Origin of the sequence: Streptomyces sp. NPDC007084, from assembly GCF_040703595.1 — a bacterium.
GTDB lineage: Bacteria > Actinomycetota > Actinomycetes > Streptomycetales > Streptomycetaceae > Streptomyces.
Map to the genome: position 1 here is coordinate 1 of NZ_JBEYFY010000063.1, position 41,149 is coordinate 41,149.

Below are 41,149 nucleotides of genomic sequence, written 5' to 3' on the forward strand. Positions count from 1 at the left end.
GGAAGGAACCCCGGGCGGCCCGGGGACAGAGTGGTGGATGTCCGGAGAAAGCCCGCCGGTCCCCGGCTCCGCTCAGCCCCGCGACGCGGGCACCTTCCCGGCGGGCGCCTCCGCCGGGTTCGGCGCGGGCCGCGGAGTCCGGACCAGCAGCAGCACGAGCGCCCCCGCGAGCAGCGCCGTCACCCCGGCCGCCACCGACGCCGTGTCGAGGCCCGAGGCGAACGCGGCCCGCAGCGCGTGCTCGGGGACCGTGCCCCGCAGCGCCCCCGCGCCGCCGCCCGCCAGCGTGTGCGCCGCGTCGTGCGGCAGCGTGTCCCGCATCCGGGAGACCAGGACCGTGCCGAACACGGCCACCCCGAGCGCGTATCCGAGCTGGCGGACGGTGTTCACCGCGCCGCTCGCCATCCCCGCCCGCTCCTGCGGCACCGAGGCGAGCGCGGCGCCCGCGAGCGCGGGGGCGACGAGGCCGACGCCGATCCCCACGAGCACCAGGCCCGGCACCAGCGCCGGCCACCCCGTGCCCGCGTCGAGCACCGCCTGACAGCACACCCCGGAGCCGATCAGCAGCAGCCCGCCGCCGATGGTGAGCCAGGCCGGAGCCCCGTGCAGCAGCTTGCCGGCGAGGATCGCGACCACCACCGAGGCGCCCGTCATCGGCAGCAGCGTGAGCCCGCCGTGCACCGGGCTCAGCCCCAGCACCGTCTGGAGCCAGATCGAGAGGTACGGGATGACACCGAAGGCCGCTCCGTTGAAGGCGAGCGCGCCCAGCATCACGCCGACGAAGGCGGGCTTGCGAAACAGCGCCAGGTCCAGCAGCGGCTGGGCCACCCGCCGCTCGACGAGCACGAACGCGAGCAGCGACACCGCCGCGACGGCGAAGGACCCGGCGGTCACGGCCGACGTCCAGCCGTCGGACCCGGCCCGCACCACGCCGTAGGTGGTGGCCCCCGCGAAGCAGGCGAACGCCGCCGTGCCCGCCCAGTCGATCCGCATGCCCCGGGGCCCCTTCGACTCCGGCACCACCCTCAGCGTCAGCCACACCGCGGCCACGCTCACCGGCAGGTTCACGAAGAAGATCCACCGCCAGCCGGGCCCCTCGGTCAGCAGCCCGCCCAGCACCGGACCGACCGCCGCCGCGCTGCCGCTGACCGCGCCCCACACGCCGAGCGCGGTGGACCGGTCCCGTCCCCGGTAGACCGAGCCGAGCAGCGGAAGCGTCGTCGCGAGCGTCGCCGCCGCGCCCACCCCCTGCACCACCCGGGCGGTCACCAGCATGCCCGGCCCGGTCGCGAGCCCGCACCACAGCGAGGCCGCCGCGAACAGCGCGACCCCCGCCACGTGCACCCGGCGGCGGCCCAGGATGTCGGCGGCCGACCCCACCCCCAGCAGCAGCGCGGCGAGCGCCAGCGCGTACCCGTCGATCACCCACTGCAGATCGCTCAGGGAGGCGTCCAGCCCCCTCGCCATGTCCGGCAGCGCGACGATCGCGATCGTCACGTCCAGCAACAACATGAATGTGCCCAGGCACACCGCCGTGAGCGGCCCCCACTTACGCATGTCCTCATCTCCCTGTACCAGCGCGGCCCGTACGTCCCGGTCGTTGCGTCCGGGCCGGTTGTCCGGGCCGGTTGTCCGGGTCTTCGCGTCCGGGCCGCTCGCCCCGGTCGCCCCGGTCGCCCCGGTCGTTCCGTCGTGCTCCGTACGATGGGACGGCGTCGGCCGATCACACCGGAAGGCGGCGCGATATCGGCGGAATCCGACAGGGAGAGTCCACATGTCGCTGGAATCCAACGGGCTCGACGCGCTCGACCTGCGGTTGCTGGCCGCGCTGGAGGTCAACGGACGGGCCTCCTTCAGCCGGATCGGCGAGGTGCTGGGCGCCTCCGACCAGACGATCGCCCGGCGCTACCGCAGGCTGTGCGCCGAGGCCGGACTGCGTGTCGTCGCCGTCCGGGACGCCCCGCGGCTCGGCCAGGACCACTGGATGCTCCGGCTGCGCTGCGCGCCCGACGGCATCGAGGCCATCGCCGACGCCCTGGCCAAGCGCCCCGACACTGCCTGGATCGGCCTCGCCTCCGGCGGCACCGAGGTGGTCTGCATGACCCGCCCGCGCAGCCCCGGCGACCGCGACGACCTGCTCCTCGGCAAACTCCCGCGCACCCCGAGCATCATGGAGATCCGCGCCCACCAGCTCATCCACCGCTTCTTCGGCGGACCCGACGGCTGGACCCGCAAGTTCGCCGCGCTCGGCCCCGACCAGCTCGCCGCCCTGCGCCCCGAACCGCCCGCGACGGACGGGCCCGCCGTGATCGACCCCGAGGACGAACCGCTCGTCGCCGCTCTCGAACGCGACGGCCGCGCCACCTACCCGGAGCTGCAACGCGCCACCGGCCGCTCCGAGTCGGCCGTCAAACGCCGGCTGGCCGCGCTGCTCGCCTCCGGCGCCGTGTACATCGACGTCGAGTACCACTCGGAGATCCTCGGCTACGGTCTCGCCGCCTGTCTGTGGATCACCGCCGCCCCCGCCGCCCTCCACTCCGTCGGCCGGGCCCTCGCCACGCACGCCGAGGTCGCCTTCGCCTCCGCGACGGCGGGCCCCTCCAATCTCGTGGTCACCGCCGTCCTCCCGGACACGGCCGGCCTCTACGCGTATCTGAGCGGGCCGCTCGGCGGGCTCGACGGGGTCCAGCACGTCGAGACGACGCCGTTCCTGCGCCGGGTCAAGCAGCTCACGTACACCCGGACACGCTGACCGCCCTCGGCCGCGCCGCGCCTCCGCGCCTCCGGGCCTGCGGAATTCCGGGCCTCCGGGCCTCCGGGCATCCGAGCCTCTGGGCATCCGAGCCTCTGGGCATCCGCGCCTCCGGGCCTGCGGGCCTTGTGCGGCCGGTCGCCCCTCAGTCGCGCCGGCCCCGGTGCAGCCGGTCGCCGCCCGCCAGGATGGCCGCCGCCAGCGCGTCCGCCGCCCCCTGCGCCGAGGGCCTGCGGCGCCCGTGCACCAGGACGAAGTCGACCTCGCCCAGCGTGGGCAGACCCGCCCGCTCCGGGACGCGGGCCAGCCCCGGCGGCACCAGGCCCCGGGAGTGCGCCATCACGCCGAGACCGGCGCGGGCCGCGGCGATCAGCCCGTTCAGGCTGCCGCTGGTGCAGGCGATACGCCAGGACCGGCCCTCGCGCTCCAGCGCCTCCAGCGCGAGGGCGCGGGTGATGCCCGGCGGCGGATAGACGATCAGCGGGACCGGCCGGTCCGGGTCGAGGCGCAGCCGCGGGGCGCCGATCCACACCAGGTGGTCGTGCCAGACGAGTTCGCCCTGCGGGTCCTCGGGCCGCCGCTTCGCCAGCACCAGGTCGAGCTGGCCCGCCGCCAGCCGCTCGTGCAGGGTGCCCGACAGCTCGACCGTCAGCTCCAGGTCCACCTCCGGATGGTCCGAGCGGAACCCCTCCAGGATCTCCGGCAGCCGGGTCAGCACGAAGTCCTCGGAGGCCCCGAAGCGCAGCCGCCCGCGCAGCCGGGTCCCGGTGAAGAACGCCGTGGCCTGTTCCTGCACCTCCAGGATCCGGCGCGCGAAGCCGAGCATGGCCTCGCCGTCCTCGGTGAGTTCCACGGAGTGGGTGTCCCGGGTGAACAGCTGCCGGCCCGCAGCGTCCTCCAGCCGCCGTACGTGCTGGCTGACCGTGGACTGGCGCAGCCCGAGCCGCCGGGCGGCCCGCGTGAAGCTGAGCGTCTGCGCCACCGCCAGGAACGTACGCAACTGGGACGGGTCGTACACACCCGTCAGGTTATCGCGGAACGTGATGACAGTCAGAGCGGTGTGACGGATTCCCGATCACGCCCGGGGAGGGGACGATGGGGACGGCACGACGCGCCGACCCGGCCGACGCCGAACGAGCCGTACAGACGTACAGCCGTACACCGAGCGAGCCGTACAGCCGTACACCGAGCGAGCCGTACGCCGGTACCGCTGTGCCGAACGAGCAGTACCCGACGTACCGAACGAGCAGTGGAGCACCGTGAAACGCCTGCAGCGGCCGAACTGGATGCCGATCGACCCGTACATCCTGCTGTTGCTCGGGACGGTCGGGCTCGCCGCCCTGTTCCCGGCGACCGGTACGGGGGCAGACATCGCCTCGGGGGCGTCCACGGCCGCGATCGCCTTCCTCTTCTTCCTCTACGGCGCCCGCCTGTCCACCCGCGAGGCGGTCGAGGGCGTCAAGCACTGGCGCCTGCACACCACCGTGCTGGCCTGCACCTTCGTGGTGTTCCCGCTGCTCGGCCTCGCCGCCCGCGGCCTGGTCCCGGCGCTGCTGACCCACGACCTCTACACCGGCCTGCTCTTCCTCACCCTCGTCCCCTCGACCATCCAGTCGTCCATCGCCTTCACCTCGATCGCCCGCGGCAACGTGCCCGCCGCGATCTGCGCGGGCTCCTTCTCCTCGCTCGCCGGCATCGTCATCACGCCACTGCTCGCCGCCGCCCTGCTCGGCGACAGCGGCGGCGGGTTCTCCGCCGACTCCGTCGTCAAGATCGTGCTCCAGCTCCTGGTGCCCTTTCTCGCCGGACAACTGCTGCGCCCCTGGATCGGCGCGTTCATCACCCGGCACAAGAAGGTCCTCGGCTACGTCGACCGCGGCTCGATCCTGCTCGTCGTGTACACCGCGTTCAGCGAGGGCATGGCGCAGGGCATCTGGCACCAGGTCAGCGCCGTCCGGCTGGCCGGGCTGCTGGCCGTCGAGGCGGTGCTGCTCGCCGTGATGCTCGCCCTGACCTGGTACGGCGGGAAGGCGCTGGGCTTCGGCCGGGCGGACCGGATCGCCATCCAGTTCGCCGGGTCGAAGAAGTCGCTCGCCTCCGGACTGCCCATGGCCGGCGTCCTGTTCGGCGCGCACGCCTCGCTGGCCGTGCTCCCGCTGATGCTCTTCCACCAGATGCAGCTCATGGTGTGCGCGGTGATCGCCAAGCGCCGGGCCCGCGACCCCGAGGCGCCCGGACCGGACGACGGGTCCCCTACGACCCCGGCGCCCCCAGGCGCAGCGACAGGAAACGCGGCCGGTACAGCGACACGTTCCGGCTGAGGTTCGTCTGCGCGGCACCGCCCGTCGCGTCCAGCCAGTTGACGTCGTAGCTGAGGACGAGCCGCCCGTCGCCGCCCAGCGCGGGATGCGCCTGCGGGTTGTACGCGGCCACCTCGCCCGGCGGCAGCGCCGGGCTGAAGCTCCGGGCGGGCCCGCGCCAGGGGCCGGCCGGGGCGCACGCCCAGTACGAGGTGACGGCCGTCAGGCCGGCCGCGCCCGCCGCCATCGTGAACAGGACGTACGTGCCGCCGTCCCGTACGACCGTGAACGCGCTGCCCACCCCGGTGGTCCGGCCGTTCCCGAGCACCGGCGCCGGGCGCCCGCGCACCGTCCACGCCCCGCCGTCCCAGTACTCCCAGGCCCCGGGCTCGCCGAGCCGGCCGCGCGGCACCCGTGCCACGTACGCCTTTGAGGCGGGGCGCCCGACCGCGCGGCCGTCGTCGCCGCCGAAGACGTACGTCCAGCCGCCCGCGTCGACGGCCGTGGTGCCGAACAGGACGCGCCGGGAGGCGTCCGCGACCGACCGCTGGTCCAGGACCGTGCTGATGCCTTCCAGACGCAGCCCGGGCAGCGACAGCGTGGCGACCTCGGTGGCCGCGGGCACCCCGTAGATCCACGGCGCGGAACCCGCCGTACGGGTCCACAGCAGGACCCGCAGCACCTGCTCGGCGGAGCCGGGGGAGCGGGGTTCGGCCCGGGCCGCCACCGGCCAGCGCCACTGCTGCGGGGCGGGGTCGGGGAAGAGCGGCGCGGGCAGCGTGCTCTCCAGCGTGCCGTCGGCCGCCATCACCACCCCCGCGTTGCGCACCAGGGGCGTGCTCGCGTCGCGCCAGGCGTACGACTCGCCGACCGGGTTCGGCGGTGCGAACACCGGGCCGAGGAAGGTGTCCGAGAACAGCCACAGCAGCCGGCCGTCCGGCAGCCGCACCGAGTGGGTGCCGTCGCCCCCGGTCCAGTCGTCGGTGCGGCCGGCGTCGTCGCCGTACCGGGCGAACGCGTTCGTGAGCGGCGCGTCCGCCGACCAGGACCGGACTTCGCGGGCGGCGCACGTGCCACCGCCCTCCCGGTCGTGGTCCGGGAGGGCGGTGAGCAGCACGGCGGCCGAGACCAGGGCCAGCAGCACGCCGAGCCCGGTCCCGGTCCGCCGTCGCGCTCGTGCGTCCCCGGCCACGGACGGGACGTTAGTGGCCCGCGCTCACCCGGTCCATGGGGAGCCACAGGACGGTGTCGCGGGTGAGGTGCGCCGGGGGCGGCGCGGCCAGCTCGGCATCGCTCAACGCCCTGTCGTAGACCCGCACATCGTCGATGGCGCCGGTGAAGTACGCCCGGCCGTCCACGCGTTGGCCGATGTGCACCCCGAACGGCGAGTTCCGGCTGACCGATCCGGGCACGTCCGCCGTCCCGGCCGTCGTCCCGTCCACGGACAGCGTGAGCCGGCCGCCGCCCCGGCGCAGCGCCAGATGGTGCCACCGGCCGTCGTTGTGGGCGCCGTCGGTGCGCACGGACGCCGTGGCCGGGGGCGCCGCGCCGTCGCGGGTGGTGATGAGACCGGTGATCCGGCCGGACGCCGGTTCGCCGCGCACCCACACCTGCGGCTGTGCCGTACCGGTCCCGCCCATCCACAGCAGCGGCTGCTCCCCGTCGGCCGCCGTGTACCGGAACCACAGGGAGGCCGTGAAGTCCTTTGTCCCCAGGGGCAGTCGGTCACGGTAGGGGAGTCGTACGGCGTCGTCGGTGCCGTCGAACTCCAGCGCCCCGCCGAGGACGCCCGCGCTCTCGTGGGCGCCGCCGAGGACCGCCGCCGGCCGGGCGAACGGCACGAGGTCGGCGGTCACCGGGTCCGGTCCCCGGCGCGGCCGGAGCCAGTCCTCGGTGAAGCGGGCGAAGCGGATCTCGTCGCGGGCGTCGACCGCGCCGCCCTCGTACAGCAGCCCCACCGCGTCGCCGTCGCCCCCGCCGGTGATCCGCACGAGGTCGGAGTAGCCCGACCAGTCGGTGGTCACGACCGTGCCGCGGTCCACGCTGTCCCAGGTGCGCCCGCCGTCGTAGGAGGACCGGATCATCATGGTCCGGCGGCGGTCCGGGTCGCCGGGGCACGCCAGCAGGAGCCGGTCGCCGATCCGCAGCACGGAGCCCTGCACCTGGGGCGCGTAGAGGTCGGGCAGGGCGCGGAAGGGCGACACGAAGCCGTCGCCGCCGTCCCGGCTCACCGCCTGGGTGCGGTGCCCGAGGTCGGTGCCGTCCTGCTCGCGCCCGCTGACCAGGACCGATCCGTCGGCCCGCTCGGCGAGCGTCATCTCGGACGGCTTCTGCCGGAAGGTCCCGTCGTCGGCGACCGGCCAGGAGTCCCGCGCCCCGATGGTCCAGTGGTCGCCGCCGTCGTCGCTGGTGACAAGCGCCGCGTGGTTGGCGGTCACCCGACTGCCGTTCCACGTCTCGGTGTTGACGGCGAAGACGAGCCGTCCGGCGTGCCGTCCCCGGCTGAGCTGGATGCCGTGCACCGGGCCGGTGGCGTACCAGGAGTTCCAGTTGGCGGGCAGGATCTCGTCGCTCAGGTCGCGCGGCCGGGACCAGGTGCGGCCGTCGTCGTCGCTGTACTGGAGGTGCGGGGTGCGGTCGCAGGGCACGGCGCAGCTCGCGCTGTCGGTGCGGCCGGTGTTGTACGTCTCGGCGAGCAGGACCCGGCCGGTCCTGCGGTCGACGACCGGGGTGGGGTTGCCGTGTGTGTCGCCGCCCCCGTCGTTGACGACCTGAAGGGCACTCCAGGTGCGTCCGCCGTCCTCGGAACGCTTGACCACGATGTCGATGTCCGCCGCGTCACCGCAGTTCAGGACCCGCCCCTCGGCGAACGCCAGCAGCGTCCCCGCGGTGGTCCGCACGACGGACGGGATGCGGAAACAGGCGTAACCGGGGTCCTGGGAGGCCTTGAAGAGCACCTGTTGCTCGAAGGCGCCGGGGGCCGCGGCGTGGGCGGTGACCGGGAGGGTGAGCGGGGTGACGGCGGTGGTGGCGAGCAGAGTGGTGAGGAGGACACCGGTGCGCGTGCGCGTGCGGATGCGGGTGCGTGTGCGGTGGCGCCGGGGGCGGGCGGAGGCGGAAATGGTGGCGGAGGTGGTGGCGGCCGTCCGGCCTGGGCGGGCGGTGAGGACGGATCTCAGACGGGTGCGGAGGCGTAACGGCATGGTGCGACCTGCCCTTCGTGCGGCGGGGCAATCCGGATGCTCTGGACATCCCACGTCCAACGTTCGCGCCGCAGACGCTACTTGGGCCCTCACGCACCCCACAAGAAGCGTGCACCGGTCGTGTTCACGCCAGACTTTCGGGTGCGCGGACGGTGGGATGGCGGGCCCGTGGAGCGTCGGGCGCAAGATCACTTTGCCCCGGGCCGTCCGGGTCGTGCCGGAGGCGGGGAGGGTGCGCGTGTCGGTTCGGGGTTGGTGTGGAGGGTGCGCGTGTGGTTCGGGGCCGGTGGGGAGGGTGCGCGTGTGGTCCGGGGCCGGTGGGGCGGGCGCGTGTGGGGGCCCGCGATCGGCGGGGAGGGTGGGACGGGCGTGACCATAAGGGCTGTCGAGACCGGCACGGCTGTCGAGACCGGCGTGACCGGCATAAGTTTCCGCGCGTCCCGGCGTGGCGGGCGTAAGCGGCGTGCCCGGCGGTGGGAGCCACGGGTACGACCGCCACGACTGCCGCCCCCGTCGAGCCGCCGCCCGCGTCCCGCCGCCCCTCGCTCCGCCTTCCGCCGCCCGCCCGCCGCCCCGGCCTCCGCGCCACGCCGGGCGGCCTCGGCGAGAGCAGTTCACGGGCTTGTTGATCCGGATTTCCGGTACGGATGGCTGATGCGGGCTAACGTTCCGTCATGACCGCACCCGAAGCCGAACCCCGCCTCGCCCTCGATCCGGCCCGCACCGCCCTGGTGCTGGTGGATCTGATGGAGCGCATCGTGGCGCTGCCGCTCGCCCCCCACAAGGGAACCGAAGTCCTCGCCACCGCCGAGGAGTTGGCGGCGGCCTTCCGGAAGGCCGGGGCCCTCGTCGTGCTCGTCAGGGTCGAGCGGTCCGGAGTGGCCGAGCAGCCGCCCGGCAGCGGACTCGTCGCCGGGCTCGCCGCGGAGGGGGACGTGGAGATCGTGAAGCGGACCATCGGCGGCTTCCAGGGCACCGGCCTGGACGAGAAGCTGCGCCAACACGACATCTCCACCCTGGTGTTCGGCGGGATCGCCACCAACCTCGGCGTCGAGTCGACCGCCCGCGCCGCCGGCGACCTCGGCTACGACCTGGTCTTCGTCGAGGACGCGATGGCCGCGTTCACCGCGCCGGAGCACGACGCGTCCGTCCGGCTGGACTTCCCCCGCCTCGGCACGGTCGTCACGGCGGCGGAGGTCCGCTTCACGGAGCGGTGACCGGTGACCGGTGACTGATGACCGGCCGACGGTGAGCGGTCACCGGTGGGCGGCGGACCGGCGTGCGGGGGAACTGGCCGCGTACGAGGACTGTCCGCTTCCTCGGGGCCCGCTCAGCGCTCAGCCCTGGGCCCCGCTCAGCCCCTGGGCCCCGGTCAGCCCTGGGCCCCCTCAGCCCTGGGCCCGCTCAGCCCGGGCCCCGCTCAGCCCCGGGGCCCGCTCAGCCCTGCTGCGCGGCGGCCCGCAGGGCGATCCGGTGCTCGCCCGCGTACACGTTCATGTTGGCGCCGCGCAGGAAACCGACCAGGGTCAGGCCGGTCTCCGCGGCCAGGTCCACCGCCAGCGACGACGGGGCCGAGACCGCCGCGAGCACCGGAATGCCCGCCATCACCGCTTTCTGCGCCAGCTCGAAGGAGGCCCGGCCGGAGACCAGCAGGACCGTCCGGGAGAGCGGCAGCGTGCCGTTCTGCAGGGCGCGTCCGACCAGCTTGTCGACCGCGTTGTGCCGGCCCACGTCCTCGCGGACGTCGACCAGCTCGCCGTCCTCGGTGAACAGCGCCGCCGCGTGCAGGCCCCCGGTCCGGTCGAAGACCTGCTGGGAGGCGCGCAGCCGGTCGGGGAGGCCGGCGAGCAGCTCGGGCTCCAGCCGCAGTGGGGGAGCGGTGTCGCCCGCCGTGTCGTCCACCGGCCAGCGGGCGGTGGTGCGGACGGCGTCGAGGCTCGCCTTGCCGCACAGGCCGCAGGAGGACGTCGTGTACACATTGCGTTCGAGTGTGATGTCGGGGATGACGACACCGGGCGCGGTCCGGACGTCGACGACGTTGTAGCTGTTGGAGCCGTCCACGGTGGCGCCCGCGCAGTACACGATGTTCCGCAGCTCCCCGGCCGCGCCCAGCACGCCCTCGCTGACCAGGAAGCCCGCCGCGAGCGCGAAGTCGTCGCCCGGGGTCCGCATCGTGATCGCCAGCGGCTTGCCGTTGAGGCGGATCTCCAGCGGCTCCTCCGCGACCAGGGTGTCGGGGCGGGTGCTCACGGCCTCGCCCCGGATGCGTATGACCTTGCGTCGTTCCGTGACTCGTCCCATGTCCCGATCAGTCCCGGTTCTGTCCGTGCGGCCGGCCGGAGAGGCCCATCCCGCGGCGGTTGCCGCGCGGGTCGCCGGTCCGTCGTGTGGACCGGATGACCGTCAGACCGCCCATTGTCCCGCACGCACGGAGCGGACCGCATGCCGCGTCCGGTACGAGCCGGCACGGGGCGGACGCGGGCCGCCCGCGGCGCGTACGGTACGGCGGCACATGTGTTCCGGCGGGTGAGTGTTCGGGCGTCCGAGAGTCTGACAGAAGCCGACAAGCCTGGCGCCCAGATCCTGTGGCATCACCTGCCGTCGTACCCGTGAGTACCTGATCAGACTGGTGGATCCCGCTACCCAAGGCAACGAGGGGGACCACTCATGAACGGCTCACGGATCGCCGCCGTCGGCCATTACCAGCCCGCCAAAGTACTCACCAACGAGGACCTGGCGGGCCTGGTCGACACCAGTGACGAGTGGATCACGAGCCGGGTCGGCATCCGGACGCGGCACATCGCCGGGCCCGACGAGCCCGTGGACGAGCTGGCCGCGCACGCCGCCGCCAAGGCCCTCGCCGCCGCCGGGCTGACGCCGGGCGACATCGACCTGGTGCTCGTCGCCACGTCCACCGCCGTGGACCGCTCCCCGAACATGGCCGCCCGGGTCGCCGCCCGCCTCGGCATCCCCTCGCCCGCCGCGATGGACGTCAACGTCGTCTGCGCCGGTTTCACGCACGCCCTGGCCGCCGGCGACCACGCCGTACGGGCCGGGGCCGCGACCCGGGCGCTGGTCATCGGCGCCGACAAGATGTCCGACGTGACGGACTGGACCGACCGCACGACCTGCGTCCTCGTCGGGGACGGCGCGGGCGCCGCCGTGGTCGAGGCCTGTCCGCCGGGCGAGGAGCCCGGCATCGGCCCGGTGCTGTGGGGCTCGGTGCCCGAGATGGGGCACGCGGTCCGGATCGAGGGCACCCCCGCCCGCTTCGCCCAGGAGGGCCAGAGCGTCTACCGCTGGGCGACCACCCAGCTCCCGCCGATCGCCCGGAAGGCCTGCGAACGCGCCGGCCTCACCCCCGAGGACCTCGCCGGCGTCGTCCTGCACCAGGCCAACCTGCGGATCATCGAGCCGCTCGCCCAGAAGATCGGCGCGGTCAACGCCGTCGTCGCGCGGGACGTCGTGGAGTCCGGGAACACCTCGGCCGCGAGCATCCCGCTCGCCTTCTCCAAACTGGTCGAGCGCGGACAGCTCTCCAGCGGCGATCCCGTCCTGCTGTTCGGCTTCGGCGGCAATCTGTCGTACGCGGGGCAGGTCGTCCGCTGCCCCTGAGCGCGCCCTCGTCATCCCGCCGAGACCGAAGGCCCCCTCCGCGACTGAACGTCATCCTCCGCGACTGAACGGCTCCCTTTGTCCACGGAGTGGAGAAAGTAGGGGCGGATTCCCGCGCAACTTCTTCCCCCTTCCGGCAGCCGCTGCTACGTTCCCCTCGAAAGCAGGCCGGTGCGGGCGACCGGAACCTGACGGACGCAGGCCGGTGGGGCGGGGAGGGGCTCGTGAGACGGATGACGGCACGACCCGCGAACGCCCATCAGGCCCGGCTGCTGCGGCTGTTGCGTGACGGCGGCCCCAACTCCCGCGCCCAGCTCGGCGATCAGATCGACCTGTCACGGTCGAAACTGGCCGTCGAGGTGGACCGGCTCCTGGAGACCGGACTCGTCGTCGCGGACGGCCTCGCCGCCTCCCGGGGCGGCCGGCGCTCCCACAACATCCGGCTCGCGCCCGCTCTGCGCTTCCTCGGCGTCGACATCGGCGCGACCTCGGTCGACGTGGCCGTGACCAACGCCGAACTGGAGATCCTCGGACACATCAACCAGCCCATGGACGTCCGCGAGGGACCGGTCGCCGTCTTCGAGCAAGTCCTGGACATGGCCGCCAAGTTGAGGGCCCAGGGATTTGCGGAAGGTTTCGACGGCGCCGGCATCGGCGTCCCGGGACCCGTCCGCTTCCCCGAGGGCGTACCGGTCGCCCCGCCGATCATGCCCGGCTGGGACGGCTTCCCGGTCCGCGAGGCACTCAGCCAGGAACTCGGCTGCCCGGTCATGGTCGACAACGACGTGAACCTGATGGCGATGGGGGAGCAGCACGCGGGCGTCGCCCGCTCCGTGGCCGACTTCCTCTGCGTCAAGATCGGCACCGGCATCGGCTGCGGCATCGTCGTCGGCGGGGAGGTCCACCGCGGCGCGACGGGCAGCGCCGGCGACATCGGGCACATCCAGGCCGTGCCGGACGGGCGCCCCTGCGCCTGCGGCAACCGGGGCTGTCTGGAAGCCCACTTCAGCGGCGCGGCCCTCGCCCGCGACGCGCTGGCCGCCGCCCACCAGGGACTGTCGGCCGAACTCGCCGCCCGGCTGGAGGCGAACGGCGGCCTCAGCGCCGTCGACGTCGCCGCCGCCGCCGCGGCGGGCGACGCCACCGCGCTCGACCTGATCCGCGAGGGCGGCAACCGCACCGGTCAGGTCATCGCCGCACTCGTCAGCTTCTTCAATCCGGGCCTGGTGGTGATCGGCGGCGGGGTGACGGGCCTCGGCCACACCCTGCTCGCCGCGATCCGCACCCAGGTCTACCGCCAGTCGCTCCCGCTCGCGACCGGCAACCTGCCCATCGTGCTGGGGGAGTTGGGCCCGACCGCCGGAGTCATCGGCGGAGCCCGGCTGATCAGCGACCACCTGTTCTCACCCGCGTAACCCGCGCACCGCATCGCACGGCACGTCACCGGACCACACGGCACGTCACCGCACCGCACGTCACCGCACGGCATCACGGCCCACACCGGCACCACGCCCGGCCCCGCCGTGCCCAAGAACAGCTCGCCCCGCACGCGCACCACCCGGCAACCGGCCCGCACGCCTGCCAAGGGGAACCGTCATGGCACCCGAACCACCGCTGCTCACCATGTCCGGCATCACCAAGTCGTTCCCCGGAGTCCGGGCCCTCGACGGCGTCGACCTCGACGTACAGGCGGGGGAAGTGCACTGCCTGCTCGGCCAGAACGGCGCCGGGAAGTCCACGCTGATCAAGGTGCTGGCCGGCGCCCACCAGCCCGACGACGGTGTCATCACCTGGCGCGGTGAACCCGTCACCCTCAGGTCCCCGATCGCCGCCATGCGCCTCGGCATCGCCACCATCTACCAGGAACTCGACCTGGTGGAAGGCCTGTCGGTGGCCGAGAACGTCCACCTCGGCCACGAGATCACCACCGCCGGGTTCGTCGTCCGGGGCAGAGCCGCCCGAACCGCGACCGCCGCGCTCCTGAGGCGGCTCGGCCACCCGGAGATCGACCCGGCGCGCCTGGTGGGGGACCTGTCGGCGGCCCAGCAGCAGATCGTCTCGATGGCCCGGGCGCTCTCCCACGACGTCCGGCTGATCGTCATGGACGAGCCGTCCGCCGCCCTCGACCCCGACGAGGTCGACAACCTCTTCCGCATCGTCGGCGACCTGACCGCCCAGGGCGTCGCCGTCGTCTATATCTCGCACCGGCTGGAGGAGATCCGCCGCATCGGCGACCGCGTCACCGTCCTGAAGGACGGACGCGCGGTCGCGGGCGGACTGCCCGCCCGCTCCACCCCCACCCGCGAGGTCGTCGGCCTGATGACCGGCCGCGCCGTCGAGTACGTCTTCCCCGCCCGGCCCGCCGCCAGGCCGCCCGCCGACGCCGTACTGAACGTCCAAGGCCTTTCCAGGGAAGGCGAGTTCGCCCCGCTCGACCTCGAACTGCGCCCCGGCGAGATCGTCGGGCTGGCCGGTCTCGTCGGCTCCGGCCGCTCCGAGATCCTGGAGACCGTCTACGGCGCCCGCAAGCCCACCACCGGCAGCGTCAGCGTCGCCGGCCGGCCGCTGCGCACCGGCAGCGTACGAGCCGCCGTGCGCGCCGGACTCGGCCTCGCCCCCGAGGAACGCAAGGCGCAGGCCCTGCTCATGCTGGAGTCCGTCACCCGCAACGTGTCCGTGTCGTCGCTGTCCCGCTACGCGCACGGCGGCTGGATCGACCGGCGGGCCGAACGCGCCGCGGCCCGCGCCGCCACCCGGGAACTCTCGCTGCGCCCCGACAACCCGTCCGCGCCGGTCCGCACGCTGTCCGGCGGTAACCAGCAGAAGGCCGTGCTCGCCCGCTGGCTGCTGCGCGGCTGCCGGGTCCTGCTCCTCGACGAACCCACCCGAGGTGTCGACGTCGGCGCCCGCGCCGAGCTGTACGCCGTGGTCCGGCGGCTCGCCGACGAGGGCCTCGCCGTCCTCCTGGTCTCCAGCGAGGTGCCCGAGGTCCTCGGGCTCGCCGACCGCGTCCTCGTACTCCGCGAGGGCCGGGTCGTCCACGAGGCTCCGGCCGCGGAACTGGACGAACACCGCGTACTCGACCTCGTCATGGAAGGAAGCCCCGTGGCGGCCAGTGAAGGGAGCCCGGCGTCATGACGCAGCACGTGTCCCCGCCCAGGGAAGGCACCGGAAAGGTGCCCCCGACGGCCGAACTCCCCGCGTGGCGCGCGGTCGTGGCGCGCGCCGACGTCCGTACCCTCTCCCTCCTCGGCGTCCTCGCCGCCCTGGTCGTCATCGGCGCGGTGACCAGGCCCGACGAGTTCCTCGACACCCGCAACCTGCAACTCGTCCTCACCCAGGCCTCGGTGATCGGCGTCGTCACCGTCGGCATGACCTTCGTCATCACCTCCGGCGGCATCGACCTGTCGGTCGGCGCGATCGTCGCGCTCTCCTCGGTCTGGGCGACGACGGTCGCCACCCAGGAGTACGGCTTCGCGGGCATCCTCTTCACCGCGGTCCTCGTCGGCGTGGGCTGCGGCCTGGTCAACGGCCTGCTCGTCGCGTACGGCGGGATGGTCCCCTTCATCGCGACGCTCGCCATGCTCGCCTCCGCCCGCGGCCTCGCCCTCCAGATCACCGACGGCCGCACCCAGATCGTCACCGTGGACGGCGTCCTGCGGCTCGGCGAGCGCGACGCGTACGTGCTCGGCGTCCCGCCGCTGGTCCTCGTCTTCGCCGTGGTCACCGTCATCGGCTGGCTGATCCTCAACCGCACCACTTTCGGCCGCCGCACCGTCGCCGTCGGCGGCAACGCGGAGGCCGCCCGCCTCGCCGGCATCGACGTACGCCGTCAGCGGCTCTACCTCTACCTGCTGTCCGGGCTGTGCTGCGGCATCGCCGCGTTCCTGCTGGTCATCCTCTCCGGCTCCGGCCAGAACACCAACGGCAACCTGTACGAACTCGACGCCATCGCCGCCGCGATCATCGGCGGCACCCTGCTCAGCGGAGGACGCGGCACCATCATCGGCTCCGTCCTGGGCGTCCTCATCTTCACGACGATCACCAACATCTTCGCGCTGAACAACCTCCAGAGCGACGTCCAGCAGATCGCCAAGGGCGCGATCATCGTCGCCGCGGTCCTGGTCCAGCGGCGCACAGCGAGCACGACCTGACACGGGAAGGGTCCACCGCCATGCCAGAACCCACCAGCCTGACCAGCCGCAGAGGACTGCTCTTCGGCACCGCCGCCGTCTCCGCCGGTGTCCTCCTCACCGGCTGCACCAGCAACGACACCAAGGACGACGAGAAGCCCGCCGCGAACGAGGGGCCGGCCGCCGACGACAAGCCCGGCAAGCACGTCACCATCGGCTTCGCCGGCCCCCAGGCCGACCACGGCTGGCTCAACGCCATCAACGACAACGCCAAGAGCCGCGCCAAGAAGTACTCCGACGTCAGCCTGGAGATCACCGAGGGCTCCAACGACACCGCCGCCCAGATCGGCCAGATCGAGACGCTGATCAACAAGAAGGTCGACGTCCTGGTCGTGCTCCCCGCCGACGGCAAGGCCCTCACCCAGGTCGGCCTGAAGGCCATGCGCGCCGGCATCCCCGTCATCAACCTCGACCGGATCTTCAACTCGCCCCAGGCGTACCGCTGCTGGATCGGCGGCGACAACTACGGCATGGGCCTCAGCGCAGGCCACTACATCGGCGAGAAACTCAAGGGCAAGAGCGACGCCCGGGTCATCGAACTGGCCGGCATCGACAACCTGGAACTCACCAAGCAGCGCACCCAGGGCTTCGACGCGGCGCTGAAGAACTACCCGAACATCAAGAAGGTCGCCCGCCAGGCCGCCGAGTTCACCGTCGAGACCGGCCAGGCCAAGATGGCCCAACTCCTCCAGGCGCAGCCCAGGTTCGACGCGCTGTGGAACCACGACGACGATCAGGGAGTCGGCGCGCTGCGGGCCATCGAGCAGGCCGGACGGGACGACTTCCTGATGGTCGGCGGGGCCGGCGCGCTCTCCGCCTTCCAGGCCATCGAGGCCGACGACAGCGTCCTGAAGGCGACCGTCCTCTACCCGCCGACCATGGCCGCCTCCGCCATCGACCTCGCCCGCACCCTCGGCCAGGGCAAGGGCGTCGGCGGGCTCGCGGAGTTCGAGATCCCCGCCTCCCTCACCCTCTACTCGGCCGTGGTCGACAAGGACAACGTCAAGCAGTACATGCCCACCGGCTTCAAGTGAGCCGCCCTCCGAGCCAGGGGCCCGGCACGGGGGTCCGGGCCCCTTCCCCACCGCGCGACGACCAAGCCGGCCAGGACCACGAGGACCACGAGGACCACGAGGACAACAACCACGAGGAGGACATCCGTATGGGACAGCCGCACCGGGGTGACGAGGCCGCGAAGCCCCCACTGCGTGTCGGGATGGTCGGCTACGCGTTCATGGGCGCCGCCCACTCGCAGGGCTGGCGCACCGCGGGCCGCGTCTTCGACCTGCCGCTGCGCCCCGTCCTCGCCGCGGTCTGCGGCCGGGACGAAGCGGCGGTACGGGCAATGGCGGACCGGCACGGCTGGGCGGCGGCCGAGACGGACTGGCGCGCGCTGATCGCCCGCGACGACATCGACCTCGTGGACATCTGCACGCCCGGCGACAGCCACGCCGAGATCGCGGTCGCCGCACTCGCCGCGGGCAAACACGTGCTGTGCGAGAAGCCCCTCGCCAACACGGTCGCCGAGGCCGAGGCGATGGCCGACGCCGCGGCATCGGCCCTGGAACGCGGCCAGTTGTCGATGGTCGGCTTCAACTACCGCAGGCTCCCCGCCACCGTCCTCGCCCGCGCCATGATCGCGGAGGGCCGCCTCGGAGCGCTGCGGCACGTGCGGGTGACGTACCTTCAGGACTGGCTGGTCGACCGCGAGTTCCCGCTCACCTGGCGGCTCCGCAGGGAGGCTGCCGGTTCCGGGGCGCTCGGGGACCTCGGCGCCCACATCATCGACCTCGCGCAGTTCCTCGCGGGGGAACCGCTCGGCGGGGTGTCCGCCCTCACCGAGACGTTCGTCCGCAGCCGGCCCTGGCCCACGGGGGCGTCCAGCGGCCTGTCGGCGGTGCCCGGGCCGGGCGGACCGGCAAAGGAGGGGGCCGCCGGTCCGCCCGGCCCCGGGCCCGCCCCGGACACACCAACGGGCTCCCTCCACGGCTCCGACTCCGACTCCGACTCCGACTCCGGCTTCGGCTCCGGCGCGGGCCCGCGGCCGGGGACCGTCACCGTGGACGACGCGGCCCTGTTCACCGCCCGCTTCGCCTCCGGCGCCCTCGCCTCCTTCGAGGCCTCCCGCTTCGCGACCGGACGCAAGAACGCCCTGCGCATCGAACTCAACGGCGAGCGCGGCTCGTTGGCCTTCGACCTGGAACGCCTCAACGAACTCTCCTACCACGACCACACCGAGCCGGCCACGCACGCCGGCTTCCGCCGCATCCTCGTCACCGAACCCGACCACCCCTACCTCGACGCCTGGTGGCCGCCGGGCCACGGCCTCGGCTACGAGCACACCTTCGTGCACCAGGCCCGCGACCTGGTCCTGGCCGTCGCCGCCGGCCGCCCGCCCACCCCGTCCTTCGCCGACGGACTCCAGGTGCAGCGCGTCCTCGCCGCGGTCGAGGAGAGCGCCGGGAAGAACTCCGTCTACACCCCCATAGCGGTCTGAGGAGGCCCGGAATGCCGCGCACCTTCACGCTCTTCACCGGCCAGTGGGCCGACCTGCCCCTCGAAGAGGTCTGCCGCCTGGCCCGCGACTTCGGCTACGACGGCCTCGAACTGGCCTGCTGGGGCGACCACTTCGAGGTCCCAAAGGCGCTCGCCGACCCGGCGTACATCGACTCCCGGCGCGCCCTGCTCGACACGTACGGACTGACCTGCCGGGCGATCTCCAACCACCTCGTCGGCCAGGCCGTCTGCGACGCCATCATCGACGAACGCCACCGCGCCATCCTGCCCGCCCGCGTCTGGGGCGACGGCGAGGCGGAGGGCGTACGGCAGCGGGCCGCCGCCGAGATCGCCGACACCGCGCGGGCCGCCGCCGCGCTCGGCGTCGACACCGTCATCGGCTTCACCGGCTCCGCGATCTGGCACCTCGTCGCGATGTTCCCGCCCGTCCCCGACTCGATGATCGAGCGCGGCTACGAGGACTTCGCGACCCGCTGGAACCCGGTCCTGGACGTCTTCGACGCCGAGGGCGTCCGGTTCGCCCACGAGGTCCACCCGGGCGAGATCGCCTACGACTACTGGACCACGCACCGCGCCCTGGCAGCGGTTGATCACCGGCCCGCCTTCGGCCTGAACTTCGACCCGTCCCACTTCGTGTGGCAGGACCTCGACCCGGTCGGCTTCCTCTACGACTTCCGCGACCGGATCTACCACGTCGACTGCAAGGAGGCCCGCAAACGCCTCGACGGCCGCAACGGCCGCCTCGGCTCCCACCTGCCCTGGGGCGACCCGCGCCGGGGCTGGGACTTCGTCTCGGCGGGCCACGGCGACGTCCCCTGGGAGGACGTCTTCCGCATGCTCCGCTCCATCGACTACACCGGCCCGGTCTCGGTCGAGTGGGAGGACGCCGGCATGGACCGCCTCCAGGGCGCCCCCGAATCCCTGCGGCGCCTCAAGACGTACGACTTCGACCCCCCGTCGGCGTCCTTCGACGCCGCCTTCGAATCCAAGGACTAGCCACCCCGTAGCGACCCCATCACCCCTGGTCACCGGGGCCCGCCCCCGCCGCGCGGACCGGCCCCGGGAGCCCGGATACGCAGGTGAAAGGCACTCCGAAACCTTGGTATTGTTGTCCACGTCGCCACGGGGAACACCCCCGGCCAGGCGACAGACACCTGGTCCGGGTGGCGGAATGGCAGACGCGCTAGCTTGAGGTGCTAGTGCCCTTTAACGGGCGTGGGGGTTCAAGTCCCCCCTCGGACACCAGCAGAGACCCCAGTTCACCTGGGGTTTTTCTGTTTCTCCGGCTGTGGCGCCCGTACCGGGCCATGGTGTAGCCCGGCGAGTGGTGCCGGACGTTGGCGGAGACCTCGACGGGGTTCTCCCCGGCCTCCAGATCGTTCGTGACCTTGCTGTGCCGCCGGTCGTGGACGCGGAAGTCCTCGGTCAGGTGGAGCCGGGTGCGTAGGGTGCGTGCCGACACCCTCTCGGGGTCCTGCGGTCCCCCCGCCTCACCCCGGTACAGCTTGAAGCCGTCACGGGCGAAGACGAGATCACTGTCCGCCCACGCGGAGCCGAGCCGTTCCCGCTCCGCGTTCTGGCGTTCCCTCTGCCACTTCAGGACGTTCATCACGAACTGGTCCACGTAGATGACGGCGTTGTCGTCGCCGTCCTCGGTGAGCTTGCGCAGGCGGTAGGTGTTGCCCTCCTCGACCACGACCCAGGCGGGGCGTCCCGCAGACAGTGGTGGGTCAGGCCCCCGTCACAGGCCCGGTTGCCGGCAGTCGAGCAACCGGCCCACGCCGTCGCGGTCTCGCTTCTCGTTTCGCTCGGTCGCCGCCATGGAGGAAATCATTGGCCGAGAAAGCGGCGGCTGTGTAGTTCTTTCCCGTCATGGACTAAAGATCATGAACGGCAGGCAGTAGACCATGACATCAAAAGAGCCCTTGCTTCCTCATCGAAAAGTGCATAGCCCTCCAACGTGGAGAACAAGTCCAGATGCATTTCGATGTCTCTCGGGTCTCTCAGGATCACGACACCGGTCGTGTTCTCCACGGTGGCCAGCCTGTTGTCATAGGCGGTGAAGGTATCCATCGGAGCCATAGGCTTGTATCCCGCAATCGGGATCACCCCGAGCTTCACATTCGACAAGTGAGTGAGTGAGGCGAGCCGGTCAATTTGCATCGCCATTGCAGCCGGGTGCAGGAGTGGCCACCTGACAGCCTGCTCGGTGAGGATGAAGGTGAACCGCTTCGTCGTATCGTAAAGGACTTCCTGCCGCTCCAGCTTCCTCGCTACCGTCTTGGTGATGTCGGCCGGAGAATGGGCGAGGCTGGCCCGGATGTACTCAGGGGTGGACAGCAGACCAGTAATCATGGACAGCAGAAAGAAGCGGAACTCCGTACACGAGGATTCCAACGCGGCAAGCTCGGTCTGCTTCTTTTCCAGCCCTCTCCGGCGAAGCGAGCGAAGGTCTTGCCACTCGGTGTTAGCCAGTCTAGCGAGAGCAATCACCTCTTCGATGACCTCGGGCGGAGCAACGACAGCCCGGAGGATTCTCTCCAGGTCGAGCAGGCTCGGCAGGATTTTCCCATTCTCGATCCGGCTGATCTTCGATTGGGACATGTTGCAACGCCGAGCGAGCCGGTCCCCAGTGAGGCCGGCTCGCTTGCGCAGTTCTTTCAGCAGGGCTGCCAGTTCCTGTCTTGGCTGCCCCAACTGTTCAGGGTCGAACGTCACCCGCTCACGTACTCCAGGAATGGAACCGACTCGGCCACGGCGATCCGCTTCAACTGTCGGTACGGCTCCGGGTCGCCTTCGTACAGTTTCCGATTGATCTGTGTTCCGTCCGCCCGGTAATTCATCAGAACTACCTTGGACTCATCGAACATCCAAAAGTCCTGATCCGGCAGTCCGGGATTCTCACGGTCGGTGAGATCGAGGATACGGATATCCTCGCCCGCCTTGACGTGATGCCGGTAGTAATACTCGAACTCGAACCGCAGGTAATCCGAAAGCGGGCGCGTCACGACATGCACCCGGCCGACGCTCTTTCCTTCCGAGGCCCATTGCCGGATCTCGTCCATCCACGCCGAGGTGTAGTCATCCGGCGACTTCTCCCCGGCGAGAAAGCGCTTCAGCTTCTCCGCTTCCTGGGGCATGGTGTAGACAGGCAGCGTCTCCAGCCGCCACGCCTCACGCTCCATGGAATCGAAGCAGTCATTCCACGCGTCACCATCCAAGTGCACGGAACGCCTCCCTGAGAACCGCCTCCGGGATTTCCACGAGCCCTTCCCCAGCAGGCGGGGTGAAGGCGGCGGACACGTCGCCCTGCACCACGAACGATCCGGTAGCCGTGCGGTACACGTTCGGACAGTCCTTCTCTCCGCACTCGCCGTTGCCGTTGCCCGTGAGCCGGGTGAGTGCCGAACGTTCGGCCATGCCAAACCCCCCTGCTCTAGCCCCGTTTGGGCCGCCTGGCCAACGACAGTAGAGGGGGTGGCGCTACGCGTCTATGCGTGAACGCGACTATGCGTGTCCTTGCATAAACAGGTCCCCGACCGCGCCAGCCCACCCCGGTACGCGGTCACGTACGCGACCGTGCAGACTGGGCGTAGCCCTGTGGCGCCGTCCGGGAAGCCTGACCGGGGACGGGCGCCTCGGAGGAGGGTTGGTCACATGACCAACGCGTGACCAACAGGGGCTAGGGTCGGCGCTTTTGGTTGTGCCGAGCGCAGCGCAGCGGTGACGGACGGTTGACTCAAGCGCTGTTGTCAGAGTCGACCGCTAGCGTGCGCACATGCCCGGTAACCGACAGAAACCGATGGAGGCTCGGCCCTCCCGTTCGGAGGCCGCGACGAACGCAGCTCCTTCGAGGGGCCCGGAAGCCGATGCGAAGCCGAAGGGCATCGCGATGTACCACGACATGCGGGTCGAAGAGGATTTCACCAAGTGCGCTACCCGCCTCTTCGCGGTCCTCAAGACGGCCGCACGAGTGAGCCCTGGCGCACCGCGCCACGTTTACCTCGACATTCAAGGGCATCGCAACGCCGTCGGCGGCTTCGACGCCGATGCCCTGGAAATCGTCCGCGAGTTCCTGCTGGGATTCCTCCGCCCCTACCTCACAGAGATCACGACACCGCTCTACCGCGTGCGGAATCCCGAGCCGCAACGTGAGGACATCCCTGATGCACTCAACGTCCTGGACCCCGACCGTGAACACTCCTACGACCACCGCGATTTGCGCGTGCGCAACCGGGACAGCAGCCCTGACGCGCGCCGGTCCAGACCCCCGGTCCGGGCCATCGCCGACTATCTGGGTCTCGATGAGCCGATCTGTCTGATCTGCTGGCAGGCACCGGTGGAGAGGGCCCACGTCGTGCCGGAGTCGCTCGGCGGTTCCAACGATGTGCGCAACTTCGCTCTCCTCTGCCCGCGCCACCACCGTGAGGCCCCCGACGTCGCGGACGCCGAGGCATTCTGGTCCTGGGTCGACTACGCCTGCGAACGCGACGGGCATATGAAGTGGGAAGGCGTGGACCCGGAGACGCTGGCGACGGCGGAACGCGTCGGCCTCCCCATCGAAACGCGCGGACCGGTGCGGAAGAGCGCGCGCCATTTCGACCGCGTCCGTGACGAACTCGTGCGTCATTACGGCTGGTGCTCGGAGGATTTTGCCGGCGGTTCCCACTGGGGAGCGCTGATGCAGGAATTCCACACGGTGATGGAATCGGCGACGAGCACACACTTCAACGTATCCAAGAAGGCCTCCACCGAGGCGTGGGCCTTCGAAGTCGCCCGCAGGCGCCTGAGAGACGGAGTCGCGGAGCACGAGGCCGGCAATGACGAGGCGGCGGTGTCGAGCCGCCCGTCGGTCGGATTGGCCGAACGGACGATGGGTAAGTCGTCCAACAATGACGGTGCGCGGAGCCTGGTAGACGCCGCACGGCGCGTCGACATAGCAACCGAAGCGGCGGCACTCGTGCGCGGCATCATCGGTTCGGCGGGCGTTTCGAGCGCCGAGGAAGTGCTACGGGGTATCCAAGAGGAGCTGGCAGACCGCACTGCGCAACTTGACCGGCTGCATGACGAGTTGATGGCCTACGACGTCTGCCGGCACTGCGGGCACGCTATCGCCCGGGTCGGGGACGCTTCCTGGCGCCACAGCGCTGCGGCACCCATGTCCCGTGGCTGCCGGGCCGCGAGTTTCGACCGGGACGGCACATGGGACGACTCTCTCGACCGGGCGTGGAAGGCAAGCCCACCGAGGACGCGTCGGTGAGCTGTGCCCCATCGTCCAGCGCGCGTATGGGAGTGCTTTGTCTGTGGTCTGCGGAGGCCGTGCCGGCCCCCGCAGACGTCGCTCGGACCGGCACCGCCCCCGCGGTCGGTGTTCAGGAAGCCGGTCCCCGTTCCCACAGCCACACGCACGCGTCGGGCGGTATCGCCGGCGTTCCGTCCGGTTGCTCTGTCAGGGGGGCGCTGGACAGGGCCAGGTCGGTGTTCCGGGGGAGGGGGACCGGGGTGGTGGACAGGTTGGTCAGGCAGTGGAAGCCGGTGGGGCGGGTGAAGGCCAGGACGTCGGGGGGTGCCTCGGTCCAGGTCAGGGTTTCGGGGAGGCCGGCCAGGCGGGTCCGGCGCAGGGACAGGGCCGTGCGGTAGAGGTTCAGGACCGAGTCCGGGTCGGACTGCTGGGCGGCCACGGAGAGGGCCGTCCAGGCGGGGGGCTGGGGGAGCCAGGGGGCGGCCGTCGCGTCGCCGGGCGAGAAGCCGAGCGACGGGCCGTCGGCCGTCCAGGGCAGCGGGACGCGGCAGCCGTCGCGGCCCCGGTCGGCGCCACCGGAGCGGACGAACGTCGGGTCCTGGAGAAGGCCGTCGGGGAGGTCCTGCACCTCGGGCAGCCCCAGCTCGTCCCCCTGGTACACATAGACACCGCCCGGCAGAGCCAGGGTGAACAGCGCCGCCGCACGCGCCCGGCGGCGGCCCAGGTCCGTGTCGCTCGGGTCCAGGAGCCGCTTGTCGGACATGTCGAACGAGGTGTCCGCGCGGCCGTAGCGGGTGACGTGCCGGATCGTGTCGTGGTTGGCGAGCACCCAGGTGGGCGGGGCGCCGACCGGCTCGTGCGCGGTGAGCGTGCCGTCCACCACCTCACGCAGCGCCCGCGCCTCCCAGGGGGCGCACAGGATGTCGAAGTTGAACGCCGAGTGCAGCTCGTCCGGGCGCAGATAGCGGGCGAACTGCTCGGCGGTGGGCAGCCACACCTCGCCGACGAAGGTCCGCTCCCCGTCGTAGGCGTCGAGGATCTTGCGCCAGGAGCGGTAGACCTCGTGCACGTCGTCCACGTCCTGGTACGGCAGGTCGGTCGGGTCGGGGGCGGGGCCGACGTCCGGCAGGCCGGGCTTCTTGGCGAGGCCGTGGGCGACGTCGATCCGGAAGCCGTCCACCCCCCGGCGCAGCCAGAAGTGCAAGATGTCCTCGAACTCGGCCCGCACCGCCGGGTGTTCCCAGTTCAGGTCGGGCTGCTGGGGCGCGAACAGGTGCAGATACCAGTCGCCGGGCGTGCCGTCGGCCTCGGTGACCCGGGTCCAGGCGGGGCCGCCGAAGTACGACTGCCAGTCGTTCGGCGGGAGTTCGCCGTGCTCACCGCGTCCGGGCGCGAACCAGAAACGGTCGCGCGCCGGTGATCCCGGGCCGCCGGCGAGCGCCTCGCGGAACCAGGGGTGCCGGTCGGAGCAGTGGTTGGGCACGAGGTCGACGATGATCCGCAGGCCCCGCGCGTGCGCCTCGCCGATCAGGGACTCGGCCTCGGCGAGGGTGCCGAAGACCGGGTCGATGTCCCGGTAGTCGGCGACGTCGTAGCCGCCGTCGGCCATGGGGGAGACGTACCAGGGGGTGAACCACAGGGCGTCCACGCCGAGTTCGCGCAGATACGGCAGCCGGTCGCGGGCGCCGGCCAGATCGCCGACGCCGTCGCCGTTGCCGTCGGCGAAGCTGCGGACGTAGATCTGGTAGATCGCGGCGTGCCGCCACCAGGGGGCGGCGGTACGGGGCGCGCGCTCGGTCACGTGGACTCCTTTTCGTTGCGTGCTGCGTGCTGCGTGCTGCGTGGTGCGTGGTGCGGTGGGGCGAGGGTGCGGGCCCGGCCTGCGGGGCGTTGCGGCCGGGCCCGCGGAACAGGGGGCTACCAGCCGGAGTTGCCGGAGCCGCGGTTGACGGTGAAGCCGCCGGCGAGGTTCAGTCCGCCGGACGCCGCGCCGGTCACGGTCACGCCGGAGAAGGTGCCGGACCCGGCGGAGTTGATCTCGATGCCGTACGCGCCGGTCTTGTCGATGGTGAGGTTGCTGACGGTGAGGTTGCCGACGGTCTTCTGGTAGGAGACGAGGACCGCGCTGTAGGTGGAGTCGAGGATGGTGTTGTCGGTGACGTTCACCGGCGCGGTGATGTCGGAGGCGTCGGCGTAGATCCACAGGGCGCCGAACCTGCTCTGCCAGTTCGGCTCGTAACCGCCGGTCCTGGACAGGGTGTTGCGGGCGACCGTGGTGGTGCCGGTGAAGGGCAGCGGGGCGGGGTTGAAGTCGCGGGTGCTGATCGCGATGCCCGCAGAGGCGGTGACCGTGTCGGAGATCAGGTTGTCCTCGACGCGGTTGCCGCCACCGCCGTAGACCGCCGCTCCGTTGGCGAGCAGCGGGAGCTGGACGGTGTTGAAGCGGAAGGCGGAGTCCGTGACGGCCCGCGCCTCGGAGTACATCGCGAGCGCGTCGTCACCGGTGTTGCGGACGCTGGAGTGGGAGATCTCGGTGCCGGCGGTGCCCTTGTGGAGGTTGACGCCGTCGGCGAACGTGTCGCGGATGCGCAGTCCGCTCGCGTACAGGCCGGTGGTCGGGGCGTCGATCCACAGGCCGACCTTGGTGTGTTCGATCCAGACGTTCTGGACGGTGGAGCCGCTGCCGAAGTCGCCCTCGACGGCGGTGTCGAAGCCGGCGTCGTCCCGGTAGGTGGCGTCCCCGGAGATGCTCAGGTCCTGCACGGTGTTGGTGCCGCCCTGCCCGAACAGACCGCCCTTGCCGTTCTTGCCGCGCAGCACCGTGTACCACTCGCCGGCGCCGCGCAGCGCGATACCGGTGAGGTTGACGTGCCCGGAGATGTCGTAGGTGCCGGACGGCAGCCAGAGTCCCTTGCCCTGGCTCCTGGCCGTGCCGACGGCCGAGTTGAGGGCGGCGGTGTCGTCGGAGCCGTCGTCGGCGGTGACCCCGAGGGTGGTGGCGGAGACGAACCCGGCGGGCATGGCGTAGGCGCCGGGCGCGGTCTCCGTCTCGACGAGGTCGAGGGTGTACGAGGACGCGGTGTCCCCGGCGTCCTTCTGGAACTTCAGGACGGTTCCCGCCGCGAGGGTGCTCGCCAGCCGGACGTGGACCTCGTCGAAGAAGCGGTGCCCGGAGCCCTGGGAGGGGTCGTTGTTGTAGGGGTAACCGCCGTACACCCAGGAGTACTTGGTGGTCAGGGTGAGGTCGCGCAGGTGGCTTCCGCCGGCGTACAGGCTCAGCGGCGCTTCGTAGGGGCTGCCGGAGGCGTTGTCCGGGATCGAGTAGCGCAGGGTGAGCGCGTTGGCAGGCTTCGCCAGGGTGAACTGGACGTACTCACCGGTCTGGTCGAGGACGACGGCTCTGCGGCCCGAGGCCTCCGAGGCGGTCTTCAGATAGGTGCGGTCGGGCCCGAGGACGGAGCCGTTGGTGCTGCCGTTCTCCAGCTCGTAGGCGGTGTACGGGACGGTGGCGCCGCGGGTGGCGTTGGCGGTGGCCGCGGTGATGTTCAGGCCGTCGAGCTGGAGGTTGCCGTTGTCGCCGGATTCCTTGCGCAGGGTCAGGTTGTTGAGCCCGGCGCGCAGGGGTGCGTCGGTCGTCGCGGTCTTCCAGTCGCCGGAGGTGGCGGGCAGGGTGAGCCTGCGGACGGTGAGCCCGTTCGCGACGAGGGTGATGGTCGCGGCGGTGGCGTCGGGGGTGCGGTAGCGCACGTCGAAGGAGTACGTCCTGGCGTCGGCCGCGTTGACGGCGAAGACGGCGCGCGCCCCGGTGGTCCCGAACCCGGTGAGGTAGCCGCTGCCCGTGTAGCCGCCCACGGAGGAGGCCTTGGCGGGGCCGCCCGAGGCGAACGCGTTCTCCGCCTCGTGCGTCACGCTGCCCGTCGGGGCGTTGGGCGTGGTGGCGGTGACGTTGTCGAGGTTGACGTTGCCGCTGTCGGCGGACGTGAAGGTCAACGCGACGGTGTTGGCGCCCTTTTGGTAGGTCAGCGCCTCGTCGGTGGTGGACCAGGTGTCCCAGTTCGCGGTGGCGGGGAGGCTGATCTGCCGGACCTTGGCGCCGTTGACGTACAGGCCGAGTGTCATGACGGCGGTGGTGCCGTTGGCGTACCGGATCTTCAGCGAGCCGCTGCCCGCGACCGCCGAGGAGACGGTGAACGTCGTGGATGCGGTGCCCTTGTGGCTGTCGGTGTAACCGCCGACGTAGCCGGTGCCGGTGTAGCCGGGGTGCTCGGTCTCCTTGACCGCTCCGCCGGTGAGTGCGGCCGACTCGGCTTCCAGCGTGGTGGACGCGGCGTGCGCGCGGGGGGCGGCGGCCACGCAGAGGAGGGCGGCCAGCAGGGCGAGGAGCAAGGGGGGAACGAGTGCTCTGGTGCGGAGTCCCGGTGATCGTGACATGGCGGTCTGTCCTTCCGTCGGGGGCGGCTCGCCCGTGGGGGTTCGGCTCGGACGGGAACGGGGCTGCCCGGGCGCGGGCAGCGCTCGGCCGGGGGAGCGGGCCGAGGGGATCTGGGGAGGGGATCTGGGGAGGGGTGAGACGTGCCGGTGGTGACCGGGTGACCGGTGTCAGCCCTTGAGGCTGCCGGCGGTGAGGCCCGTGATGATGTGGCGCTGGAAGACGAGGAAGAGGACCAGCAGCGGGATGGAGGCCATGACCATGCCGGCGAGGAGCTGGTTGGCCGGCATGAACTCGGCGAGGCGGCCGAGGGCGACGGTGATCGGCTGCTTCGACGGCTCGGGCAGCACGAGCATCGGCCAGAGGAAGTCCTTCCAGACGCCGACCACCGCGAAGATGGACACCACGGCGAGCACCGGCCGGGACAGCGGCAGCACGATCGAGACGAGGACCCGGACAGGTCCCGCGCCGTCGATGCGCGCCGAGTCGAGGAGTTCGGCCGGGATCTGGTCGAAGAACCGCTTCAGGATGAAGATGTTGAAGGCGTTGGCCGCCGCCGGGAGCCAGATCGCGAACGGCGTGTTGATGAGGTTGACGTGCACCAGCGGCACGTCGGTCACGGTCAGATAGGTGGGGACGAGCAGCGCGGACACCGGCAGCATCAGGGTCGCCAGCATCATCCCGAGGACGACGTTGCCGAGGACCGGGCGCAGTTTGGACAGGGCGTAGGCCGCGGACACGTCGATGACGAGCTGGAACAGCCAGGCGCCGAGGGCGAGCAGCAGGGTGTTGAGGAAGTAGGTGCCGAGGCCGACGTTGGTCCACGCGTCGGCGTACGCCTCGGGGTGCCAGGTGTGGGGCAGCAACGTCGGGTCGGGGTCCGCGAGTTCGGCCGACGACTTCAGCGCGCCGGTCGCCATCCAGTAGAGCGGGAAGACGAACGCGAGGGTGAAGCCGGTCAGGGTGAGGACGAGGACGGTGCGGTACAGGACCCGGCCGGTGCGGCGGGTCATCTCGGTGGGTGCGATCAGGGTGCGTTCGGCGGCGGTGGCCATGGCGGTTCCTCTCAGCCCTTGGTCCGGGTCAGCCGGAGGTAGCCGGCCGCGAAGGTGCCGAGCACCACGAAGAGCACGGTGCTCATGGCGCTGGCCATGCCGAAGTCGTTGTAGACGAAGGCGTAGCGGTACAGCAGGAGCAGGACGGTGACCGTCGCGTCGTCGGGGCCGCCGCCGGTGAGGACGTACGGCTCGATGAAGACCTGCATCGTGCCGATGACCTGGAGCAGCAGCGTGATCATCAGGATGAACCGCATCTGCGGCAGGGTGACGTGCCACAGCCGCTGCCGGATGGACGCCCCGTCGATCTCCGCCGCCTCGTACAGCTCGCCCGGGATGCCGCCGAGCGCCGCCAGGTAGATCAGCGTGGTGGTGCCCATGTTGGCCCAGGTCGAGACGAGGACCAGCGAGATCATCGCGAGGTTCTCGGACTCCAGCCACTGCTGCGGCGGCAGGTGGACCAGCTCCAGCGCGCTGTTGAACAGGCCGGGCCCGGGATCGTAGAACCAGCGCCACAGCAGCATCGTGACGATCGGCGGCAGCATGACCGGCAGATAGACGGTCATCCTCAAGTACGCGCGCCCGTGCCGGAGTTCGTTGAGGACGACGGCGGTGAGGAAGGGGGCGGCGAAGCCGAAGACCAGGGCGAGCAGGGTGAAGTAGCCGGTGTTGCGCCAGGCGGTGACGAACAGCGGGTCCTCGAAGAGCCGCCGGAAGTTGTCCCAGCCCACCCACTCGGCGGGCTGGGCGAAGGTGACCTGCTGGAAGCCGAGGAGCCAGCCGCGCACGATCGGGTACCAGGAGAACACCGCGAAGCAGAGCACGCCCGCGGCAAGGAACGCGTAGGCGACGAGGTTCTCGCGGACGCGCCGGCGCCGCCGGGACGGACTCGCGCCGCCCGGCGCGGACGCCCCCACGGTGACACGGGCCGGGCTGGGTGCCCGAGTGGGCTTCTGCCGTGGGGAGTTCGGGGTCGGGGTGAGGGGCTGCACGCTCATGTCACTTGACCGTGGCGAGTATCGAGTCGACCTTCTTCGCGGCGTCGCCGAGCAGGTGGCCGATGTCCGCGTTCTCCCGGGTGAGGACAGCCTGCATGACGCTGTCGAGGACGGTGTAGATCTGCTGGGCGTTCGGCGGTTCGACCTTCTGCGTCAGACCGCTGTTGCGCTCCATGAACGGCTTGTAGTTTTCCTGCGGGACGGTCGCGTACCGGGCGTGCACCGCGTCGACCTTGGCCTGCGTCGGGCCGGTGTAAAGGCGGTCGAGCGGCAGGCCGATGGGCACGTCACCGCCCTTGGAGCGCTTGTCGTCGTGCTCGGCGCGCTCGGGGTTGAGGTACTTCCACTGGATCCACTGGACGCCGGCCCTGATCTGCTCGGGGGAGGCCTTCGGGTTGAACATGAAGCCGTTGCCGCCGCCCAGGGTCGCGGTGCCCGGCATCGCGGCCACGCCGAACTCGGCGTACCGGCGCTCGAACTGCTTGACGATGGTGGGGATGTTGTCGGGGCCCGCCATGTAGATGCCGAGCTTGCCGGAGCCCATCATCTTCTGGACGTCCTCGATCTGGAGCAACTGCCGGGTGCCCATGGAGCGGTCGGTCCAGCGCATGTCGTGCAGGTAGGTCAGCGCCTCGCGCCCCGCGTCACTGTCGAACGCGGCCTTCCAGCGGCCCCCTTGGCGGGTGGCGATGTCGCCGCCCAGCGAGTAGACCCACGAGGTGAGGTGCCAGCCGCCCTGGTTGTTCTTGCTGTAGTCGGCGTAGCCCACGATGCCGTCGCCCAGCGCGGTGATCCGCCGGGCCGCCTCGCGCACCTCGTCCCAGGTCGTGGGCGGCTTCTCCGGGTCGAGTCCGGCCTTCTCGAACAGGTCGCGGTTGTAGATCAGCCCGAGGGAGTACTGCCCGTTCGGCAGGCCGTAGATCTTGCCGTCGGGTCCGGTGAAGACCTTCTTGAACGCGGGGGCGACGTCCGCGACGTACGGGATTCCCTTGAGGTACGGGGTGATGTCGGCGCCCTGGCGGCGCTCGATGAGACCGGCGGGGTCGGTGAAGTAGACGTAGTACACGTCCTCCAACTGGCCGCCCGCCAGCTTGGCCGAGAAGGTCTTGGGGTCCATGTAGCCCTCGCGGGCGTCGATCCTGATGTGCGGGTGACTCTTCTCGAAGTCCCTGACGTCCTGCTCGTACCACTTGCGGTCGACGGGCTGCGTCTTCGGCGGCATGCCGTTCACGGAGATCGTCACCTTGCCGTCCTTCCCACCGGACGACGAGGAGCCGCCGCATGCGGACAGCCCGAGGGCGAGCGTCGACGCGATACCCGCACCGACGAAGCCGCGGCGGGACAGAGAGTCGGCCATAACGATCAGCGCCTTCCTGAGGTGAGCCCGGGGACGCCGGTTCCCGGGCAGCAGCGATGACGCAGACCGTAAAAGGTGCCATGCAAATCGTCAATGAAAAAGCGCAAAAAACTGATCGCGCTGATGAAGTGGGCTGATCCGCGGTGACTAGCGGGGGCGGGCGGCCGTCGAGCCGCGCACGATCAACTCCGTGCCGAACAGCAGGGGTTCGGCCGGTGCGGCCTGTCCGTTGAGCTGGGCGACCAGGGCCGTGATCGCCGCGTCGGCCATCGCCTGCACCGGCTGCCGCGCGGTCGTCAGGGGCGGGTCGGTGGCGACCATGAACAGCGAGTCGTCGAACCCCACCACGGAGAAGTCGTCCGGCACCTCAAGGCCCTGGCGGCGGGCGCCGCGGATGACGCCGAGCGCCAGCGCGTCGCTCGCGCACACCACCGCGGTGACGCCCTGGGCGGCGAGTCGGGGCACCGCCGTCGCGCCGCCCTCCATCGAGAACATGGTGTGCGCCACCCAGCCGTGCCACACCTCCGGCGGCACGCCCCGGGCACGCCAGAAGGCCGCGTACCCGGCGAGTTTCCGGGCCGACGGAACATGCCCGACCGGCCCGGCCACCAGTCCGATCCGCTCGTGCCCCAGGGCTGTGAGGTGCGTCAACGCCTGTTCGGCGGCCTGCGCGTCGTCCGCCGAGACCTGCGCCGGACCGCGGTTCTCGTCGGCCGCGTTGATGAGGACGAGGGGGATCCTGCGGTCCAGCAACGCCTTGCTCTGCTCGGGTCCCGCGTCGGCGTAACTGGACCCGACGAACACGATCCCGCCGATGTTCTGCCCCAACAGCCGCTGGATGTAGTGCGCTTCGGAGGACCCGTCGGCGGTGCGAGTGCAAAGGACCGGTATCAGCCCCTGCTTGTTCAGGCGGCTCGCGAGCGCCTCGGTGAACGCGGGGAACACCGGGTTCTGCAGCTCGGGCACCACCACGCCGACCAGCGGCGCGCGTTCACCGCGCCCGACGGCGGGGCGCTCCAGGCCGAGCACGTCGAACGCCCGGAGCACCTTGTCCCGGGTGGCGGGCGCCACGACCGAACTCCCGCTCGCCACCCGGCGGACGGTCACTTCACTGACGCCGGCGAACGCGGCCACCTCGGAGAGTCTCGTTGTCACGCGAGTACTGTACAACTGCCGCCGCAAAACAGGATCAGATTTACGCAAGAAGATGACAGCAATGTCGGGGTGGTCGCGTGGGCGGTGATCGGGCTCCGTGGGCCGGGTTCTGCTGGCCCGGTCGGGTCGGGTCAGCCCAGCCCGGCCCAGCCCGGCCCGGCCCGGGCCCGCGGGGGTGCGGTTTCCTGGGCGCTGCGGTTACGCCGGTGCGCGGACGCCGTCCAGGGCCACCGAGAGGACCCGGTCGCGCTGGGCGTCGTCCAGGAAGTTCGTCGCGGTGATGCCGGCGATCATGCGCAGCAGGTCGTCGAAGTTCATGTCGGCGCGGGCCTCGCCGGCCTTCTGCGCGCGCTCGAAGAGCGGTCCGCCGGCCGCGTACATGGAGTCCCGGCAGGCCAGGAAGATCTCCGACTCGTCGTTCAGTGCCTCCCGGATGGCCCGCTTGGTCACCGTGTATTCCACGAAGCGCCGCAGCCAGGACGTCAGCGCGTCCCAGGGCTCCCGGCCGGAGACCTCCTCGGCGACCCGGCACAGGTCGTCGACCTCGCCCGCGTAGACGCTCTCGAACAGATGCCGGCGGGTCGGGAAGTTCCGGTACAGCGTGCCGATGCCGACCCCGGCGCGCCGGGCGACGTCCTCCAGGGAGGCGTCCGCGCCCTTCTCCGCGAACGCCTCACGGGCGGCGGCCAGCAGCGCGTCGTAGTTGCGGGCGGCGTCCTTCCGGTGCGGACGGCGGGACGCGACGATCTCGCTGACGGGGTACGGCTCTGCCGTCACTGCTGCCTCCCGGCTGGATCGGGTTGAAGCGGAGGTGGGCCTCCGCTACAGTGGAGGGGTACCTCCACTTTAACAGCCGGGGTGCGTCCGGCGTCGGCCGCGTGCGGCCGCACACGGCGTCGACGCGCACGTGACCCCGGCTCCCGACCCGCTCGCGGGCGGCGCGACGACGCACCGGCTCCGCGGCCGACCGCCCCGCCCGTGCGACCGCTGTTCCTTTCTCTCGTCTCCCGTCTCCCGTCTCCCGCGCGAGCGCCGTCGCGGTCGCCGGTGTGCCCGGACGCCGAAGCGCACCCGCCCGCCCGTCCCATACGACCCCGCGCCCGTACGTCCCCTACGACCCCGCGCCTGCCCGCTTCCCTCGACCGCGCCCGTACGTCCCGTCCGTCCCGTACGACCGTGGCCGCCCGTTCCCTGGGACCCGCGCCCGTACGCCCCGTACGACTGCGCCCGCCCGTTCCCCACGACCGTGGCCCGACGACCTGACGATCTGGCGGTCAGACGGCCTCGGCCGCCACCTGCCCGGAGAGGCTCTTCATGCCCCGCACGTCCACCCGCCTCACCTTCGCGGTCCTCGCGACCGGTGCCGGCGTGTTCTCCATGCTGCAGTCGCTGATCGCGCCGGCCTTGCCGACCGTCCAGCACGCGCTGCACACCTCCCAGTCCACCGCGACCTGGGTGATGACCGCGTATCTGCTGTCCGCCTCGATCTTCACGCCGATCCTCGGCAGGGTCGGCGACCTGCTCGGCAAGAAGCGCACCATGGTCGCCGTGCTCGTCGCCGTGCTGGCCGGCTGTCTGCTCGCCGCCCTCGCGCCCACGATCGGCGTCCTCATCATCGCCCGCGTGGTGCAGGGCGTCGGCGGCGCGCTCTTCCCGCTGTCGTTCGGCATCATCCGCGACGAGTTCGCCGCGTCCCAGGTCAGCGGCAGCATCAGCAACCTGTCCGCCGTCATCGCGGCGGGCGGTGGCGTCGGCATGGTGGCGGCGGGCCCGATCGTGAGCGCCCTCGACTACCGCTGGCTGTTCTGGATACCGGTCGGCATCGTCGCGGTGACCGCGCTGATCGCCCTGCGCTACGTCCCCGAGTCGCCCCGGCGGGCCACGGGACACGTCAACTGGCTCGGCGCCGCCCTGCTGTCCGGCTGGCTCGTCGCGCTGCTGCTGCCCCTCAGCCAGGCCGGCCAGTGGGGCTGGGGCTCGGCCCGGGTGATCGGCCTGCTCGCCGCCGCCGTCCTGCTCTTCGCCCTCTGGCTGTTCTCCGAGGCCCGGTCCACGAGCCCGCTCATCGACCCGCGCATCATGCGGCTGCCCGCCGTGTGGACCACCAACACCGCCGCCCTGCTGTTCGGCGCGGGCATGTACGCGATCTGGTCCTTCCTCCCCGGCTTCGTCCAGACCCCGGACTCGGCGGGCTACGGCTTCGGCGCGAGCGTGACCGCGGCCGGACTGCTCATGCTGCCGATGCTGATCGCGATGTTCTGCTCCGGCGTGCTCAGCGGTCGCCTCGAACCCGTGCTGGGCGCCAAGAAGTTGCTGGTCGCCGGGGCCACGCTCGGCGCGGTCGCCTGCGCGATCCTGGCCCTGTGGCACGACCGGCAGTGGCAGGTCGCCCTCGCGGCGGGCGTGTTCGGCCTCGGTATCGGCCTCGCCTTCGCCTCCATGGCCAACCTCATCGTGGGCAGCGTGCCGGCCGAACAGACCGGCGCCGCGACCGGGATGAACGCCAACATCCGTACCATCGGCGGTTCCATCGGCGCCGCCGTGACCAGCGTCCTGGTGACCGGCCGCCTCCAGTCCTCCGGCCTGCCCTACGAGTCCGGCTACACCCACGGGTTCACCCTGCTCGCCCTGCTCTGCCTGGCCGCCGCCCTGGCCGCACTCCTGGTCCCGGTCCAGCGAACCACTCGCCACTCCGGTCCACGCGCCTCGGGAGACACGCTTCGTGCGGGTGCGGGTGCCGATCCGCTGAGCCGCGCGGCGGAGGCCGAAGCCGAGGCGGGGATCGCGGCGCCGGGGGCGCGTGGCTGAACACGGACGCGTGACCAGGGTCAGGTCGGGTGCCGGTGCGGGGTGTCTGGGCTCGGGCGTCGGGTGCCGGTGCGGGGTGTCCGGGCTCGGGCGTCCGGTGCCGGTGCCGGCTGCCCGGCGGTCTCAGGTGGGCGTAGCGGCACCCGGCATCAAGTCGACCCCCGTCATGGGGCGTCGGTGAACCCGGCGAAGCCGTCGAGCAGTGCCGCCGCCACGGTCACGTCCTCCGTGAGGGGACGGTCCCGCGTCTCGGGGTCCAGTTCCGCCGCCGCGACGGCATAGGCGCGGCCCGCGACCGTCTCCGGACCCGGGGCGTCGCCTCGCAGCCGCAACGCCCGTACGGCGGCGACCAGTTCGCATCCGAGGACCAGCCGGTACGCCCGCGCCAGCCGCAGTGTCTTGCGGGCGGCCTGGGTCGCGAAGGTCGCCGCCTCCTCCGTCCCCTGGGACAGCACCACGTGTCCGAGGGCGGCCGGGGTGGCACAGGCCTGTATCTCGGCGAGCGCGGACGCGGCGCTGTACTCCAGGATCATCATTCCCGACCCGGCGGACGAGGTGTCGGCCAAGTAGGAGCGCAGACCGGTCAGTTCGGAGCGGCCGAGGCCGGAGAGCCGGGCCGCCGAGAGGCGGCCGGTGCCGAGCACGGCGAGGCCGAGCTGATCCAGGGCGAGGGTGAGCGGCGCCGTGAAGAAGCCGCCGTGATGCCGGGCGACCGGCGCTCCGGTGACCGAGTCCCAGTCGATCAGGGGGTTCTCGGTGGCGGAGTTGAGGTCGATGGACAGCACCCGCTCCAGGCCCTCCCAGGCCTCGACGGCCGGGCCGTGGGCCTGCGGGAAACACCGGAAGCCGTAGGGGTCCTGCACCCGGGAGGGGCCGCCCGCCCGCACCGGCGCCACGGCTCCCGGTCTGTCGTCAGCGCCGAGCAGCTCCCGGACACGGGCCGCCGCCCGCCGGATCGCCGGATGCGGATGGGCGGCGTGCACCTCGGGCGCGTACGGCTCCCGGGACGCGTCCACCGCCCACAGCGACAGCGCGGCCACCACGGGAGCGGCGCCCAGCAGAACGCCGAGGTCGTGGCAGGCGAGCGCGGACTGTCCGAGGGTGAGGGCGTTGCTGCTCAGCAGGGCCAGCGCGTCTCCCCGCCGGACGGGCAGGCTTCCGGGGAGCGCGTTCCCGGCGTCCGGCCGGTCCCGTACCCAGTCGCGGTGTCCGGACAGGGCGAGGCCCAGTTCGGCCAGGGCGGTCAAGTCGCCGGTTCCCACGGCTCCGTACTCGGGCACCCGGGGGTGGACCTCGGCACGGAGCGCGTCGATGATCGCCGACGCGATCTCGGGGCCGAGCCCCGATCCGCCGGCCAGCAGCTGGTTGGCGCGGACCAGCATCATGGCCCGGACCTCGCGGGCGGGCAGCGGTTCGCCCACGCCTCCCGCGTGGCTCAGCAGCAGCCGCAGGTCGTGGCCCGCGCCGTCGGACTCCTCGACCGCCAGGCCCCGGTGGGCGCCCACGCCGGTGCTGCGCCCGTAGACCCGCGCGCCCTCCGCCGCCAGCCGCTCCGCGGCACACCGGGTGCGCTCCATCGCCACCAGCGCGGCGGGATGTGCCGAGGGAGGCGCCGCCCCGCCGGCCACGGAGGCCACCATCGCCGTGCCCAGGCCCCGGCCGTTCAGGGACACTTCGGGAGCGGCCGCGCCGGTGACCGCCCCGGCGCCCTCTCCGGCGGTCGTGCCCGCGCCGCCGCCCGCGAGGCCGGCGACACCTCCGCTTCCGCCCGCGACGGCGATGCCTCCGGTGACGGTGTTCCCCGTGGTGTCCCCCTCGACCGGCTCGGCGGCCCCGGCCGTGCGCTTGAGCATGGCGGCGTTCTCCCCTCCCGCGTGCTGCCCTCCCCGCGTCGCCGGAGAAGCCGGGCCGGGGCCGGGAGGCGCCGGGGTGGACCCGCCTCGGTACCTCCCGGCCCCGGCACCCCCGGCTCCGTCAACCGGCCGCCGGCCCAGGCGTCAGCTCAGGCCCACCGGTGTCAGCTCAGGCCCGTCGGTGTCAGCTCAGCCCCACCGGCGTCGGCTCAGGCCCGTCGGTGTCAGCTCAGGCCGGCCGAGGACAGCCAGGCCTTCGCGACGTCCAGCGGGTCCTTGCTCTCGTTCTGGACCTGGCCGTTGAGCGAGACCAGGGTTTCCGTGTCCAGCTTCGCCGAGACGTCGTTGAGGACCGAAACTCCGGCCGCCGGCAGACCCTTCTTGTAGGTCAGCGGCGTCACGTTCTCGAAACCGAAAAGACTCTTCGGGTCCTGGAGCACGACGAACTTGTTCTTGCTGATTCCGGGGTCCGTGGAGAAAATATCCGCGGCCTGGATGTTGTTGCCCTTGAGGGCCGCCACGGTGAGCGGACCGCCCGCGTCCAGCGCCTTGAAGTTCTTGAATTCGAGACCGTATACCGACTTCAGGCCCTTCAGACCCTGCTGGCGGGTCTGGAACTCCGGCGAACCGCCGATGACGAGGTCCTTCGCCACGTCGGCGAGGTCGGAGATCGTCGACTTGTCGGTCAGGCTGTACTTCTTCGCCGTGGCCTCGTTGACCGCTATCGCGTCCTTGTCCTCCGCCTTCGACGGCGTCAGCAGGCTCAGCTTGGGGTCGAGCTTGGCCGTGATCGCCGAGCTGGTCTCCTCGACGGTCTTCGGGGCGGCCTTCGCGTCGAGGTAGGCGAGCAGCGCGCCGTTGTACTCCGGCAGGACGGTGATCGTGCCGTTCTTGATCAGACCGTACGTCGTCTCGCGGCTGCCGATGTTCAGCTTGTAACTGACCTTGATCCCCTTGGACTTGAGAGCCTCGCCGTAGATGTCGGCGAGCAGGATGCTCTCGGGGAAGTTGTTGGAGCCGACAACGACCGTACCGCCCTTGGCGGTGTCGCCCTTCAGCGGGTCGGACTTGCCGGAGTCGTCGTCGGAGGAACCGCAGCCCGTCAGCGCTGCGGTGGCCGCAACCAGCAGAGCGACAGCGTACGTTGCGGACGTTCGGGTACTTCTGGCGATGGTCACGTTCGTCATCCAGACTTAACAATGGGTGGGGCGTGGGCACGGTCTTGAGAGTCCAGACGATCCAATCGAGCCACCTCAAGGACCGTCAAGACACGAATAGATCACTGGTGGGGACCGTACAGCTTCGCCGGGTAGGCGCAACGCGACCAATATGCGCGCGAATCCGGCGACCCCGCATGTCACTTTTTGGTTGATCATGGCCGTACTCTTACGCCAGCCGCTAGGGTTGGCCGCGTCGAGGGCCCCCTTCCGCTTGTCGGCCCGCGCACGCTGTCGTGACCATTGACCATGCAGGCCTGCCAAAAGGCTTCCAACGGGGAATGAAGTCAAGGAGGTTGGGTGCCCGCCCACAGAAAAGCCGCCTCGGGGCAGCCGTCCACGGCTCTTCCGGTCGGCCGGACACCATCCCCACTGGACCGCTGGCCGTTCCGCCGCAAACTCAACGTGCTGGTGATCGTGCCGCTCGCGGTGATCTCCGCGATGATCGCCTACGTCGTGTACGGCGAGATCGACAAGGCCCGTTCGGCGGCCGACACCGCCCGGCTGGTCCGCGACAGCTCCCAGGTGACCAAACTCATCGACGCCGTCCAGACCGAGCACCGGCAGGCGCTCCTCGTCTCCCTGCGCCATGAGGCCGGGGCGTCCGGCAAGGGAGCCTCGGACACCACGGGTTACCTCGACGCGCAGCAGGAGGTCGGCGCCCGCATCGCCGCCGTCCGCACCGCCTACGGCGACCGGCTGCCCGACGCCGAGGGCCAGGCGCTGAAGGAACTGGAGGGCCTGGACAGCCTCCGCAAGACCGTCGAGCAGGGCCCGATCCCCGCCGACAACATCGACCCCGCCTACGGATCGGTGATCGAAGGCCTGATCAACGGCATCGGGCTCGGACAGTCGGGCGGCGAGTCCGCCTCGTCGGCCGCCAACCTGCTCGACGCCCTGCTGCGCGCCGACACCGCCCACGCCTCCTTCGAGACCAGCGTGTTCGCCGCCCGCACCCGCGACTCCAACGCGCTCATCGAGTTCACCGGCGCCGTCGGCGACCACGAGCAGTACACCTACCAGGCCGAGCGGTTCACCCGGTTCGCCAGCCAGGACCAGGGCACCGCCCTCGCCGGGATCGAACGCAGCCCGTACCAGAGCGTCATCAGCCAGCACTGGGCCGCGCTCCAGGTCGACCCGAGCGGCCTGGTCGCCGACACCCCGGCGCAGTTGCGGACCGCGCTCGGCGACGCGCTGCGCGCCGACCCCACCTACGAGCGGCAGGCCGACAACCGGCTGAAGATCGTCCAGTCGCTCATCGACGAGATCGCCGCCGACGCCCAGTCCGCGTCCAGCGACGCCTGGTGGCGAGTGGCCTGGCTGGTCGCCGCCGCCCTGGCCGCCTTCGCCGGCTGGATGCTCTTCTCCGTCCTGACCCGCCGCTCCGTGGTGCGCACCGTGCGCTCCCTCACCGCCGCCGCCCAGCATGTGGCGGGCGCGGCGCAGAGCGAACTCGCCCGCGTCGCGGACGACGACGCCGACGACGCGAGCCCGCCGCGGCTGGAAGCCGTGCCCGTGCCCGTGCGGGACGAGATCGGCGAACTGGCCGAAGCCTTCAACCAGGTTCAGGTCACCGCCTCCGCCCTGCTGGAACGCCAGGTCGTCGGCCGGCGCAACATCGCCGAGATGTTCGGCAACATCGGCCGCCGCGTCAGCAACCTGACGGCCCGTCAACTCGCCCTGATCGACTCGGTGGAGCGCGGCGAGACCGACCCCGAGGTGCTCGACCGGCTCTACCGCATCGACCACATCGCCGTCCGCCTCCAGCGCAACGCCGACAGCCTCATGCTGCTGGCCGGCATCAGCGAGACGGGGGTCAGCACCGAACCGATGCGGCTCAGCAACATCGTCCGCGCCGCCCTCGGGCAGATCGAGGGCTACCAGCGCGTCACCCCGCACGCCGAGGGCGATGTCACCGTCGTCCCCGACATCATCGGCGACCTCACCCTGATGCTCGCCGAACTCCTGGAGAACGCCGTGATGTTCTCCCCGGCGAGCAGCGGTGTCGAAGTCGTCCTGCGGCCCCGGCACGACGGAGGCGGCGCACTCGTCGAGATCATCGACCACGGCCTCGGCATGAGCCCGGAACGGCTGCAGCAGGAGAACGCCCGGCTGATCCGCCGCGAACGGCTCGACCTCGCGCCGACCGAGGTCCTCGGCCTGTTCGTGGTCGGCGGTCTCTCCCGGCGCTGGGGCATCGAGGTCGTCCTGTCCCGCACCCCGGGCGGCGGCGTCACCGCCACCGTCGCGATACCCGCCGCCCACCTGGTGGCCGGCGACTACGGCAGGACCGTACCGCGCGCCCCGCGGATCATGCCGCCCGCGCCCCGCCCCGGACCGCCCGAACCGCGCCCCGCGCAGGTCGAGTCGCCGCCGGGACCCGCGGGCCTGCCCCGCCGGGTGCCCGCCCGGCCCCGGACCGCCGAGCCCACCGGCCACGCCCGCCGCACGGAGC

31 protein-coding genes and 1 tRNA gene are annotated in these 41,149 nt (G+C 71.6%); 15 read left to right on the plus strand and 17 right to left on the minus strand.

Annotation, left to right across the window (positions count from 1 at the left end; all coding sequences use genetic code 11):
• Window positions 1–72: 72 nt before the first annotated feature.
• Window positions 73–1,557, minus strand: coding sequence for an MFS transporter (locus AB0912_RS30930; RefSeq protein WP_366705687.1), 1,485 nt, complete (start codon window positions 1,555–1,557; stop codon window positions 73–75).
• 217 nt (window positions 1,558–1,774) lie between these two features.
• Between AB0912_RS30930 and AB0912_RS30935 the strand changes: the two genes are divergently transcribed.
• Window positions 1,775–2,752 carry an Lrp/AsnC family transcriptional regulator gene (locus AB0912_RS30935; protein ID WP_366705689.1) on the plus strand — a complete coding sequence of 326 codons (978 nt, stop codon included), beginning with the start codon at window positions 1,775–1,777 and terminating at the stop codon, window positions 2,750–2,752.
• Between the two features lie 145 nt (window positions 2,753–2,897).
• Here AB0912_RS30935 and AB0912_RS30940 read toward each other — a convergent pair whose 3' ends face one another.
• On the minus strand, window positions 2,898–3,770 hold the full coding sequence (locus AB0912_RS30940; protein WP_366705691.1) for a LysR substrate-binding domain-containing protein: 873 nt from the start codon (window positions 3,768–3,770) through the stop codon (window positions 2,898–2,900).
• 77 nt (window positions 3,771–3,847) lie between these two features.
• On the opposite strand from AB0912_RS30940, the gene AB0912_RS30945 reads away from it, so the two are divergent.
• Both AB0912_RS30945 and AB0912_RS30950 read left to right on the plus strand, forming a co-directional pair.
• Window positions 3,848–4,015: a hypothetical protein gene (locus AB0912_RS30945; RefSeq protein WP_366705693.1), complete on the plus strand. Its 168-nt coding sequence runs from the start codon at window positions 3,848–3,850 to the stop codon at window positions 4,013–4,015.
• The gene (locus tag AB0912_RS30950) at window positions 4,012–5,073 is read left to right on the plus strand and encodes a bile acid:sodium symporter family protein (RefSeq protein WP_366705695.1); all 1,062 of its coding nucleotides are present in this window, start codon (window positions 4,012–4,014) and stop codon (window positions 5,071–5,073) included. Before AB0912_RS30945 ends, AB0912_RS30950 begins: the two co-directional genes overlap by 4 nt.
• Here the strand turns inward: AB0912_RS30950 and AB0912_RS30955 are convergent.
• Both AB0912_RS30955 and AB0912_RS30960 read right to left on the minus strand, forming a co-directional pair.
• Window positions 5,006–6,244, minus strand: a complete 1,239-nt coding sequence (locus AB0912_RS30955) for a hypothetical protein (RefSeq protein ID WP_366705697.1) — start codon at window positions 6,242–6,244, stop codon at window positions 5,006–5,008. The genes AB0912_RS30950 and AB0912_RS30955 overlap by 68 nt on opposite strands.
• 10 nt (window positions 6,245–6,254) lie before the next feature.
• Window positions 6,255–8,255, minus strand: coding sequence for a sialidase family protein (locus AB0912_RS30960; RefSeq protein WP_366705699.1), 2,001 nt, complete (start codon window positions 8,253–8,255; stop codon window positions 6,255–6,257).
• Window positions 8,256–8,929: 674 nt separating this feature from the next.
• Here AB0912_RS30960 and AB0912_RS30965 point away from each other — a divergent pair.
• Window positions 8,930–9,472, plus strand: a complete 543-nt coding sequence (locus tag AB0912_RS30965) for an isochorismatase family protein (RefSeq protein WP_366705701.1) — start codon at window positions 8,930–8,932, stop codon at window positions 9,470–9,472.
• A gap of 220 nt (window positions 9,473–9,692) precedes the next feature.
• Here AB0912_RS30965 and fdhD read toward each other — a convergent pair whose 3' ends face one another.
• The gene (gene fdhD / locus AB0912_RS30970) at window positions 9,693–10,556 is read right to left on the minus strand and encodes a formate dehydrogenase accessory sulfurtransferase FdhD (protein WP_366705703.1); all 864 of its coding nucleotides are present in this window, start codon (window positions 10,554–10,556) and stop codon (window positions 9,693–9,695) included.
• Window positions 10,557–10,922: 366 nt separating this feature from the next.
• On the opposite strand from fdhD, the gene AB0912_RS30975 reads away from it, so the two are divergent.
• The 8 genes from AB0912_RS30975 (at window position 10,923) to AB0912_RS31010 (ending at window position 19,825) form a co-directional block, all read left to right on the plus strand.
• On the plus strand, window positions 10,923–11,870 hold the full coding sequence (locus AB0912_RS30975; RefSeq protein ID WP_366705705.1) for a beta-ketoacyl-ACP synthase III: 948 nt from the start codon (window positions 10,923–10,925) through the stop codon (window positions 11,868–11,870).
• A gap of 233 nt (window positions 11,871–12,103) precedes the next feature.
• Window positions 12,104–13,285 (plus strand): ROK family transcriptional regulator, encoded by a 1,182-nt coding sequence (locus tag AB0912_RS30980; RefSeq protein ID WP_366705707.1) that lies wholly within the window; start codon window positions 12,104–12,106, stop codon window positions 13,283–13,285.
• Window positions 13,286–13,466: 181 nt separating this feature from the next.
• On the plus strand, window positions 13,467–15,008 hold the full coding sequence (locus AB0912_RS30985) for a sugar ABC transporter ATP-binding protein (RefSeq protein ID WP_366705709.1): 1,542 nt from the start codon (window positions 13,467–13,469) through the stop codon (window positions 15,006–15,008).
• On the plus strand, window positions 15,005–16,024 hold the full coding sequence (locus AB0912_RS30990; RefSeq protein ID WP_366705711.1) for an ABC transporter permease: 1,020 nt from the start codon (window positions 15,005–15,007) through the stop codon (window positions 16,022–16,024). The genes AB0912_RS30985 and AB0912_RS30990 overlap by 4 nt, the downstream gene beginning before the upstream one ends.
• A gap of 20 nt (window positions 16,025–16,044) precedes the next feature.
• On the plus strand, window positions 16,045–17,097 hold the full coding sequence (locus AB0912_RS30995; protein ID WP_366705713.1) for a substrate-binding domain-containing protein: 1,053 nt from the start codon (window positions 16,045–16,047) through the stop codon (window positions 17,095–17,097).
• Window positions 17,098–17,225: 128 nt separating this feature from the next.
• Entirely contained in the window at window positions 17,226–18,560 is a 1,335-nt protein-coding gene (locus AB0912_RS31000; RefSeq protein WP_366705743.1) for a Gfo/Idh/MocA family oxidoreductase, read from the plus strand.
• 11 nt (window positions 18,561–18,571) lie between these two features.
• A complete protein-coding gene (locus AB0912_RS31005; RefSeq protein WP_366705715.1) occupies window positions 18,572–19,576 on the plus strand; it encodes a sugar phosphate isomerase/epimerase family protein in 1,005 nt (334 codons plus the stop codon).
• Window positions 19,577–19,737: 161 nt separating this feature from the next.
• Window positions 19,738–19,825 (plus strand) — tRNA-Leu (locus AB0912_RS31010).
• A gap of 639 nt (window positions 19,826–20,464) precedes the next feature.
• On the opposite strand, the gene AB0912_RS31015 is transcribed toward AB0912_RS31010, so the two are convergent.
• The 3 genes from AB0912_RS31015 to AB0912_RS31025 are packed head-to-tail and all read right to left on the minus strand — an operon-like array spanning window position 20,465 to window position 22,000.
• Window positions 20,465–21,298 (minus strand): helix-turn-helix transcriptional regulator, encoded by an 834-nt coding sequence (locus AB0912_RS31015; RefSeq protein WP_366705717.1) that lies wholly within the window; start codon window positions 21,296–21,298, stop codon window positions 20,465–20,467.
• Entirely contained in the window at window positions 21,295–21,807 is a 513-nt protein-coding gene (locus tag AB0912_RS31020; RefSeq protein ID WP_366705719.1) for a DUF6879 family protein, read from the minus strand. Before AB0912_RS31020 ends, AB0912_RS31015 begins: the two co-directional genes overlap by 4 nt.
• Entirely contained in the window at window positions 21,791–22,000 is a 210-nt protein-coding gene (locus tag AB0912_RS31025; protein ID WP_129768018.1) for a hypothetical protein, read from the minus strand. The genes AB0912_RS31020 and AB0912_RS31025 overlap by 17 nt, the downstream gene beginning before the upstream one ends.
• Before the next feature lie 472 nt (window positions 22,001–22,472).
• On the opposite strand from AB0912_RS31025, the gene AB0912_RS31030 reads away from it, so the two are divergent.
• A complete protein-coding gene (locus AB0912_RS31030; RefSeq protein WP_366705721.1) occupies window positions 22,473–23,840 on the plus strand; it encodes an HNH endonuclease in 1,368 nt (455 codons plus the stop codon).
• Window positions 23,841–23,952: 112 nt separating this feature from the next.
• Here AB0912_RS31030 and AB0912_RS31035 read toward each other — a convergent pair whose 3' ends face one another.
• From AB0912_RS31035 to AB0912_RS31065, 7 genes are all read right to left on the minus strand, one after another.
• Complete coding sequence (locus AB0912_RS31035) at window positions 23,953–25,623, minus strand: glycoside hydrolase family 13 protein (protein ID WP_366705723.1); 1,671 nt, start codon at window positions 25,621–25,623, stop codon at window positions 23,953–23,955.
• Between the two features lie 116 nt (window positions 25,624–25,739).
• The gene (locus AB0912_RS31040; RefSeq protein ID WP_366705725.1) at window positions 25,740–28,253 is read right to left on the minus strand and encodes a CBM35 domain-containing protein; all 2,514 of its coding nucleotides are present in this window, start codon (window positions 28,251–28,253) and stop codon (window positions 25,740–25,742) included.
• Between the two features lie 168 nt (window positions 28,254–28,421).
• On the minus strand, window positions 28,422–29,306 hold the full coding sequence (locus tag AB0912_RS31045) for a carbohydrate ABC transporter permease (protein WP_366705727.1): 885 nt from the start codon (window positions 29,304–29,306) through the stop codon (window positions 28,422–28,424).
• Between the two features lie 11 nt (window positions 29,307–29,317).
• Window positions 29,318–30,304 (minus strand): sugar ABC transporter permease, encoded by a 987-nt coding sequence (locus AB0912_RS31050; protein ID WP_366705729.1) that lies wholly within the window; start codon window positions 30,302–30,304, stop codon window positions 29,318–29,320.
• Window position 30,305: 1 nt separating this feature from the next.
• Window positions 30,306–31,661 carry an extracellular solute-binding protein gene (locus tag AB0912_RS31055; protein WP_366705731.1) on the minus strand — a complete coding sequence of 452 codons (1,356 nt, stop codon included), beginning with the start codon at window positions 31,659–31,661 and terminating at the stop codon, window positions 30,306–30,308.
• A gap of 147 nt (window positions 31,662–31,808) precedes the next feature.
• Window positions 31,809–32,816 (minus strand): LacI family DNA-binding transcriptional regulator, encoded by a 1,008-nt coding sequence (locus AB0912_RS31060; RefSeq protein WP_366705733.1) that lies wholly within the window; start codon window positions 32,814–32,816, stop codon window positions 31,809–31,811.
• A 198-nt stretch (window positions 32,817–33,014) separates the two neighbouring features.
• Window positions 33,015–33,593 (minus strand): helix-turn-helix domain-containing protein, encoded by a 579-nt coding sequence (locus tag AB0912_RS31065; RefSeq protein WP_366705735.1) that lies wholly within the window; start codon window positions 33,591–33,593, stop codon window positions 33,015–33,017.
• A 537-nt stretch (window positions 33,594–34,130) separates the two neighbouring features.
• Here AB0912_RS31065 and AB0912_RS31070 point away from each other — a divergent pair.
• Window positions 34,131–35,624 carry an MFS transporter gene (locus tag AB0912_RS31070; protein WP_366705737.1) on the plus strand — a complete coding sequence of 498 codons (1,494 nt, stop codon included), beginning with the start codon at window positions 34,131–34,133 and terminating at the stop codon, window positions 35,622–35,624.
• A 164-nt stretch (window positions 35,625–35,788) separates the two neighbouring features.
• Here AB0912_RS31070 and AB0912_RS31075 read toward each other — a convergent pair whose 3' ends face one another.
• Both AB0912_RS31075 and AB0912_RS31080 read right to left on the minus strand, forming a co-directional pair.
• Window positions 35,789–37,477, minus strand: a complete 1,689-nt coding sequence (locus AB0912_RS31075) for an aromatic amino acid ammonia-lyase (protein WP_366705739.1) — start codon at window positions 37,475–37,477, stop codon at window positions 35,789–35,791.
• 224 nt (window positions 37,478–37,701) lie between these two features.
• Window positions 37,702–38,664, minus strand: a complete 963-nt coding sequence (locus AB0912_RS31080; RefSeq protein WP_366705741.1) for an ABC transporter substrate-binding protein — start codon at window positions 38,662–38,664, stop codon at window positions 37,702–37,704.
• 402 nt (window positions 38,665–39,066) lie between these two features.
• Between AB0912_RS31080 and AB0912_RS31085 the strand changes: the two genes are divergently transcribed.
• A partial coding sequence (locus AB0912_RS31085; protein WP_366705745.1) for an ATP-binding protein occupies window positions 39,067–41,149 on the plus strand: 2,083 nt, incomplete at its 3' end.

Coding starts and splice junctions, on each gene's coding strand:
- AB0912_RS30935 (WP_366705689.1), top strand. CDS start 1,775: ATGTCGCTGGAATCCAACGGGCTCGACGCGCTCGACCTGCGGTTGCTG.
- AB0912_RS30975 (WP_366705705.1), top strand. CDS start 10,923: ATGAACGGCTCACGGATCGCCGCCGTCGGCCATTACCAGCCCGCCAAA.
- AB0912_RS31030 (WP_366705721.1), top strand. CDS start 22,473: ATGTACCACGACATGCGGGTCGAAGAGGATTTCACCAAGTGCGCTACC.
- AB0912_RS30960 (WP_366705699.1), bottom strand. CDS start 8,255: ATGCCGTTACGCCTCCGCACCCGTCTGAGATCCGTCCTCACCGCCCGC.
- AB0912_RS31045 (WP_366705727.1), bottom strand. CDS start 29,306: ATGGCCACCGCCGCCGAACGCACCCTGATCGCACCCACCGAGATGACC.
- AB0912_RS31050 (WP_366705729.1), bottom strand. CDS start 30,304: ATGAGCGTGCAGCCCCTCACCCCGACCCCGAACTCCCCACGGCAGAAG.
- AB0912_RS31040 (WP_366705725.1), bottom strand. CDS start 28,253: ATGTCACGATCACCGGGACTCCGCACCAGAGCACTCGTTCCCCCCTTG.
- AB0912_RS30990 (WP_366705711.1), top strand. CDS start 15,005: ATGACGCAGCACGTGTCCCCGCCCAGGGAAGGCACCGGAAAGGTGCCC.
- AB0912_RS30980 (WP_366705707.1), top strand. CDS start 12,104: ATGACGGCACGACCCGCGAACGCCCATCAGGCCCGGCTGCTGCGGCTG.
- AB0912_RS31075 (WP_366705739.1), bottom strand. CDS start 37,477: ATGCTCAAGCGCACGGCCGGGGCCGCCGAGCCGGTCGAGGGGGACACC.
- fdhD (WP_366705703.1), bottom strand. CDS start 10,556: ATGGGACGAGTCACGGAACGACGCAAGGTCATACGCATCCGGGGCGAG.
- AB0912_RS30930 (WP_366705687.1), bottom strand. CDS start 1,557: ATGCGTAAGTGGGGGCCGCTCACGGCGGTGTGCCTGGGCACATTCATG.
- AB0912_RS31025 (WP_129768018.1), bottom strand. CDS start 22,000: ATGGCCGAACGTTCGGCACTCACCCGGCTCACGGGCAACGGCAACGGC.
- AB0912_RS30985 (WP_366705709.1), top strand. CDS start 13,467: ATGGCACCCGAACCACCGCTGCTCACCATGTCCGGCATCACCAAGTCG.
- AB0912_RS31055 (WP_366705731.1), bottom strand. CDS start 31,661: ATGGCCGACTCTCTGTCCCGCCGCGGCTTCGTCGGTGCGGGTATCGCG.
- AB0912_RS31080 (WP_366705741.1), bottom strand. CDS start 38,664: ATGACGAACGTGACCATCGCCAGAAGTACCCGAACGTCCGCAACGTAC.
- AB0912_RS31000 (WP_366705743.1), top strand. CDS start 17,226: ATGGGACAGCCGCACCGGGGTGACGAGGCCGCGAAGCCCCCACTGCGT.
- AB0912_RS30945 (WP_366705693.1), top strand. CDS start 3,848: ATGGGGACGGCACGACGCGCCGACCCGGCCGACGCCGAACGAGCCGTA.
- AB0912_RS30965 (WP_366705701.1), top strand. CDS start 8,930: ATGACCGCACCCGAAGCCGAACCCCGCCTCGCCCTCGATCCGGCCCGC.
- AB0912_RS31070 (WP_366705737.1), top strand. CDS start 34,131: ATGCCCCGCACGTCCACCCGCCTCACCTTCGCGGTCCTCGCGACCGGT.
- AB0912_RS31005 (WP_366705715.1), top strand. CDS start 18,572: ATGCCGCGCACCTTCACGCTCTTCACCGGCCAGTGGGCCGACCTGCCC.
- AB0912_RS30995 (WP_366705713.1), top strand. CDS start 16,045: ATGCCAGAACCCACCAGCCTGACCAGCCGCAGAGGACTGCTCTTCGGC.